This is a genomic window from Mycoplasmopsis cricetuli ATCC 35279 (genome assembly GCF_000526955.1).
Taxonomy (GTDB): domain Bacteria; phylum Bacillota_I; class Bacilli_A; order Mycoplasmatales; family Metamycoplasmataceae; genus Mycoplasmopsis; species Mycoplasmopsis cricetuli.
This window is the reverse complement of sequence record NZ_JAHB01000006.1, coordinates 1-50,546: the sequence shown is the minus strand read 5'-3', so window position 1 is coordinate 50,546 and position 50,546 is coordinate 1. Positions and strand designations below refer to the sequence as shown.

General features: G+C 23.4%; 41 protein-coding genes and 1 pseudogene. 19 read left to right on the top strand and 23 right to left on the bottom strand.

Annotated elements, in window-relative coordinates:
- Both U744_RS04225 and nusG read right to left on the bottom strand, forming a co-directional pair.
- Positions 1 to 315, bottom strand: a 315-nt coding sequence (locus U744_RS04225) for a hypothetical protein (RefSeq protein WP_036431829.1), incomplete at its 3' end; no start/stop codon positions are given.
- Between the two features lie 170 nt (positions 316 to 485).
- Positions 486 to 1,094, bottom strand: a complete 609-nt coding sequence (gene nusG / locus U744_RS0102295; RefSeq protein ID WP_025755480.1) for a transcription termination/antitermination protein NusG — start codon at positions 1,092 to 1,094, stop codon at positions 486 to 488.
- A gap of 189 nt (positions 1,095 to 1,283) precedes the next feature.
- On the opposite strand from nusG, the gene mnmG reads away from it, so the two are divergent.
- On the top strand, positions 1,284 to 3,119 hold the full coding sequence (gene mnmG / locus U744_RS0102290; protein ID WP_025755479.1) for a tRNA uridine-5-carboxymethylaminomethyl(34) synthesis enzyme MnmG: 1,836 nt from the start codon (positions 1,284 to 1,286) through the stop codon (positions 3,117 to 3,119).
- Positions 3,119 to 3,553 carry a 23S rRNA (pseudouridine(1915)-N(3))-methyltransferase RlmH gene (locus tag U744_RS0102285; protein ID WP_025755478.1) on the top strand — a complete coding sequence of 145 codons (435 nt, stop codon included), beginning with the start codon at positions 3,119 to 3,121 and terminating at the stop codon, positions 3,551 to 3,553. Before mnmG ends, U744_RS0102285 begins: the two co-directional genes overlap by 1 nt.
- A gap of 45 nt (positions 3,554 to 3,598) precedes the next feature.
- On the opposite strand, the gene U744_RS0102280 is transcribed toward U744_RS0102285, so the two are convergent.
- On the bottom strand, positions 3,599 to 5,473 hold the full coding sequence (locus U744_RS0102280; protein WP_025755477.1) for a ribonuclease J: 1,875 nt from the start codon (positions 5,471 to 5,473) through the stop codon (positions 3,599 to 3,601).
- A gap of 177 nt (positions 5,474 to 5,650) precedes the next feature.
- On the opposite strand from U744_RS0102280, the gene topA reads away from it, so the two are divergent.
- The 13 genes and pseudogenes from topA to gap all read left to right on the top strand — a co-directional run bounded on the left by topA (position 5,651) and on the right by gap (position 21,653).
- A complete protein-coding gene (gene topA / locus U744_RS0102275; RefSeq protein WP_025755476.1) occupies positions 5,651 to 7,522 on the top strand; it encodes a type I DNA topoisomerase in 1,872 nt (623 codons plus the stop codon).
- A gap of 81 nt (positions 7,523 to 7,603) precedes the next feature.
- Positions 7,604 to 8,626, top strand: coding sequence for a glycosyltransferase family 2 protein (locus U744_RS0102270; RefSeq protein ID WP_025755475.1), 1,023 nt, complete (start codon positions 7,604 to 7,606; stop codon positions 8,624 to 8,626).
- A pseudogene (locus tag U744_RS04900) lies at positions 8,626 to 8,961 on the top strand (RDD family protein); the annotation flags it as partial. The gene U744_RS0102270 and the pseudogene U744_RS04900, both read left to right, overlap by 1 nt.
- 3 nt (positions 8,962 to 8,964) lie before the next feature.
- Positions 8,965 to 9,264, top strand: a complete 300-nt coding sequence (locus tag U744_RS04825) for a hypothetical protein (RefSeq protein ID WP_156921621.1) — start codon at positions 8,965 to 8,967, stop codon at positions 9,262 to 9,264.
- A 10-nt stretch (positions 9,265 to 9,274) separates the two neighbouring features.
- Positions 9,275 to 11,446, top strand: coding sequence for an ATP-dependent helicase (locus tag U744_RS0102260; protein WP_084644110.1), 2,172 nt, complete (start codon positions 9,275 to 9,277; stop codon positions 11,444 to 11,446).
- Positions 11,446 to 13,089 carry an MHO_4530 family protein gene (locus tag U744_RS0102255; RefSeq protein WP_025755472.1) on the top strand — a complete coding sequence of 548 codons (1,644 nt, stop codon included), beginning with the start codon at positions 11,446 to 11,448 and terminating at the stop codon, positions 13,087 to 13,089. Before U744_RS0102260 ends, U744_RS0102255 begins: the two co-directional genes overlap by 1 nt.
- A gap of 95 nt (positions 13,090 to 13,184) precedes the next feature.
- Positions 13,185 to 16,115, top strand: coding sequence for a DNA polymerase III subunit alpha (gene dnaE, locus U744_RS0102250; RefSeq protein WP_025755471.1), 2,931 nt, complete (start codon positions 13,185 to 13,187; stop codon positions 16,113 to 16,115).
- Positions 16,108 to 16,998 (top strand): 5'-3' exonuclease, encoded by an 891-nt coding sequence (locus tag U744_RS0102245; protein WP_025755470.1) that lies wholly within the window; start codon positions 16,108 to 16,110, stop codon positions 16,996 to 16,998. Before dnaE ends, U744_RS0102245 begins: the two co-directional genes overlap by 8 nt.
- Positions 16,999 to 17,574 (top strand): nucleoside/nucleotide kinase family protein, encoded by a 576-nt coding sequence (locus tag U744_RS0102240; protein WP_025755469.1) that lies wholly within the window; start codon positions 16,999 to 17,001, stop codon positions 17,572 to 17,574.
- Between the two features lie 258 nt (positions 17,575 to 17,832).
- Positions 17,833 to 18,801, top strand: a complete 969-nt coding sequence (locus U744_RS0102235) for a DnaD domain protein (protein ID WP_025755468.1) — start codon at positions 17,833 to 17,835, stop codon at positions 18,799 to 18,801.
- Between the two features lie 14 nt (positions 18,802 to 18,815).
- Positions 18,816 to 19,673, top strand: coding sequence for a hypothetical protein (locus U744_RS0102230; RefSeq protein ID WP_025755467.1), 858 nt, complete (start codon positions 18,816 to 18,818; stop codon positions 19,671 to 19,673).
- The gene (gene fmt, locus U744_RS0102225) at positions 19,666 to 20,520 is read left to right on the top strand and encodes a methionyl-tRNA formyltransferase (protein ID WP_036431824.1); all 855 of its coding nucleotides are present in this window, start codon (positions 19,666 to 19,668) and stop codon (positions 20,518 to 20,520) included. The genes U744_RS0102230 and fmt overlap by 8 nt, the downstream gene beginning before the upstream one ends.
- A gap of 128 nt (positions 20,521 to 20,648) precedes the next feature.
- Positions 20,649 to 21,653 carry a type I glyceraldehyde-3-phosphate dehydrogenase gene (gene gap / locus U744_RS0102220; RefSeq protein WP_025755465.1) on the top strand — a complete coding sequence of 335 codons (1,005 nt, stop codon included), beginning with the start codon at positions 20,649 to 20,651 and terminating at the stop codon, positions 21,651 to 21,653.
- A gap of 52 nt (positions 21,654 to 21,705) precedes the next feature.
- Here the strand turns inward: gap and U744_RS0102215 are convergent, their stop codons facing one another.
- The 20 genes from U744_RS0102215 to mutM all read right to left on the bottom strand — a co-directional run bounded on the left by U744_RS0102215 (position 21,706) and on the right by mutM (position 46,969).
- Positions 21,706 to 22,401 (bottom strand): hypothetical protein, encoded by a 696-nt coding sequence (locus U744_RS0102215; RefSeq protein WP_025755464.1) that lies wholly within the window; start codon positions 22,399 to 22,401, stop codon positions 21,706 to 21,708.
- 30 nt (positions 22,402 to 22,431) lie between these two features.
- Entirely contained in the window at positions 22,432 to 23,256 is an 825-nt protein-coding gene (locus U744_RS0102210; protein WP_025755463.1) for an ABC transporter permease family protein, read from the bottom strand.
- A complete protein-coding gene (locus tag U744_RS0102205) occupies positions 23,222 to 24,187 on the bottom strand; it encodes a sugar ABC transporter permease (protein WP_025755462.1) in 966 nt (321 codons plus the stop codon). The genes U744_RS0102210 and U744_RS0102205 overlap by 35 nt, the downstream gene beginning before the upstream one ends.
- Positions 24,180 to 25,391: an ATP-binding cassette domain-containing protein gene (locus U744_RS0102200; protein ID WP_025755461.1), complete on the bottom strand. Its 1,212-nt coding sequence runs from the start codon at positions 25,389 to 25,391 to the stop codon at positions 24,180 to 24,182. Before U744_RS0102200 ends, U744_RS0102205 begins: the two co-directional genes overlap by 8 nt.
- Positions 25,392 to 25,473: 82 nt before the next feature.
- Positions 25,474 to 27,369, bottom strand: coding sequence for a P68 family surface lipoprotein (locus U744_RS0102195; protein ID WP_025755460.1), 1,896 nt, complete (start codon positions 27,367 to 27,369; stop codon positions 25,474 to 25,476).
- A gap of 251 nt (positions 27,370 to 27,620) precedes the next feature.
- Entirely contained in the window at positions 27,621 to 28,451 is an 831-nt protein-coding gene (locus U744_RS0102190; protein ID WP_025755459.1) for an MAGa7180 family putative nuclease, read from the bottom strand.
- 3 nt (positions 28,452 to 28,454) lie between these two features.
- Positions 28,455 to 29,111: a hypothetical protein gene (locus U744_RS0102185; protein WP_025755458.1), complete on the bottom strand. Its 657-nt coding sequence runs from the start codon at positions 29,109 to 29,111 to the stop codon at positions 28,455 to 28,457.
- A gap of 241 nt (positions 29,112 to 29,352) precedes the next feature.
- Entirely contained in the window at positions 29,353 to 32,973 is a 3,621-nt protein-coding gene (locus U744_RS0102180; RefSeq protein WP_025755457.1) for a hypothetical protein, read from the bottom strand.
- A gap of 71 nt (positions 32,974 to 33,044) precedes the next feature.
- Positions 33,045 to 35,450 carry a hypothetical protein gene (locus tag U744_RS0102175; RefSeq protein ID WP_025755456.1) on the bottom strand — a complete coding sequence of 802 codons (2,406 nt, stop codon included), beginning with the start codon at positions 35,448 to 35,450 and terminating at the stop codon, positions 33,045 to 33,047.
- Between the two features lie 150 nt (positions 35,451 to 35,600).
- Positions 35,601 to 36,635 (bottom strand): ZIP family metal transporter, encoded by a 1,035-nt coding sequence (locus U744_RS0102170; protein WP_245578672.1) that lies wholly within the window; start codon positions 36,633 to 36,635, stop codon positions 35,601 to 35,603.
- Positions 36,635 to 37,372, bottom strand: a complete 738-nt coding sequence (locus U744_RS0102165; protein ID WP_025755454.1) for a YebC/PmpR family DNA-binding transcriptional regulator — start codon at positions 37,370 to 37,372, stop codon at positions 36,635 to 36,637. Before U744_RS0102165 ends, U744_RS0102170 begins: the two co-directional genes overlap by 1 nt.
- Positions 37,373 to 37,385: 13 nt before the next feature.
- Positions 37,386 to 38,177, bottom strand: coding sequence for an NAD(+) synthase (gene nadE / locus U744_RS0102160; RefSeq protein WP_025755453.1), 792 nt, complete (start codon positions 38,175 to 38,177; stop codon positions 37,386 to 37,388).
- 87 nt (positions 38,178 to 38,264) lie between these two features.
- Complete coding sequence (lon, locus tag U744_RS04220; RefSeq protein ID WP_245578671.1) at positions 38,265 to 40,985, bottom strand: endopeptidase La; 2,721 nt, start codon at positions 40,983 to 40,985, stop codon at positions 38,265 to 38,267.
- Between the two features lie 10 nt (positions 40,986 to 40,995).
- Positions 40,996 to 43,326: a class I tRNA ligase family protein gene (locus tag U744_RS0102150; protein WP_025755452.1), complete on the bottom strand. Its 2,331-nt coding sequence runs from the start codon at positions 43,324 to 43,326 to the stop codon at positions 40,996 to 40,998.
- Positions 43,327 to 43,339: 13 nt separating this feature from the next.
- Positions 43,340 to 44,071, bottom strand: coding sequence for an MPN527 family putative ECF transporter permease subunit (locus U744_RS0102145; RefSeq protein WP_025755451.1), 732 nt, complete (start codon positions 44,069 to 44,071; stop codon positions 43,340 to 43,342).
- Positions 44,071 to 44,697 (bottom strand): uracil phosphoribosyltransferase, encoded by a 627-nt coding sequence (gene upp / locus U744_RS0102140; RefSeq protein ID WP_025755450.1) that lies wholly within the window; start codon positions 44,695 to 44,697, stop codon positions 44,071 to 44,073. The genes U744_RS0102145 and upp overlap by 1 nt, the downstream gene beginning before the upstream one ends.
- A 128-nt stretch (positions 44,698 to 44,825) precedes the next feature.
- Positions 44,826 to 45,242 carry a large conductance mechanosensitive channel protein MscL gene (locus U744_RS0102135; RefSeq protein ID WP_245578670.1) on the bottom strand — a complete coding sequence of 139 codons (417 nt, stop codon included), beginning with the start codon at positions 45,240 to 45,242 and terminating at the stop codon, positions 44,826 to 44,828.
- Between the two features lie 9 nt (positions 45,243 to 45,251).
- Positions 45,252 to 45,584, bottom strand: a complete 333-nt coding sequence (locus U744_RS0102130; protein WP_025755448.1) for a Smr/MutS family protein — start codon at positions 45,582 to 45,584, stop codon at positions 45,252 to 45,254.
- A 1-nt stretch (position 45,585) separates the two neighbouring features.
- A complete protein-coding gene (locus tag U744_RS0102125) occupies positions 45,586 to 46,119 on the bottom strand; it encodes a cysteine hydrolase family protein (RefSeq protein WP_025755447.1) in 534 nt (177 codons plus the stop codon).
- Positions 46,109 to 46,969, bottom strand: coding sequence for a DNA-formamidopyrimidine glycosylase (mutM, locus tag U744_RS0102120; protein WP_025755446.1), 861 nt, complete (start codon positions 46,967 to 46,969; stop codon positions 46,109 to 46,111). Before mutM ends, U744_RS0102125 begins: the two co-directional genes overlap by 11 nt.
- A gap of 67 nt (positions 46,970 to 47,036) precedes the next feature.
- On the opposite strand from mutM, the gene U744_RS0102115 reads away from it, so the two are divergent.
- The 4 genes from U744_RS0102115 to U744_RS04215 all read left to right on the top strand — a co-directional run.
- A complete protein-coding gene (locus U744_RS0102115; protein ID WP_025755445.1) occupies positions 47,037 to 48,395 on the top strand; it encodes an ABC transporter ATP-binding protein in 1,359 nt (452 codons plus the stop codon).
- 8 nt (positions 48,396 to 48,403) lie between these two features.
- Entirely contained in the window at positions 48,404 to 48,790 is a 387-nt protein-coding gene (locus U744_RS0102110) for a hypothetical protein (protein ID WP_025755444.1), read from the top strand.
- A gap of 649 nt (positions 48,791 to 49,439) precedes the next feature.
- Positions 49,440 to 50,177, top strand: a complete 738-nt coding sequence (locus U744_RS0102105; RefSeq protein WP_025755443.1) for an ABC transporter ATP-binding protein — start codon at positions 49,440 to 49,442, stop codon at positions 50,175 to 50,177.
- Positions 50,178 to 50,310: 133 nt separating this feature from the next.
- On the top strand, positions 50,311 to 50,546 hold a 236-nt coding region (locus U744_RS04215), incomplete at its 3' end, for a hypothetical protein (protein WP_036431806.1).

Sequence of the window (50,546 nt, the reverse complement as noted above, 5' to 3'; positions counted from 1 at the left end):
TGAACCATTTCTTTTGATTTGAATTGGACTTGTTAGACTAGTTGAAAAAAATCTAGTTTTAAGAGTTGTATTTGATTGATTGTTTGGAGAATTGTCAATTCATATTTTTTTGCCAGTATCATCACTATTTTTAATTCTAAGTTCTTTGAATGTATATTTTCTTCCACCTTTAAGTGTATTTTTGTCTATATCAAAAATAACTTTGGTTTTGTTGTTAGATTGTGAAATTTTTGAATTAGTATTTAGTGAAACAAAAGAAGTAGTAATTTCGGATTTACCAGTTGCAGAAGCTAAATCAATGTATTCAAATACCATTTGAACTTTTTTATCTTTTAGTGCATTTGGAATTTCTGGAGTAAACTCTCATTCAATTAAAATTGGTTCATTAATAGTACTTTATGAACAATAATTTAATTATTTTTAATAAAAAATATCCAAAAAAAATAAAAAAAGCCTAATTGGCCTTATTTTTATTATTTGAAGTATTAATTTTTAACTAAATTGTAAGGTCTTACATTTTCTAATTTTGTTTCAACTGTAACATTTTTTCCAAAATTTTCAACTAAAACTTCAACTATATTTGATTTATTATCAATGCTTTTAATAGTTCCTTCAGTTCCTTTGTATGAAGAATCCACAAATACAATAATATCCCCAACTTTAATTCCATAATAATTTTTATCAGTTTCAAAATTAGTAAATGCTTCCTGTTCTTTTTTTAATGATTTATTAATTTCTTTTTGTGTAACTGGTGTTGGCTTTGCTCCTTTTCCAGATGAACCCACCAATCCAGTAACATATTGAGTGTTACGCACAACAAATCATGCTTTATCAGTTATATCCATTTTAATAAAAATATATCCTGGATACATATTTACAAATTTTATTTTATAAGCTTCACCTGCATTTTTCTTTTCAAGTTCTTTTGCAGTTAAAGTTGGTTTTTTAAAAACTTTAAAAGGTCCATTTTCAGTTGCATTGTAGTCAAAATGTTCAGAGACTTCTTCAGCAATGATTCTATTTGTTAATGATTCAACAACTAGATCTTCTTTTCCTGAAATAGTTGAAATCATATATCAATTGAATTTTTCCATAACACTCCTAAATAAGTTATTAGTTGATAAATTTTAAAATTATTTAGCATATTAAATAAAATTTTTCATTGTTTTTTATTATACATCAAAAGTACAAAAAAGTTAAATACTCTATTTAATTAGAGTGTATAAAAAAATAACAATAAAAACATTATAACTTTCTTGGCTTTTTTGTAAAATATTCATACTATGAATAAAGAGCATAAAAAATATGAAATTATTGTTGTTGGTGGAGGACATGCTGGAGTTGAGGCGGCCTTTGCTAGCGCAAATAAAGGACATAAAACAGCATTAATTATTTTTGATAAAACAAAGGTGGCTATGATGCCATGCAATCCATCAATTGGAGGCCCAGCAAAAGGTATTATTACTCGTGAAATTGATGCTTTAGGTGGAGTTCAAGGATATTTTTCTGATCTTGCAATGATTCAAATTAAAATGCTAAATGAATCAAAAGGGCCAGCTGTACGAGCTATTCGAGCTCAAATTGATAAAGAAAAATATTCAAAAATTATTTTAGAGGCTCTTGAAAATCATAAAAATATTGACATTATTGAGCATACTGCAATTGAACTTTTAATTGATGAAAATAAAAATTTTGTAGGAATTTTACTTGAAGATAATGCTAAAATTTTAGCTAAAAAAGGCATTATTACAACTGGAACTTATATGAATTCACGTATTTTGCGTGGAGATGAAGTTACTGTTTCAGGGCCTGATAATCTAAAAACTACTCCTAAATTAAGTCAATCATTGCTTAATATTGGTTTTGAACTACAAAGACTTAAAACAGGAACACCATGTCGAATTTATGCTAATTCAATAGATTTTTCACAAGTTGAAAAGGAGCAGTTGGATGATAGCGAACTTTGTTTTTCTAATCGTTCAAATATTAAAATTGATTCACAAGTATCATGTTATTTAACTTATACCAATGAACAAACTCATCAAGTAATTAAAGAAAATTTAGATAAATCATCAATGTATTCAGGTCTAATTAAAGGAATAGGACCACGTTACTGTCCAAGTATTGAAGATAAAATTATGCGTTTCCCTGATAAAGAACGTCATCAAATTTTTTTCGAACCTGAAACAGCTGATGGGGAGATTATTTATGTTAATGGTCTTAGTACATCAATGCCAATTGATGTACAAGACAAAATGATTCGCACCATTTCAGGATTAAAAAATGCAAAAATTCAAAAGTGAGGTTATGCAATTGAATATGATGCCATTAACCCAATGCAATTAAAACCTTCACTTGAAACTAAAATTGTATCAGGACTATACACTGCAGGACAAATTAATGGAACTAGCGGTTATGAAGAAGCGGCTTGTCAAGGATTGATTGCTGGAATTAATGCTGCTTTAAGTTTAGAAAATAAAGAACCATTAATATTATCGCGTTCTGATGCTTATATTGGTGTTTTAATTGATGATTTAGTAACTAAAGGTACAAAAGAACCATATCGAATGTTAACTTCAAGAGCTGAATATCGATTGCTATTAAGAAATGACAATCCAGATTTAAGACTTACTAAATATGGAAATTTAGTTGGTTTAATCACTGATGAACAATATCAAAATGTCATTGACAAATATGCTTTAATTGATAAGAAAATCAATGAACTTAATGAAACATATATTTCATCAAAAGATCCAATTGCACTTAAATACAATATTTTAAATGGGGTAAAATTAACAAAAGTTATAGCGCGTCCAGATGTTGATGCAAAATTAATTTTAGGTGATTTTCCTTACATTAGTGAACTAACAACTAAAATACGTTTAGATGGATATATTAAAAAACAACAACAACAAGCAAAAAAAATAACTAAACTTGATAATTTTTCAATTCCTATTAATTTAGATTATAGTGCCGTGCAAAATTTAGCAATTGAAGCAAAACAAAAATTAGAACAGATTCGCCCTTTAACTGTTGGACAAGCATCACGAATTAGTGGAATTAATCCAGCAGATATTCAGATGTTAATTTTTCACATTCAAACTAAGCATCAAAAATAATGAAGCTAAATATTATAGCAGTTGGTAGTTTAAATAAGCATTTTCAGTTTTTGTATGATGATTATTTAAAAAAAATTTCTTCTTTTGTTAAGATTAATTTGATCGAAATTAAAGAATACAAAAGTGAAAATATTACATTAAAAATTAAAAAAGAAACTCAAGCTATTTTGGACAAAATTCCAAAAAATTCTGAGTACATTTATTTGTCATTGCAAGGAAAACAAGTTTCTTCTGAACAATTTGGTGATTATTTTATAAATAAAGATAATTTTACTTTTATTATTGGTGGTTCAAATGGTGTTGATGAAAGTATGTTTGCAAATAAAATTGCTTTTTCAAAATTAACTTTTCCACATCAATTGTTTCGTGTAATGTTAATTGAACAAATATATAGGGCATTTACCATTAAAAGTAATCATAAATATCATAAGTAAAAAAATACTCTAAAGTTTATTTAGAGTATTTTTGTTTAATATTTACTATTTTTCATCTTCTTCATCAATATCAAGTGATTCTTCAAATGAATCTAAAATTGCTTTTTCTACAGCTTTAAGCTGTTTTTTGATTGATTTGCTAATTTTTTGATCTAGATTATCTAAATTTATAACTGATTCATTAGTTGATAATTTATCTTTAATTGAAACAAATTGTAATTTTATATCTTTAAGTTTTTCTTGTGGTTGTTCATCAGTGAAGATAATTGTTGGTATAATAATTGGACGACGACGCTTTTTCTTGTAAAAAAGACCTTCTAAACGATTTTCAATTATTTGTTTTAGTTCATCAATAGTTCAATTTGTTTTATTTTTAATAATATATAAAACTGCTCCATGAGCTACTCTTTTTGATTCTTCAACTAGTTCTTTTGAATTTTTTACAAAAAAACTTCCTCGAGTTATAACTTGTGGACGAGAAACAATTTGATTTCGTTTGCGATCAATTACAAATGAAATATTAACAAAACCACTATCTTTTAATTGTTCACGTTGTTGTAAAATTTTTCCAACAATATTAAGTACTGAATTCCCGTGAATATACACTGGTCCAAAATTTATTTTTTCCTTAGTTGGAATAATTTTTTTATTTTCAAGATTGTAAACAATTCCTTTTTCAATTATAATTACGTTTTCAGGTTTTACTCCATTTTCAATAGCAGTTTGTCCATGAGCAACACTCATGCGATATTCACCATGATAAGGAAGAAAATATTTAGGTTTAGTTAATTGAAAAATTTTATCATGTTCTCAACGATAAGCATGTCCTGAAGTGTGTAAATATCCATCTGGACCATTTTCTTTGATAATGGCTCCTAATTTATACAAACGATTAACTAAAAGTTCAATTACCATTCTATTACCTGGAATTGGTGATGAAGAAAATAAAATTAAATCACCTTTTGTAACTTTAATGGTGGCATGCTTGCCATAACTCATTCTTGAAAGAGCAGCAAGTTGTTCTCCTTGTGAACCAGTGGTTAAAATTAATAAATCAGAATCTTTATAATTTGAGAGTTTCTTTTTATCAATAAAAACATCATTTGGTACATTAATGTAACCTAATTTTCTTCCAATTTTTACTCCTTGAATCATTGAACGACCAAAAGTAATTACTTTTTTGTTTAATTTTGCTGCAAGTTCAATAATAACTTTAACTCTTGTTAAATTTGAAGCAAAGGTAGTTACAATAATTTTTTTCTTTGCATTTTTTAAATGTTTTTCAATATCAATTAAAATGTCACTTTCACTTGGAGAATGATTTGGTCTCATAGCATTAGTTGAATCAGATAAAAGTACAGTTAAGTTTTCATCACCAATTTCTTTCAAACGAGCAAAATCAGTTAAATTACCAATTGGAGTATAATCAAAACGAAAATCACCAGTACACATTAGTGAACCATTTGGAGTGCTAATGCGAACTCCAAAAGCATCAGGAATTGAATGTTGAGCTGTTCAGAAATCAACTTTAACTTTACAATCATATTCATGCACTGCAGCCTTTTCAATTTCAATAAAATCAATTTTTTTCTGAATTTTATGTTCTTCAAATTTTAATTTTAAATATTGAATTGCAATTCTTGGAGCATAAATTTTATTTAATTTAGTTTGTTTAACTAAGTAAACAACTCCACCTATGTGATCTTCATGACCATGAGTGATAAATAATCCTTCAATAATTTTTTCAGGTAGATTTAAGTAAGAATAATCTGGAATTACTCCTTTAATTCCAGTGTTATAAGTATCAGCAAATTTAATTCCAGCATCAATTATAAAAATGTGGTTATTATGTTCAACTAATAAAGTAGATTTACCAATTTCTTCAACACCACCTAATGCAATTATTCTTGTTGGTTGCATAAAATCTCCTATGTATTTTTTATGATTTAATTTAAAGTAATAATGATTAAAAAAATAAACTAGTTATTTTAATTTGTATTATTATAACAACAAAGTTTTAAAATAATAAAAACTAAATTAATTAATTAATTATTTATATAAAGTATTTTTAAAAAATGATGTAATATTATTGTTATTATGAACAAATTAAACTTAGTCATAGTTGAGTCTCCAAATAAAGTTAAAACAATTAAAAAATACTTAGGAGATGAATATGAAGTTATTGCAAGTGTTGGTCATATTATGAAACTTAAAAAAGAAGGACTATTTTCACTTGGAATTGATCTTGAAAAATGGGAACCCAAATATGTTTTAGATACAACTAAAAAAGAAATTGCCAAAACACTTAAAAATGCAGTTAAAAATTCAAATACAGTTTACATTGCAACTGACCCAGATCGTGAAGGAGAAGCAATTGGTGATCATTTGGTTAATTATTTAAAAGTAAAAGATAATTATTTTAGAATTAAATATAATGAAATAACTAAACCAGCAATTTTGCATGCCATTGATAATCCAACCAAATTAGATCAATCACTAATTGAAGCACAAAAAGCGCGTCGAATGCTTGATAGAATCATCGGTTTTCGTTTAAGTGGGCTGCTTAAAAACAAAATTTATAATTCCCCTACAACTCCAAGCGCAGGAAGAGTGCAATCAATTGCATTAAAGTTAATTATTGATCGTGAGCAGGAAATTGAAAAATTTGTTCCAGAAAAATACTCAAAATTAACTGCTATTTTTCAAAATCAAAGTTATCAGGCAAATTATATTAATTTAAACAATTCAAGTGATAAAAGAGAATGAATTTTTGAACATGAATTAAAAACAATGCAAAACTATTTTAATAGTGCTAAAAAAGAACTTATTGTTAGTGAAATCACTAAAACTGAAAGAAAAGCACCACAAGTGCAACCATTTAAGCAAGCTGCATTGTATAAGAGAAGTCCATATAATTCACAAATTACTCAAATAATTGCTCAAAAATTATATGAAGGTTATGGTGAAGGCGGACTTATTACATACCCAAGAACTGATTCAACTAGATTGAGTGAAACATTTGTAAAAACAGGACAAAATTACATTTCTGAGAAATATGGTCAAGAGTATATTTTAGACACAATTAAAGGTTTTAAAGGTGATCAAGATGCTCATGAAGCAATTCGACCAACTGATGTGTATTTGACTCCACAAAGAGTAAGAGATGTTTATCCACAAATGAGTGATCAAGAATTTAATTTATACAAATTAATTTATCAAATAACTCTTCAAAGTTTAATAAAGCAACCAATAAGAATTAACACTTCATATCTTTACCAAAATGGAAAATATTTATTTAAAAATAGTTTTTTCAAAACTAAATTTAAGGGATATTATGTAGTTATTGGAGAACCTGAAGAAATTAAAGATCCTGAATATAAACAAGGACAAATTATAGAAGTTGAAAAATTTAATTTTCAAAATCATCAAACTAAACCAGCTCCAAGATATAATGATGGAAGTTTAATTGAAGCACTTGATAATATTAAGGTTGGTCGCCCTTCAACTTTTGCTACCACTGTCAAAATAATTAAAGATCGCGAGTATGTTGAATCATTTGAAAATACACTAAAACCAACTGAGTTTGGTAAATTAACTTTAGATAAATTAATTAAATCATTTCCAAAAATTATTAATGAATCATATACAGCTGAAGTTGAAGAACAACTTGATAAAATTGCTGAAAATTTAATTGACAAAAATTTTGTGATGCAAAATTTTTGAGATAAATTTACTAAAGAGTTTGAACAAGCAAGAAATAGTATGGAAGTATCAAAAATTCAAGTTGTTGAGTTAGATGAAAATTGTCCAGATGATGAAGGGGTTTTAGTTGAACGTCGCAATAAAAAAGGGCAAAAATTTATAGGATGCAAAAATTTTCCAAATTGCACTTATACTCGAAGTATTCCTGGTCAAAATAATTTTAAATTTAAAAAGAAAAAAACCCAACAAAATAAAAAAGCAGCCTAATTAGTTGCTTTTTTAATTGATCTTTAAAATAAATTGTTGTAATATGGTAAAATTTATATAGACTTGCTTTTAAGGAGTTATATGAGAATTTCACTTATTTCTTTAGTTGGAAACTCTGATCACAATATTGAATGATATCTTCAAGATCTAGTTGAACAAGATACTCAGGATTTTGAAATTATTTTATGCATCAATAAAAATAGCCAACAAAAGAAAATTTTTGAAATTATCTCAAAATATAAAAAATTTTTTGGAAGTCGATTAATTGTTATTTTTAACACAAAAAATCATTCATATGAGCATAATTTAATCAGTTCATTTCGACTTGCAACTGGAAATTATATAACTATTTTAAATTCTGATACTACAGTCAAAAGATATTATGTTAAAGAATTAATTGCAGTAGCAGTTCAAAACAATGTTGAATTACTTGAGTACAAACCTAGATTAATTGGATCAATTCACTGAAAACCTAAAGCTCGTATGAAAGATTTTTCAGACACAGAAATTGCAAAAAATCCAAAAATTTATGCTTATGCATTTCCATTTATTTTTAATAAAGTATTTAAAAATAACTTAATTAAAAAATTTGTTAATTATGTTCCTAAAACTAAAAATGGGTCAAAAATTTGTCTTGAATTAACTTATATGTTGCTTTTGAATGCAAAAACATACAAATATATAGATAAAAGAATAGTGCGTGAATTTTATGGACCATATATTTGATTGAATACAACTAATGGAATACAAACATTTGATGAAATTGAAAAATACATTAAAATTCATAGTTTGGATATTAGTCAGGAAATTCAATATGCTAAGTATTATTACTTAAAAATAGTAATGTTAGGATTATTAACTGATACAACTTTTGTATATAGAAATTTTAAATACAAAAGAGAAATCGAACAAAAAAGAAGCGATTTATTAATTGATAAACACATTAATTATCTTAAAAAAATACAAGATAGTTCTGAATATGAAATTTTTAAAAAAGCCAATATCTACATGCTTGGTCATTCAGTGGAAACAAATTTATTAGTTCAAATGTTAAAAACAGGCAAAAAATATAAAAAAGATAAAATACTAAGTGAACTTGAATAATGTATGAAAATGTAAAATTTTGAAGGCGTATACTTATAAACTTATTGGATTTTTTAGTAGTTAGTTTGACATGTTTTTTAATTAATTTTTTATTTTTAAATACCAAAAAAGAATATAACAAAAATGGATATATTTTTTACCTAACAATAACGTTTACAATATTATTTATTCTTTGTTATTATTTTTTTATTCCCTTTTTTTGACAAAAAAGAACCTTATTTCAAGTAATTTTTAACACTAGAATTTTAAAGCAAAACAATCAAGAAATAACTATTAAAGATTTTTTTCTACGTAATTTACTCAATTGTTTTTATTGAATTTTTATTTTTATTGTTTTTTTGATTTTTTTTCATTATGATGATTTTAATAATAATTTAGAAATTGAAACTACTGTTATTAATTCATTAAGAATAAAAATTGGAATTAATTTAGAAAAAATTCTTTTTGGAATTTGACCTGCAATACAATTGCTGAATAATTTTTTGTTAATTGTAACTAAAAAAAAATTAAATTTGACTGATTACATTTCAGCTACAAAATTAGTTCTAGCAAATAAAAAGGAATTTTTAAAAAATAAAGAACAGAAATTAAAACCTTATTTTAAAGAATTACCTAAATTTGAATATATAGATAATTAAAAGGAAGGCTATGTTATTAAAAAAAATTGATGTTTTAAATGATTTAAACAAAGCACAAAAAGAAGCTGTTGAGTATTTTGATACTCCATTAAGAATTATTGCTGGAGCTGGAAGTGGAAAAACTAAAGTTTTAACTCGTAAAGTAGCTTATTTAATTAATGATTTAAAGATTTCTCCTTCAAAAATTTTAGCAGTGACTTTTACCAATAAAGCATCAGAAGAAATGAAAACAAGAATTAGTAAATATATTGAAAACAAGGAACATTTAAAAATTTACACTTTTCATTCACTATGTGCTAACATTTTAAGAAAATTTATTCATTTACTTGGTTATCCAAATAATTTTTTAATTCTTGATGAAGTTGACAAAAATCAAGTTATTTCAAAAATATACAAAAAAATTGGTCTTTCACAACAGGAAATTAGTTATAAAAATATGATTCAGTATATTTCATGAGCTAAAAATAATTACTATGATATTTATGAATTAGCTGAAAAATTAAATTTAACAATTGAAGATCCAATTATAAAAGTTTATACTGAATATTTAAACGAATTAGCAACTACTGGTTCACTTGATTTTGATGATTTAATTTGCTTAACTAATAATTTACTTGAAAACAATGATAAAGTTTCCACTTATTATAAAAAGCATTTTTCTTATATTTTAATAGATGAATTTCAAGATACATCAAAAATGCAATATAATATAATCAAAAAAATTTCAAATGAAAAAACACATCTTACAATTGTGGGAGATCCTGATCAGACTATTTATAATTGAAGAGGTGCAGATGTTAATTTGATTTTAGATTTTGATCAAGAATATCCAAACAGTAAAACAGTGGTTCTTGACTTAAATTATCGTTCAACTAAAAAAATTTTAGATGCAGCCAATAAGTTGATTCAACACAATAAAATTCGTTTTAGTAAAAATTTAATCACTCCAAATGAAGAAGGAACTGATATTGAATTTTATCATGGATTTAGTGTTGAAGCTGAGGCCCGTTGGGTTGTACAAAAAATTAATGAACTAAAAAAGCAAAAAAATCAACTTAAGAATATTGCTATTTTATACAGATCTAATTTTTATTCTCGCCCATTTGAAGAGGCACTAATTCAAGAAAATATTAATCATAAAATATTTAATGGAATTAAATTTTTTCATCGCTCAGAAATTAAGGATACTATAGCTTTTTTAAGGGTTTTTTATGATGGTTCAGATATTGCTTTGCAAAGGATTATTAATGTTCCTTCAAGAGGAATTGGAGAAATTACTTTAAATAAATTACTTGAATATTCTAAAAAAATTGGAAAAACCTTATTTAATACTTTAATTGAAAATTGAAAAGAACTTCCTTTTAAAAAAGCTTTTATAAGTGAACGAATTTTTCCTTTTTTAAAATTAATTACCAGAGCTAAAAAAGCTTTAGAAAAGAATGAAATTCATAAAGTTATTGATTGATTTTTAAAGCAAATTCATTATTATGAGCATATTGAGAATAATAAAAATATTCGAGGTTCAGCAGTTGAAAATGTTAAAGAATTAATTCAATCTATTCAAACATGAGAAAAGAAAAATCCTAATTTAACATTGGGTGATTATCTAAATATGGTTTCACTTCTTTCTTCAACTGATGACTTTGACAGCTCAAATAATTTTGTTTCACTGATGACCATTCATTCAGCTAAAGGACTTGAATTTGACAATGTTTTTATTGTAGGATTAAGTGAAAGAATTTTTCCAAATATAAGACATAAAACCATTGATGCTAAAAAATATAAAAATTTAACCCAGATTGAATCAACCATTGAAGATGAAAGACGACTTGCTTATGTAGCAGTTACTAGAGCAAAAAAAAATATTTTTATTAGTGACTCTAGAGGATATTTGCTTGGAAGTCAAGAACCTAAACAACCTTCACGTTTTATTAAAGAAATGGGAATTGACATTAATGAAATTATTATTTCAAAAAGTTTTGATAATTTAGATGAACAACTTGAAAATAAACCTAAAAAACAAAATAAATTTATTGTTGGAGATATTATTTCACATGTTACTTTTGGTGAAGGAACGGTTACAAATGTCATAGGTAGTGAAATAGTTGTTAAATTTATTAAAGATAAAAAGGAGAAAACCTTAAATAAAGATCATCCTTCAATTAAGGTTATTTCAAGATAATGATTTACATACTAATTATCATCACTGGAATTATTCTTTTTATTTTGATTGCATTTGTAGTTTTATTTTTAATTGTCTTATTTTATTTTAGAAGTTTTTCTGGAGTAATTTTTTTTAAAATTGATAATATTAATAAACGTGTAATTAGAATTTCAGATAAATATTATTTATTATCAACTATTTTTGATGCAAAAAAAACAAAATTTCAAACTTTTAATTATATTCCAATGGGAAATTTTTGAACTTTTTTTGATGCAAATACAATTATTAAGATTAAAAAATTTATTGAACTTTCTAATGAACATGAAGATGCATTAGAAATTAAAATAACGCAAGATAATTTGAAAAAAAATAAAATTAATTTAACTTTTTTAGAAAAAATTATTCTTTTTTTAGATCATAAATTTCAATATGAAACTAATTATGTATTAAAAATTTTCACTAAAAAAAATGGAATATTTTATTGTTCAATAAATTGGCAAAAAAATAAACTTTTTAACAATGATAGTTCAAAAAATGTTATACAAAATAAAAAGCATTTTAAAAATATTTTCTTAAATAATATTGTTGTTGCATTTGCACTAAAACCATATTATTATATTAATAAAATTCAAGGTGATGAAATCATTGACATTTATGATCATTTTTTAATTCCTTATAAAAAAACAATTGTTGATATTCGAGATGGTTTTATTTATTTTGTTTTCAAGAAAGGAAATAAATATAAATATCGTTTTTTACTCGAAAATATAAATAAAATTAATCGCAATTCACAAGCATCAAAATATTTTTTAGCAGCAACTATTTTTACTGAAGGTAAAATTAAAACTCTCGAGGAAGAAAATATTTTAATCAATAAAATTAAGTATTCATTGTATCACATTTTAAACAATCGAAATGAGTTTAAAAAATATATTAATTTACCCAAAAATATAGTACAAAATTCTGAATTTAAAACATTTGTGAACAATTATAATGAATATGTTAAAAAAAATAATGATGAAGAATTTCAATTAATATTAAAAAAAATTAAAACATATCAAAAACACAATGATTCAATTATTTCACTTTTAAGTGTTTTTCCTATTGGAATGGATATCCAAGAAGTTGATTTCTTTTTAAATATTCCTTATTTGAACTATTTATATGAAAGCAAATGATATGAATATATTAAAAATAGCAATTACATTTTAATACAAAAAAATAAAAATAATATCACTTCAAATATGGTTAAAGTTTCTCAAGAAGTATTCTTAAAATCAGAAATTCAAATTGCTAATATTTCACCAACTTATTTAGTTTATGCATATTCAAATTTATTTAATTACGAAAAACTTCAAGAAAAAATCAATTTTAACCACAATTTTAATGTTTATACTGCACTTTATGTTGATACTATTAACAAACCATTAATTAATATTATTAGTTACACTAAATTAAAACTAATTGTTATTGGAAAAAAAATTACTAGTAATTTAAATCGTGTTGAAGTGTTTTATGATTGTATTAATATTGTTGAACTTGCTAAAAAAAACAACATTAAAATTGTTTATGAGGATCCAAACTTGAATTTAGATCCTTTAATTGTTGAAAAAGCTAATATCAAAGCCTATTATCTTAATTCAAATTATAAAAAAATTTAAAAAAAGTTTATTTTAACATCTAGTTTACTAGATGTTATTTTTTAAAAAAATTATCATTAATATTTTAATTTATACAAAAAAGGTAAAATATGATTATGAATAACCATTTAATTTTGCACACTAACACTGAATATTCATTTTTAAGTTCAACTATTCGCATAGAAAGTTTATTTAAACTAGTTAAGGAAAAAAAACTTTCAGTAATTGCACTAACTGATAAAGAAAACCTTTTTGCTCTACCAATGTTTTTAAAATTCTCACAAGATAATAATTTAAAATTATTAATTGGAATTGAACTTAATTTAAGTGAAGGTTTTACAGTGATGGTTTATGCAAAAAATTATTTAGGATATACTAAATTAAATGAATTTATTTTAGTTCGCTCAGAAAAAAAAGAGATTTCTTTTTATGAACTTGAAAATGAAAATTTACTTGTTGTTAATCATTTTGAAAATGGATTAAAAAACAATTTTCAGGGGAAAATAATTAAGAATTTTTATTTTAATGATTTAAATACAGTTCAAAATTGACCTACAGTTTATGCTCCCACTAAAAAAATTTTAAATAAAAATGATAATGAAATTTTGTCTGTTTTAAACAATATAGCTCAAAATCCAAATGATAACAATTATTACAATGATTATTATGATCCTGATGAATTTAATTATGTTTCACAAGATGTTTTAAAACAAATGAATGATTTTGTTGAATTAATTGAACCAATTGAAATTTCATCTGAGATTAAAATTATGTCTTTTAAAAACAAAGAAGAGCAATTAAAAAAATCAATTAATAAAATTAAATATCAAAAATTAATTAAAAAATATGGCAAAAATATTATTGATACGCGAATTAAATATGAATTTGATACCATTAAAAAACTTGGTTTTATAGATTATTTTTTAATTATTAAAGATATTTTAGATTATGGACGTACTCAAAAAATTGAAATAGGACCAGGAAGAGGAAGTTCTTCAGGATCAATTATTGCTTTTTTGTTAGATATTACTAATGTTAATCCAATTGAGTATGGACTTTTATTTGAGCGATTTTTAAATGTTGCCCGTGTATCATTACCTGATATTGATATTGACATTCAAGATGATCGGCGTAATGAAATTATTGATTATATAGGAAAACGTTTTGGCAAGGAAAATTGTGCTTTAATTTCAACATTTCAAACTTTAGCATCAAAGTCATCGCTTCGAGATGTTGGAAGAGTGTTAAAAATCCCTCTTAGTTATATTGATAAAGTTACCACTTCATTAAATGCAGTTGATAGTTCTCTTGAAATAGCTTATGCTAAAAATACAAAATACAAATTATTGGTTAATAAATATCCTAAATTACATGAATATGCTTCTAAAATTGAAGGATTACCAAGACAAAGTGGAATTCATGCTGCTGGAGTAATTATTTGCAATCAAAGACTAACAAATATAATTCCAGTTCGAGCAAATTCATATTCATTAAATCAAGTTGAATTTGAAATGACTAATTTAGAACAATTTGGATTGATTAAAATTGATTTTTTAGGTTTAAAAAATTTAACTATTATTCAGCAAATTGAGTCTCAACTTCAAGAGCAATTTCAATTTGATCAAGTAATTGATTTAAATTTTAATCCATTTAATGATAAAATTACTTTTGATTTAATTAACACATTAAACACTGATGGAATTTTTCAGTTAGAATCTCCTGGAATGCGTAATGTCATTCAAACAGTTCATGTGGATACTTTTGAAGATATTTATGCTATTATTTCACTTTTTCGTCCTGGACCAAAAGAATTTATTCCAGATTATGCAAATGTTAAATTTGCAAAACAAATAATTCACAAAATTCATCCAATTTATGACAAAATTGTAGCTTCAACCTTTGGAATCATTGTTTATCAAGAACAAATTATGGAAATAGCTCAACAAGTTGCCAAAATGTCTTTTGTTGAAGCTGATTTACTCCGAAGAGCTATTTCAAAAAAAAATGTTGCTGATATGAATCGTTATCGAGAGTTATTTTATCAAAATGGTTTACGTAACAATATCAATTTACAAACACTTGAACTAATTTACAATCAAATTGAAAAATTTGCTCTATATGGGTTTAATAAAGCTCACGCAGTAGCTTATTCATTCATTGCATACAAATTAGCTTTTTATAAAGCTCGTTATCCTGAAATTTTTTATAAAGTTATTATTGATAATAGTATTTCTGATTTATCAGCTATTAAAAAAATTTCATTGGTTGCTAAAAAACATAACATAGAGGTTTATTCTCCTAAAATTAATAATTCATATTTTAAAAGTGAAATTTTATGAAAAACAAACCAAGAGAATTCTAAAATTCAATTACCTTTAATTGTAATTAAAGGAATTGGGGCAGTAGCAGTTGAAAAAATTTACAATGAAATTAAAACACATGGAAAAATTGATAATTTTTTTACAGGAGTTCTACGTTTAAGAATTGCATCAATTGGATATTCAGTTATTGAAACATTAATTAAGGCTAATGTTTTTAGAGAATTTGGAAATATTACTGAATTACTTGATGCTCTTTTGACAATTGAAAATGGTTATAAAGTATATAAAAAAATTCATGACAAATCAAATAAATCAATTCAAGAAAAACTTGAAAAGTTTTATTCAGATACTGACTTTCCTAACAAAAAAATTAATGCTAAAAATTTAGATCTTGATTTAGAAATTAAATGTGAAAAAGAATTTTTAGGAGCAATTTATAATGCTTTTCCAACAAAAAAATATGAGAAGAAAATCACTTTGGGAACATTAAAACCAAGTCAAAATGAATTTTTATATGTTTTTTTAGAATCTGTGAAAAAAAACATTAAGGGTAAAATAATTGCTAGAGTATCAGATTCAACAAATTCTGTTGATGCATTTATTTTTAATACATACGCACAAGATTTAATTGATTACAAAAACCCAAGAATTATTTTAATTAACATTAGTTTTTCAGAAAAAGGTTATTACATAATAAATAGTTGACAAGAGGTAATAAATGAATAAAAAGATTCTTTTAATTGATGGAAATTTTTTAATGTTTCAGTCTTTTTATGCTTCATATAGTGGCGACTTAACTAAAATAATGCGCACAAAAAATGGAACTCCAACTAATGCAATTAATTTATTTTTGCTTCAACTATGTCGTTTGCTTAAAAGTTTAAAACCTGATTATTTATTTATTGCTTTTGATGCTAATTCAAAAACAAAACGTCATGATATTTTTCCTGAATATAAAGCTAATCGAATTAAAGCCCCAGAAGATATTTTTTTGCAATTTAAATTAATTAAATTAATTTTAAATAAACTAAATATAGCTCATTGAGAAATACCAGGAGCTGAAGCTGATGATTTAATTGCTACAGCAACAAAAAAATTTTTTCACCAAAAATTTATTTTTTCACGTGATAAAGACTTATTGCAATTAGTTGATCAAAATACATCGATTATTTTTCGTGGAAAACATGATTATGAATTTATTAATTATAAAAATTTTGAAACTATTTATAGCATCAAACCTAGTCAAATCCCTGATTTTAAAGGTCTTAAAGGCGATCCAAGTGATAACTTACCAGGAATTAAGGGAATTGGTGATAAAACAGCCATTAATTTACTTAAAAATTTTCAATCATATGAAAACATATTTAATAACATTAATTCAGATTTAATTTCTAAATCAGTTAGAGAAAAACTTTTAACTGGTAAAAAACAAGGAAATATGTCTTTAGAATTAGCTAAATTAAATTATGATGTTAAAGAATTTGAGTATGAAATTGAGGATTTAATAATTAATTTAGATCTTCAGAAAGCAAAAGATATTTTAAAAGAACTTGAATTAAATGTTGTATTTAAATTTTTAAATGAGTATCTTCAAAATCAAGAGGAATAAATGATTGCCATCACAGGAAAACCATGTACTGGAAAAACTTATTTTTTAAATCTTGTTCAAAAATTAGGATACACCATTTTTAATGGTGATGACTTTGTACTTAATTTATATAAAGATATATCATTTGTACATTTTTTGAAAGAAACTAAATTTAATTTTTTAATTGAACATGAAAAAGTTTCTAAAGAAAAAATTAGACAAATAGTAATTAATGATTACAAATTATTTGATGAATTTCAAGCTATTGTACATAAAAGAGTGTATCAGCATTTAAATAAAAACAAATATGATTTTATTGAAATTGCAGCATTACATAGTTTGCATAGTAATTTTATTAAGTTTGTTACTAAAATTATTTTTTTACACACTGATGAAAAAACTCGACTTGAGAATTGCCGCAAACGAAATGTTTCTGATAAGCAAATGAAAATTTTAGATACTTTATTTAATGATCATTATACTAATAAAAATAATTATCAAAATATTCAAATAATTCAATTAAATTTAAAAGATATTAATACTTTAAAAGATATTAAAAAAATACTAAAATACAATGTTTTTAATAGTAAGAAATAGAAATTATTTTTTATCAAATAAGCAAGTTTGAAAAAATTTTGAAATTGTGAATAACTAACTATTTTTTTTAAAAGTTAGTTTTTTTATTCTTTTTTGACTTAAAAAAAAGCTTTTCAACAAAATTATTAATGTGTATATCTTATTAATAAAATGCTAGTATCTAAAAAAAGATAGTTTCTTTTAAAAAAATATTTTTTAGTAATTTAAAATTTCTATGCAATCATAAAAAAATGGACAAAAAATTAGTAAGGAAGTAAAATGAAAAATATTATTTATAATTATTTAACAGTTGAAAGAGGAGAAGAATTAACCTCATCAGATAATGATAGTATTATTAAATTTTATCTTCCGCTTTTAGGATCAGAATCAGTTACTTTATATAATTTTCTGTCATCAAAAGTTAAAGAAAATCCTCTTTTTTATTTTGAATATAATCTTGAAACTCTTTATTTACTTTTAAATACAACCAAAGAAAAATTTGAAAATTCTCGTAAAAAATTAGAAGCAATAGGCTTGTTTAAGACTTTTAACAATCATAAAGATTCACGTGTTGTTATTTCAATTAAACGCCCATTAAATCGTGAAGAAATTAATAAAAATACTATTTTAAAAAATGCATTATATAATAATTTGGGAAAAGAAATTGTAGATAATTTGCTTGAAAATAAAGCTAAAAAAACTAGTTTACATAAAGAAAATTTTGAAGACATTAGTGCGCATTTTTTAGATGTTTTTGCAGATATTGAAATTGCAAATAAACCTAAAAGTGTTGATTTTATAATTGGTTATGGTAAAACAATTAAAAATGAATTACCTTTTTTAAAATCACAAAATAACATTGAGTTAAAAACTCAACTAAATTTAATCAATAGTTCAATTGAAAATGAATACGAAGCATTACTTAAATATAACAATGCAGATTTTTTTAAATATTTAACAAAAACACCTTCAAGTGAGTTAGAACAAAATATTATTTCTCAATTAAATAAGTTAACAGATGATTTTAAAATTATTAATTTAGTAATGCTTATTTCATTTTTACATAACAATGGTTCAATTAATTGAAAACAAATTAATAGTATTTTAAATGAGTTAAACAAGCGCAATATCTCTAATTTTGAGGCTTCTGAAAATTATTTAGATGGTAAATTCACTAATTCAAGTAATTATAAATTAACTATTGCAAAGAAAAATTTCATTAAAACAAATTATTTAAGGTCATTGTAATAAATTGAGGTTTTATGGAAAAAGAACAAATTGAACAAGAGAAAAAAAAGATTGTTAATCAAGCTAAAAATGATCCATTTTTAGCAAAAATAATTTTGCAAAACAACATGAATGATGGTGAAATTTTTTTGAAATATATTGATTTAATTGATATAAAAATGCGCTCACTTGAACCGGAAAAATATATCACTGAAATTGAAATTAAACGCAATGAAAAAGGAGAATTAGTCACTGAATATTTTTACGCTAACAATAATAAAGCACGTGATTATCTAATTAAAAATAATATTTTTTTTAGTAATTTAGGTGGAGTTAAATATAAAAAATTTTTTACAGAAATTAATGTTGATGAAAATAATTTTTTTGATTTATATAAATATCAAGAAAAATTTAAAAGTAAAATTTTTGATCAAAAATTTTTAGATACTCTTAAAGGAATTTTTTTACACTCAAACAATGAAGCTAATAAAGAAAGACTACTTTCAAGTATTGCAAATAATTTAGCTTATGCTAATAAAAAAGTTGCTTATGTAAATATTTTTTATTTAATTTTTGAAGTTAAAAAAACTTTTGGTTCAGCTAAATTAACTGAAGAATTTTTTTACATTGAAGAATTAATTGACATTGATGTTTTAATTTTAGATGGAATTGGATCAGATTGATTGCCAATGTGATTTTTACCATCATTGATAAAAATTTTAGATTTTAGAGAACGTAAAAATAAATTGACTTATTTTGGATCAGAGATTCCTTTAAATGATATTGAAAAAAATATTGATAATCCTAAAAAAGATTTATATGCTTTAAAAAGAATTAATCGCTTAAAAAAAATAATTAATTCATTGATAGAATGTGAGGTTTGAATTGAATAAAAAATTAAAAATAATTCTTGCAGGGACTCCTGAATTTGCAGTTCCTGCTTTTGAAGCTATTATTAAAAATTTTGATGTGCAAGCCATTATTTCACAACCAGATAAACAAGCAAATCGTGGATATAAACTAATTGAAACTCCAGTTAAAAAATTAGCACAAAAACACAACATTTTACTTTTTCAGCCTGAAAAAATTTCTCAAATATATGATCAATTGACTATGATTGATTTTGATATTTTACTCACTTGTGCTTTTGGTCAATATATTCCTAGCAATATTTTAAAATTACCTAAAAAAGCAGCGCTAAATATTCATGGTTCTCTATTGCCTAAATATCGAGGAGCAGCTCCAATTCAACATAGTTTATGAAATGGAGATGATAAGACAGGATTAAATTTAATCTACATGACTAGTAAAATGGATGCGGGAAATATTATTAAAGAAATACAATTACAAATTAATGAAATTGATACTAGCAAAAGCATTTTTGACAAACTTTCACTTTTAGCAGGTCAAGTAATTGTTCAATGATTAAATGATTTTAATTCAGGAAATTTCAATGAAATAATTCAGGATGAAAATTTAGTTACTTTGGCACCTAAACTTTTAAAAGAAGACGCTTTTTTAGAATCAACTTTAACAGTTGAACAAGCATTTAATAAAATTAGGGCCTTTAGCACCAATCCTGGAGCATATTTATATGTAAACAACAAGCGTGTGAAAATTTTTTATGCTTTTAAAAACCCAATTAAAAATGCTTTAAAACTTTCTTTTTCAAATGGAAATTTATATGCTAGTGATTATCAATTTGAATCTAAAAAAAGAATCACTTTATCTATTAAATAATTAAAATTACTTGATTAACTTTGCTAATTTAATTTTTTGTTTTTTGCAATAATTTTATATACTTTAACTAAATTAAGATTAAATTATGATTTTAATTGGTAAAGTCAAATTAAAAGAGAGGAAACAAAATGAAAAAAGTTGCAATTAATGGTTTTGGAAGAATTGGTAGATTGTTTTTAAGATCTTTAATTCAAACCAAAAACAAAGATATTAAGGTTGTAGCAGTAAATGATTTAACAGATGCAAAAACACTTGCTCATTTAATTAAATATGATACAGCATTTGGAAAATTACCAGTTGATGTAGTAGCTGAAGAATCAGCTATTATTGTTGATGGAAACAGAATTGAAGTGTATGCTGAAAGAGATCCAAAAATGCTTCCTTGAGGAAAACTTGGAATTGATTTAGTTATTGAATCAACAGGAAGATTTACCAAAAAAGATCTAGCTGCTCAACATATTGAAGCCGGAGCAAAAGCTGTAGTTATTTCAGCACCTGCTGGATCTGATTTAAAAACTGTTGTTTACAATGTAAATCATAACATTATCACTAAAGAAGATACAGTTATTTCAGCTGCTTCATGTACAACCAATTGTCTTGCACCTATTGTTAATGTACTTGTTAAAAATTTTGGTGTTAAAAAAGGATGAATGACTACAGTGCATTCATATACAGGAGATCAAAGACTTCAAGATGCTCCTCATAGTGATTTACGTCGTGCAAGAGCCGCTGCATTAAATATGATTCCAACTTCAACAGGAGCTGCAAAAGCACTTGGTCTTGTAATCCCTGAAGCAGCAGGAATTTTAGATGGATCAGCTATTAGAGTTCCAACCATTACAGGTTCATTGGTTGAACTTGTGGTTGAACTTGATAAACAACCTTCTGTAGAAGAATTGAATGCAACATTTGAAAAAGCCGCAAATGAAAGTTTAAAATATGAAACTGTACCAGTTGTATCATCAGATATTATTGGTTCAAAATACGGTTCAATTTACGATTCAGAATTAACTAAAATTGTAAAATCAAAAGATGGAAAAAATCTATATCATATCTCAGCATGATATGATAATGAAATGTCCTATGTTTCACAACTTGTAAGAACTGTTTCATATTTTGCTAAATTAAAATAATTTAAATATAAAACAACCTTTACCAGGTTGTTTTTATTTATTTTATTTTTTATTATGACATAGTTGAAAGTATTCATAATGAATTTAAAAAAATAATTCAATTTTCACTGTTTTTTAACTTATTTAATCTATCATTAAAAGCTAGAATATTATTTTCTAGAAAAATTTCTTTATTAGAAAAAGAAATTGAATTGTTTTTAATTAAATTTAAAATTTGTTCATTTAAAATATTTTTCTGTTCTTCATTTGATAGTTCAATTCAATTATTTTTTAAATTTTCTTTACAAGCTATCAAAAGAAGATTATCTAATTCATTTGATTTAATCATAAATTGGCTTGAATTAGCAAAAAAGGTTAAATTTTTATCTGATAATTTTGCTTCATGGCAAAAAATATTGTTTTCAATTTTTAATGAATGATCAAGGGTTCAATTAAAATCAAACTCAAATAAAAATAAAATTAATTTTAAATAAGTGATAGCAAATTTGCTTGTTCCAAACTTAAAAAGTTGTGCTTTTAAAATCATTTTAAAAATTAATGCACAGAATTCAAAAATTTTATCTTTTTCAAAATAATTATTTTTTCTAAAAAAATTAGTTAAAAATATTTCATAATTTTGATTATTATTTTTATATTTTAAATTTATAGAATTATTAATTTTGGTTTTTGATAGTTTTGCGATTTTAATTGATTCATCAACTAAAGTTTTAGATAAAAATTTAATTTCTGATTCAGTTAAATTAATCATTTTTCTCCTGTTTAATTATTTTTAAATATTTTATTTACTTATTTGTTTGTTGATAAATTTAGAAAAAATTAAATAAATTGATAAAGGTATCATCAAAGAAAACACAGCACCAGCTGCTTGCACATTTAAAAATGTATTCCCCAAAGGAGTTTGACCTAAATTTTTAAATCATAAAGTAATATTTTGGTCTTTTGTTCCATACATTAAAAAACTAGGTCATAAATAATCATTTCAGACATTAATAACACTAAAAACAACAATTAAAAAATATGACATTTTTAATCTTGGAAAATAAACTAATCTAAACTTGTCATATGAACTTAAATTATCATTTAAAATAACTTGATTTTTTTCTTTTTTTACTTTTTCAATATTTTTAAATAAATAAACAAGTAAAAAGTATGAAAAAATAGTATTAGTAGTTAATGTTAAAGGAAAATAGTTGGCATTTTTTATATCCAATAAATCAATTACTGTTTTAAGTCCTATATATAAACTAAATTCAGGTACAACAGTTGTTAATAAAATTAATGCTAAAATTATTTTTTTTAGTTTTTCAGAAATATTAATTAATACAATTGATATAAATGAATATATTATTATTCGTAAAAAAATCATAGTTAAAATAGCAAAAAAAGTTAGTAAAAGTGATTTTAAAAGATTTGAATTAAAGATTTCTTGATAATTTGTGGGATTAAAAACTCAATATAAAACAGGAAATTTTTTATCGATAAATTCTTGTTTAGATAAAAAAGAAAACAGCAATAAATAGTAAATTGGAAACAATAAAATTAACACTATAATTATGATAATCAAATATTTAGCTAATTCTTTTATTATTTTTGTAAAAAACATTAATTCTCCTTACTCAATAAAAAAATTTTTTAATATTTTTAGGTTTTAACATAAAGAAAATTAAAAGTAAAAATAAAATATAAATAATTGAAATAACACTTGCTGCAGATGCTTTAGCAAAATCTAAATTTATTGATCCATCAAGAGGGATTATTTTACCATATATATAACTTGATAAAGTATGTCCACTAATTCTTTCTAAATTGGCATCAATAATTGCAGGCGGAAATAAAAAAAATGAAAAAATTAAATTAGTTATAAATATTGTTGCTAATGTATGATTTATTTCTTTAAAATAAACAATTTTGATTTTGTCATACAAACTTAAATTATCAATTTTAATATTTTTTTCATAAGTATTGTGTGATCTTTGAATTGAAAAAACAAATAACACAGTATTAAAAGGGATTGATCTTCAAAGTTGAAATATTAAATACAATCAAATAATGTCAATTCTAGGTTCACCAACAAAACTTTTATCACTATTGAAAAAATATTTAAATGCTATATTTTTTTCACCAAATAAATAACTAAATGTAATTCCAATAGCAAAAGAAGACACAAAAAATTGAGAATAAATTGTTGTTATTCAAATATTTTTACTTAATTTTGAACTTAAGGAAAAAATCACTAATGCTAAAAATAAAGATATAACTAATGAGAGTGGAGTTGCAATAAAAAATAATAATGTTGAATTTCGAGTTGCTATTTTAAATTGATTATCATTAAATATGCTTAAAAAGTTTTCAATTCCATGAGTATAGTTAATTTTATCTATAGGAGAGTAAACACGAAAAGATTTATCAATTGTATATAAAAAGGGTAAAAAATTAAATACAATAAAAAACAAAATAAAAATTATTAAAGAAAATCAAAATAATGTTTTTTTATTTTTATTATAAAAAATGTTAAATAGTTTTATTTTATTCATTGTTTAAATAATATCTTTCTTCATTTTTTTTATTAAAAATTAATAATTTTTTTGAATCATAAATTAATTCTACAAAATCACCAATATTTAAATAATCTTCTTTTGAAGTAATTTTTATTATATTATCTTCATTTTTTATTTTTAAATCATACAGTCATAAATCACCTAGTGATTTTTTATCAATAATTTGCCATTTTTTATTATTAGTAGTTTTTACTACATTAAAATCGCTACTTCTTAAGTAGTATCAAAATTTTTCATCTTCTTTCATTAAGTTAATTTCAGGAAATCCAATAAATTTAGCAACAAATAAATTTTTTGGATTTTTATATAAATTTTCACTTTTATCAAATTGTTGTAACTCTCCATTTTTTAAAATTAAAATATAATCACTTATTTTCATAGCATCTAGTTGATCATGAGTGACAATAACAATTGATAAATTGTATAAATTTTTAATTTTTTTTAATCAATTAATTGTTTGTTCTTTAATTTTTGCATCTAATGCTGAAAATGGTTCGTCCATAATAATAATTTTATTTTTTTTAATAATTGATTTAGCAAATGCTACTCTTTGTTTTTCTCCCCCTGACAATTCATGAGGTTTTTTATTAATAATTTTTTCAATTTCTAATTGTTTTGCAATACTTATTAGTTCATTGTTGAACATTTTTTTTAATTTATAATTATGAACAAATCATAAAAGTGTTTTTAAATCATTTATTAAATAAAAAAATAATTTAAACACTAACAATTTTTCATATCAATAAGTTTTCTTATATTTTTTTTCAGATGTATAAGAGGTTAACTTAACAAGCATTTTTGTGATTGTTTTTTGAAAATAAAAATTTTTTTCCAGAAATGTTTTTAAAAATTTAATTTTTTTATTGTATTTTCAACTAAAAGAATTTTTGGCACTTACATAAATATTTTCTTTTGCACTAACACCTTCATATAAACTATGTTGTTGCATAATATAACCAATTTCACTTGGAATAGAACTAACCTCAATTTCACCTTTTTTAGCTTTTAAAAAACCAACTATTAAATTTAATAAAGTTGTTTTCCCACTTCCTGATGGTCCCAGTAAAGTTATGATTTTATTTTTAGGCAAAACTAAATTATCAATTTTCAAATTAATTGAATTTTTGCTATATTTAAAATTTAGTTTTTCTATTTTTACTAAAAAATCATTTTTATTCATATTTTTATAAAGTACTAATAAAAAAATAAAACATTAAAAATCTTTGAAAATGAATTCAAAAATTTTTAATGTCTTGTAAATATTATTTTTTTATTGTATCTAAAATTGTTTTTAATACTTCTTCACCAGTTTTAAATTCTTTAGACTCATTAGTTTTCTTTGTGGCATTAAGTAATGATGCACTTATTGTGCTAACAACTGAAGATGATTTTGTGTCAATTGAATATGTGTTTAGTAATTGATAATTATCACCCATACCTTCTTGATATACAAGAGCTGATTTTAAAGTTATTAGTGCAGCAGTTAAATTGTTAATTCTTTTTTCATATTGAGCTTGTAAGGATAAATCTTTAGTTTCTTTTTTTGCAGCTTCCATTTCTTTAATTCTTGATTGAAATCTAGTTTCAGTGTCAGAACTTAAAAATGCTTTAGTAGGCAAAATATATGAGCTTGTTTCCGCTATATAATCAGCTACTGATCTGCTTTTACCATCAAAATCTTTGTATTTACCTTCAAATAAATAATTTAAAAATCTAATTGTTGAATCATCAGTTTGTTTGTCATTAGTTGTAAGAGCAATTAAATTTGATCCACCTTTTAAATAAGTTTGTCTTGATTCATCTACATTATTTTTTTGAACTTGTGGTATATATAAAATATCATCAATGGTTGCAAATTTTGAGAAAATTGCTTGATCTTTTTTAGCCTCTTCTGTTGGTTGCTTTGTTGTTTCAACTATTTCATTGAATTTTGGAGTGAAAAATGCTTTTGAAACAGGTGATTGAACTGTTTGGTTAATTCCAACTAATGGCGCATAGGCAAAAGCGGTTTTAAATGTTCTAATGTCTCATGATGCTCAATCAGTTGCACCATTTGCTGCATAACGAATATTAAAAAATGCTTGAGTGTTATTATTTTTTTGTTTTAATTCTCCTTCTTCTCCAAATAATTTATATAGTTCTTTAAATTTATCTTGCAATTCTTTATCATCTTTGATGTTATATTTCACAGGAGTATTTTTTGAATTTTCTTCAGTTATTTTATCAACTTCTAATAAATCTTTTCCTGTTTCATTTTTTAAAGCTTTAAAAAATGTATCTTGTTGATAATCAATAGTAAAAATAGCAGCATCACCTTCAGTGTTTTCAAAATCAATGTCTAAGCCATCATAAAAATCTTTAGCAAATTTTAATGTTGTCATGATACCTTTAAAAGTATCATCATTAACTATTAATGATTTATATGATTCTTTTGATTTTGCCTTAATTTTATTTCAAATGCTATTTTCAGGAATTGAAGCTCCTATTGTTGATGCTTCTTTGGCTTTTTTGTAAATTTCTGATTCTTCTGAAACAGTTCCACCACCTGATTTAATTACTTCAAAAATTTTGTACATTAAGTCAAGATTGAATACAAGACCATCAACATCAGTTACATCAAAAGGAATGCTATAAATTTTATTTTCATCTACTCCCAAACCAGCTAATTCATTGTGAGATTTAAGAATTTTTTCATTAAAAATATTTTTATTAATATTAGTTTTTGAAAGATCTAATAAAACATTATAACTATTTGCAATAAAGGCTGCTCCTTGATTAGCTAAAATAAGACTTGGAGCATCTTTTTTATTAGTTTCTAATTGAGCTGCAACTGCTGCTGTTAATTTTGATTCAGAATTATCAACTTTTAATTCTGTACTAAATTGAAGTTGAACTGGCAAAAATTCAACAAAATCACTGTTTTTTTCTTTTTCTTGTTTATTAAACTCTTCCAAATCTTTGTTATATTGTTCAATAATTGGTTGTAAAGATTGCATTAAAGGTCAAATTGTATCTTGTGCTGTAGCAAATTTAACTGTTTTTTTGCTATTTGCACTCTCTGAATTATTACATGCCGAAGCAATACTTGCTGTTGCTAATACAGTTGGCATTGCAAATTTTAATGCTAACTTAAAAAAATTTTTTTTATTAAATTTCATATTTAAATATTAAAATGTAATATTTTTCTCCTCTTTTTTTTTTTTTTTTTAAATAAATTAATAAAACTTTATTTTTACTTTATTTTATTATCTTAAATTTTATTAACTTCATAATTTTAAACTATAAATCATTTTTAATAAAAAAATGGTTGGTATTTTTCCATATATTTTAAACACACTTAAATACTTTTTTATTTTTAAAAAAATGAAAAATAAAAAACATAAGTTTCTAAACTTATGTTTAATATATTTTATGGTGTAGTATCAGGATCTGCTTTTCCAGATTTAATTCAAGTGTTTAAAAGTTCAATTCATTCTTGTTCATTTGAGCACTTTAAATATTGAATTTGATCTCCATCAATTGATAAATTATATTTAGGTGAAATTCCACTTTTAGTGTACTTATAATATCAGTTTTTTACTTTTTGAATATCATCTTTTGCTTCCTGATAATTAACTGGAAAATCAAAAGCTCGAATAATACGTTTGTTAATATTTAAATGTTCAGGATCTAAATAATCACCTTCTTCATCTTTTAAAAATAATGCAACTATTTTATATGATTTGGCATTCATTAAATATGAATAAAGTTGTGCTTGTTTACGATATGAAGGATCAACCTCCTTAAGCCATTTTGGTAGCTTTGTTTCTCCTGCAGTTTTAACTTCAATAACACAATTTAATTTGGGGATAAAACCATCAGGAACACCAGTTAAAACATCATCTTTACCTTCAAAAAAATTATAATTATAATCTTTAGCAATATAATTTTGAATTTCCAAATTAGGAAAAGCTTTTCTAAAAGCATCAAATACTTTTGGTTCAAGAACTTCTCCTGCATGAACATATTTTTTTGAAAGAACTGGCAACTTAATTCTCGCAATATGACAAAAAGCAGCAAATTGAGATTTAAATGGACCTGCTAATAAAACATCACCAACAGTACTTCCTCCGATTTTTTTAAATCCATGAAATTTATTAAATGTTAAAAGTTTTTTATGAAATTCAGGAGCTAGTTTGATAGTTTTATTTGTTTCATCAATAAAATAATCAACATTGTTGTAAAATTTACGAGTTGCCATAAATTAATTTTTTCCTAAAAAATTATCATAAATAATTTTTGCATACATATTAACTTTTTCAAAATTTGCCACTCAATTTTGATCAATTAAAATATTTTCAGGAACAATATGATCAAAGCAAATATTAACTAATTTATCAAAACTAGTTTCAGTTGAATTATCATCAACTCCAACAACAAATTTTTCTGCATCAAAAAACTTTTGAATTCGAATGGCATTAATTTGAACATCATTATTTTCTCCAACAATTTCTTTTAAAGATTTAAGAGAACCCTTAAAATAATCAAGTTCATTTGGAAAACGTAGATCATCAATTAAAAAAAGTGAATTTTTTCCTTCATCTTTAGCTTTTTTAATTAAAAATTTAATACGATCAAGAACTCTTGAACATCAAATATTATGATCAATATTTCTCCCAACTTCTCCCATAGCAATTCAAAGTGGACGTACAATTTCTTTATCATTACCATCTCACTTTAATTCATTTAAAATAGGCTCAGTAATTTGTTTAATTGGTTCAGCAAATGATAAAACATAAATGTTATCCTTGTAGTCTTTTTGTTGAGCTAGTTCATAAATAGCTTTTGAAAGCAATCCTTTTCCACTTCTTCGTTTTCCATTGATTAACATAATTGAGTGTTTAGTTTTTATTTGTTTCATTATTATCCCCTTTATAAATTTAATTTTTTTAATTTTATATCTTTATAAATAAAAGAAACTATTTTTTAATAAAAATTATTATTATTATTATTATTATATTCTGTAAAATAGGTTGATTATTCATTTATTCATTTGTTTTATAAATTTTTTAAACAAATACATTCTTTATTAAAAAAAAATTTTATATTAAGTTAATAAAAAATCAAGTAAATTCATAATAAAAATTACTTGATTTTTAAATTTAATTATTAATTAAAATTCTAAATTCTAGTAAGCCATCTCCAATATTGGTTTGATAAATTTCACTACTTTGAGTAAGTGCAAATTTAGTTTTCATAGCTAACTTAACAATTAAAAAGTTATTTTCTCCAAGAATTTGTTTTTGAATATCAATAACCTCAAATTCAAAGGGATCAAAACTATTTGCGCTAATTGGTGGATTAAATTTTTCTTGTTTTTGATTTTCTATAATTCTTTTTAAAAAACTATTTAAATAAATATACTTACCAAGTTCATTATATTTATTTTCTTGATTTAAATTAACTTGTTCAATAATTTCATCTACATTTCTGTTTAAGTTTTCTTTTAATCCAATAAATTTATTAATATTTTGTCAATTAGAATTATTTGGATGAGTTTTCTTAGCAATAAATTCATTTAATGTGTAATAAATATTTTTGTTTAAAGATAAATTTTTGTTGTAATTAAATCCTAATACAAAAAGATTATTAATTTCAAAACTATTATTGGAATCTTTAAAGTTAATAACTAGTTTATAGCGAGCAGCTCCTAAAAGTGGGAAATACAAAGTACTTTGTTGACCAAAAAAGTTAGAAACATCTAGATATTTTGCAAAGTATATGCTTATTTTTGAACTGTCAAAACTTGTTAGGCTTTCATCAATATCAAGAAAATTATTTAAAGTCTGATTTTGTATATCAATATATTTATTAGCAGATCCAAAAGCAGTATCTAAGTTATTTTCAACTAAAATTGTTTCAAAAGCTTGGTCAAACTCATCAGTTTGATAACTTTTTTCTGGATTTGAACTTTGTTTTAATTTAATTAAATTAGCAAATTCTTCAATACGTTGTAAATTAGTTTTATTGTTAAATCAATTTTTTGAGAATAAATTTTCAACTGAAACAGTTTTAATAGAACTAAAATTATTACCACTTTTTAATTTAAAACTAATATTTAAACTTCCATTTAAATCATTTATATCAGAATATTTTATATCTTCAATTGAAATATTTTTATTTCAAATTTCTTTTGAAAGAGTTTCTCCTAGATTACTATTGTAAAATAGCTCTAAACCATTTTTTATTTTTTTAACAACTCCTGAAGCAAATCATTTTTTATTTAACTTAATTTTTTCAATTGATTTTAATAAATTTTCTAATTCATCGGTTGTATAATTTGTTTTATTATCGGAAGGAGTAGAAACTACAATTGCTGATGTAAATTTATAATTTTTTGAAAAAATTAAACTATCAATTAAATAATTTGTATTTTCTTGAAGATTTGCTTTAAACACTAATGTGTTGTCATTTTCTTTTTCAAATAATTGAGTATTAATAATTTTATTTTCATTTAATTGTTTTAGAAAAAGACTTGGTTTTAAGTAATTAAAATAATCTAATTTATCTATGTTTGATAATTTTATTTTTATTAAATATTCAGGATAATTTCCCTGTTCAATTGTAAATGATTGAATTTCTGATTTAATGTTTTCTTTTGCTGGAGTTTCAATTGAAATATTTCCTGTATTATTTTTATCAATAAAAATTTGTTCATTTTTTTCATTACTCTTAATAAAAACCTTACTTAAACTAATGGTATCATTTGAAGGAATATTTTCAATTGTTGTGCTTCATATATTATTAATTTTAGTTTTTATTTCTTTTGTTCATTTTCCACCATTTGAAGATAAAAAAATTGCTTTAATATAATTTATTTGACTATTAGGTACTAATGAATTATCAATTGTTATTTGTGCTTTTATTGAATTATTTTGTAGTGTTAAATTAACATTTTTATATTTAACTGATGGTATTGTTGTATCAATAAAATTTTCTTTGTTTTTTGAAGAAGGTAATATTTCAATGGCATATTTATCAATTAATTCTTCATCTTCATAAAGATCTGATGGAATGTATTCTTCATCAGGAATTATAAATAATTTTTCTATTTTATATTTCTTACCTTCGCTTAGAAAGAATTTTTGTATTTCTTCTTCTTCTTCAATTGTATTGTCTGATTGGATAATTGGAGGTGTTTTTAAATTATTGGTAAAATTTTCTTTTTTATCTGAATCAAATTCTATATAAAAAAACTTGTTATTTTCACTAAGCATAGCTGCTATTCTATAGTCACCAGGGTTTGTAAAATAATTAAAAAGACCTTTTAAATTATTTAATTTCATTTTAAAACTTTTGTTAATAGATTTATCTTCACTATTTTCTTCAACAATTAAATCTTCCTGATCTAGTGAAGAATATGAAATTTTTCCCGCATATTTTTTAGTTTCAAAAGAAACTTTTGATTTTTTATTTGAATTATTTTGACCACTATAAGTATCATCAAAATTAGATAAGTTGTCATTTTTAGGCAATAAAAACTTATCAGGAGAAATTGCAACACCATTTAAATTAAGTTCTTTTAATGTATATTTTTTTAAAAATTTTAAATTAGAAAGATTAAATTCAACAAATTTTTGACCTTCTTGATAATTTAATTCTTCAACTGATAAAATTTTTTCATTTTCATTATTACTATTAATATCTTGTGAATATTTTAAAATAAATTTTTTATAGTTACTATTACCTAAATTATATTTATTAAAAATAAATTTTACTTTTGCAGTACTATCAGTTATACTATCAAATTGAATGTCTGAAATTTCAAAATCATCAGGCTTTTTAGTTTCAGGTTCTAAGGTTTTAAATTGTTTTTGTTCATTAGATAAATTTAAAATCTGATTTCCTATTTTTAAATACTCAATTAAATATTGAGTATTTAAATTTAAATTTTCTATAACAATATTAATTTCATTTAAATTATTCATGGAAATTTCATAAGTTATAACAGTATCTTTAGTGTCATTATTTGAATGGTATTTTAGTTCAAGGATTTGCTTTTCTATTTTTTTTAAATCTATATTTTTTAAAGATTCTAATTTTAAAATAAAGGTTACAATATTTTTATTTTTTTGATTGTTAAATTCTATTTTTGATAAATTAAAAGATTTTAATTTAAAATTAGGTGTTTTATTTTTAAATATATCTAATGTAGATTCATTAGTGTTAGGCTTTGTTTCCTCAATATTTTTTTCTGAACTTGATGTTTTAGTTGTATTTGTTGAATCATTTGATTCATTTTTATTAGGTATTTCTATATTATTATTAGGGTGCTTTGGTTGACTATTTGGTTTTTTTGAGATAGAAAAACTTTCATTTTTTAAATTTAAAATAATTTTATTTTGTGTGTCTTTAATTTCAATTAGTTGATAGTTTCCATTTTCAAAATTAGTTAATGGGATTTTAAAAATCAAAAAATTATTTTTAATAGTTAAGTTAATTTTTTTATTTTGATTTTGATTTTGTGTTTTTAAATTTTTATAAATCAATTGATATGAATTATCTATGTTATAGTAAGTCAAATCCTCAACATGAACCGAAATTTCTAATTGTTCATTTAACTGTGAAATATTTATTTTTTTTGCTGTGTCTTTTATAGGATTATTATTATTATTATTATTATTATTAGATTTTATTCCTAATACAGTTCCAGTTACAATTCCTGTTAAAGTTAAAATTAACCCACTTGTTCCAATAATTAATATTTTTTTATTAAATTTCATATTTTTTAACCTATATATTTAAATAAATTTATTAAAAATAGCTTCAACTTTTTAAGTGAAGCTATTTTTAATTATTTTTGAGAATCAGTTTCTGAAAGAATTAATTCTTTAAATTCTTTAAATAAAGTATCTCAATATTCTTTAATTGAAACAGAATAGAATCAAATTCTATCAATAGGAGTTTTTAAAGTAATAATTAAATCATGTCCTAAAGGTTGAAGTGGAGTTAATACTTGTGGATCAACAATATTAATTCATGCACTAGCAAGAACGTCTTGTTCTTTTCTATCTTTGTCTTCATTATTCACATCAAGTTTATTTAATGCAAGCATATGATATTGTTGTTCTCTTATTTGTTTGAGAAATTCAGGCTTTATTTTATCATTTATGATATTTTCCTCAACTAAATTAATAAATTCTTCACTTTCTTTTTTGAATTGTTGAGCATTATTGATGATAATTTGTTTTCTCATATTTTGCTCAGCATTTTGAAGTAATAAAAGAGCTTCATCATATTTTTTCTTAGAAACTTTGTAACCAGTGTCCATATTTTCAAAATTTTCTAAGAACTCTTTTGCTGTATTATTATCTTTTACTTTTTGTAATTGATTAAATAATTTTTGTGAGTTTGAATAAAGATCTCTGATATCTTTTAGTGAATTTTCTAATTTTTCATTATCAAAATTATCAACAACAAAATATTTACCGTATTCTTGTTTTAACTTTTGACTTGTTTTTTCTCCATCTTTATCACCAAGTCATGTTGTTAAACTACGAGCAGCCTCTTCCATTTTATCAAAATATTTTTTAAAAATATCTTCATACTTATTAAAAATCTCATCAAATCTTATTAAGTTGGTAATAATGAAATATTTTCTCAATTTATCTTTATTTGAAGTTTTAGTTCCATTTTCCTTATTGCTATAGTATGCATATTCAGAAACAGTTTTAAATAATTGAAACTCTTCATCTAAACTTTCTTCATAGGCAACTGTGTTTAATTGATCAAAATAAACATCTAATTTTTCTTTTTGTTCAATAAGAGCTGGAATATTTACATTTGAAAATAAATTATTAAATCTATACATTTTGTATTTTTCAACTTTTTCTTTTGCAAATTTAACTAATTTTTCAAGTAGAGTTTCAGAACCATTTGTTGATGTTGTGGCTGAGACTAAATTATTTTCCTTAATTTGATTTTTTAATCTATTAATATTATATTCAATATTTAAATTATAAATATTTTCAATAGCTTTAACATATTCATCTAATTTTGTTTTTTCTTCTTGTAATTTTGTTCCAAATTTTTCACTTTCAAGGTTAACAAAATTACCATTTTCATCTTTTTTAAGAGCAAAAATTTCTTTCTTTTCTCCTAAATATTTATAAAATTCTTTAACTTTTTCAAAATCTTTTTGTTGTTGATCTTTAGAATATGTATTTATTTTGAAATTTTTATCATTTTGAACATTATCAATTAAATTTTGGAAAATTTTTATTTTTTCTTCAGCATTTGGATCTTTTTGAACTGAATCAATATAATCTTTGTTATTTGCCAATCACTCTTTTTGATCATTATTTAAGTTACTTAAAGCATTTTGTTTTTTAAATTCATTATAAACAACATATAAAATAATATCTAACAATGATTTAAGTTCTTCATTTTTATTTAACTGATATTGTGTTTCTACAAATAGATAATATACAATTTCATAAATGCTAACATGATTTGAATTATTTCCAATTGATTTTTTAATTTCATTTCAATAATTATTAGTATTTTGGTTTTTACTAATAGTTACAAATTCTTCAATTGAATTTAATTTATTAGTTAAAAATGGTGAAGTATTAGGATTATCAAATTCATTTAAATTGGTTAATTTTTTTAATGCATTATTAAATTCTTTTTCATATTCTAAAAAAGTAATAATTTCACTATGTTTATATTCTTCTAATTGCTGAATTTCCAATTTTTTTTGAAGGTTTAAATAACGAAGAAACTTAACAATAGTTGCAATATTTTTTGAAAATTCTTCTTCAGGGGTTATATTTGAAAGAAAATTTCTTAATGGTTCTAGCACTTTTAAAACAATAGGATAGATAGGTCCCTTTTGTTCAACTAAGGTATTAAATCTTTTAACATTATTTTTTTGTTCATCATTTAAAACTTCAAAAGAAGCAACGCTATCGTCTAAAAGTTTTTTAGGTTGTTCACTTTCTAAAATATTTTTATCTAAATTTTGATCATTATTAATTAAATTTTCTTGATTTTGGGTGTTTTCTTTTGTTGCTTGAACCACTGTCTTAGAAGTATCTGTTAATTTTTCTTCATTATAATTTGTTGTAGCCTGAACATTTGTTGATCTTTGAGAATCATTTTTTTGAGTTTCATCATGTTTAGTACCACAACTTGCAGCAATAAAAGATACTGAACTCAAAATAAGTGGAGCTAAAAAGAATTTTTTATTAAATTTCATTATGGAAAATCTCCTTTATATTTGATATTTTTTGTGTAATAATATTTTTTTACATATTATGCTTAAAATTATAAACTATTTTACTTATTATTTGAAGAATAAATTTACAATTTAATTAAGTTTTTTTAAGCTATTTTTATGAGTTTAAAACTATTTTTTATGAGTATGAATTGATAAAATTATAACTGCAAAAATGACTCCAATAAATAAAAATAAAAGAACATAAAATCACTGATTTTTATTCATATGATAATGATAAAATTCAGGAAAAAATTCAACTAATGATGTAAATAAAAAAATTCCTCCAATAAAAGCAAAAATAAATGCTCTTAATTCTCATATATCAGCAACAACTTTACCTGCATAATTTCCAATTAACATAAATGGTAAAAAGAAAAAAAGCCCTAAAAGAGAAATAAAAAATGAATTTTGTTTTGAAAAACCGCTTTCACGTAAACGAAAATAAAAGATTATCTCTTCAGGAATTAAATGTAGTACCAAACTAACAATAAATGCATATGATAGTGATGTTGGTTGTCCATTAATAAGCAAATTAATGTTGTATCCAAGTAAAAGACCTTCTGGAACTCGATGAGTTAAAAGTAAAATTAAAGCAATTATCTTTAATTTAGATTCAACTTTAGTTGTTAAAGTTTCTTTTATTATATTTGAACTATCTTCAGAATTAAAAATATAATCTGGATGTTTATGCACATGAAAATCACCATTTTCATCATTGTGTTCATGTACAAAAACTTGTGTGTGTTTATTGCTGCGAAGTTTTTTATTAATTCGATATGAAATAATATATTTAATTAAAAATGCTGATAAAAGACCAAAAAAGACTCCACCTCCAACAAGTAAAATATTGTAAGCATAAATATAATTTTTAAAATTTTCACTATCAATTGGTACATAAGCAGCAGCATAAACTGAAGATGTTTCAAGAGCTTCTCTCATAAATCCAAAAGTAGACATTATTAAGAAAAAACCTGTAGTAAAAGCATATAAATAAACTTTTGAATGTTTTTCAATTTTCTTTTTAATCAAAGGAAAAATAATTGAAATAACAACTGGAACAAAAAGCAAGAAAGCAAGAAAAATAAAAACTATCAAAAACTGAGCAAAATATGGATTAATCCATAAAAGCATATCTTGATAAATATTTTTGACAAAATTAATCATTATTTTAAAGTAACATTAATGTTGTGATATACATCTTGAACATCATCATCTTCTTTAATTTTTTCAATAAAATCAAGCATTTTTTGTTCTTTTTCTTTTTCATAATCCACATACATATTTGGTAAGTAGGTTACTTCGCATTGAATAAAGTTTTCAATTTGAAAATGTTTTTCAAGAGAAATTTTTAAAGTGCTAAAATGCTCAGGATCAACAGTAATTACAAAAGTTTCTTGAGTATTTTCTATGTTGTCTGCTCCATTTTCAAGTGCAACAAGCATTAATTCTTCTTCATTTATATTATCTTTAACAATTTCAATGATTCCTTTATGATCAAAAGCAAATGGAATTTGTCCTGTTTTTCCTAAAGTCGCATTTTGTTTATTAAAATAGGATTGAATGTTAGATTTAACACGATTGATGTTATCAGATAAAGTAACTACAATAAAAGTTGCTCCCCCTGAAACTGTAGCATTAAAAATAGTTTCAACAAAAGTATTTGTATTTTTTTCACCTTTTGCTTTGGAAATGGCTCTTTCTATGTTGTCTTTTGGCATATTTTTACTTCGAGCTTTAGTAATTGCTAGCTTTAAAGCTGGATTTTTTTCAGGATCAGGTCCTCCAGCACTTGAAGCAGCAACAAATATTTCTTTTGAAAGTTTTTGAAAAATCTTTCCTCTTGCTGCATCTTGAGCTCCTTTACGATGAGCAATGTTTGCTGAATGTGAATGTCCGGCCATTTTTTATCTCCTTTTATTTGATATTTTTAGGTGTGTAAATTTTATCTCGTTTATGTTGAGTTTTCAAATGTAAATTATTAATTTTTTCAATCACTGATGAATCTAAATTTTGTTTGATTACATCAGGACTTTTTAAATGATTTAAATAAAAATCCAAATCTTGATATGAAAATCCCATTTCAAGTTCATCAGTTTGTCCTTCTCAAAGTCCAGCCGAAGGATTCTTATGAATTATTTCAGGAGGAACATTTAACAATGAAGCAATAAATTTAACCTCGCCTTTGGTAAATTGACTAATTGGTAACAAATCAGCTCCCCCATCTCCAAATTTAGTAAAATATCCAACAAAAATTTCATCAGCATTATCAGTTCCAAGCACTAAATAGTTTAATTGTTGCGCTAAAGCATACAATGTAGTCATTCTTAAACGGGGTTTAATATTTGCAAGAGCAAGTGAATTATCAATATCAAGTTCACAACTAATTGCATTAAATGTTTGAGTTAAATCTTTAACTAAAAATTTTGAGTTGCTTGCTTGTTCAAGTTTTGTAATATCATTTAAATCACTTTGAGTCATTTTTATAATTGGCATTACAACTCCTTGAGCGTTTTGAGGAAACACTCGTTTTGCAAGCATATAAACTACTGAAGAATCAATACCTCCACTTATTCCAACAATAAAACCTTTAGCTTTTGCTGCTTTTGCTTTGTTTTTTAAAAATCTTTCAACTATTTTTATATATTTTCAGGCAATTTGTTCATCATAAAAAATTTTACCATTTTGATATGAAGTTATTTTACTCATTTTATTCCTTTTATTTAAATGATTTTATTTTATCATATTTTACTTTTACTTAAAAATTGGTTTAAAAAAAGTGTTTTTACAACACTTTTAGTCAACTTTAGTGATAATAGTTCTTTTAGGTTTTTTATTTAAAAATAGCACATCATAAATATCATCATAATTTTCAACTGGAATATAAATAATTTTTTCTTTAATTTCGGCTGGAATTTTTTGTAAATTACGTTCATTATTTTCAGGAATAAATACATATTTAATTTTTTGTTGATATGCTGCAAATGATTTTTCTCTTAAACCACCAATTTCAAGAACCCTTCCTCGTAATGTTACTTCTCCTGTCATGGCATATTCTGATGAAATAGGCTGATTTTTAATTGCTGATAGAATTGCTGTTGTAAAAGTTACTCCAGCACTTGGACCATCTTTTGGTGTTGCTCCCTCAGGTACATGAATATGCAAAGTATTTTCATCAAAATTAAAATCTTCAATTCCAAATTTTTTAGCATTTGAACGTACATATGAAAGTGAGATCATAGCTGATTCTTGCATTACTTCTTTTAATAAACCAGTTAATTTTAATTTTCCTTTTCCAGGAATAATATTAACTTCAATTTGTAATGTACTTCCACCATATGAAGTATAAGCTAATCCATTAACAACTCCAGCGGTATAAGTTTGAACATGTTTTTTAGTATTAAAAATAATTGGACCTAAAAAGTCAGTTAAAATTTCTTTGGTAATTTCAAATTCTTTAATTGATTGATCAAATTCAGTTTTCATACTAATTTTACGAGCAATTTTATCTAAAACCTTTTTGAGATTTCTCACCCCACTTTCACGTGTATAGTGTGTAATTAAATATTCTAAATTTTCCTCTGAAAGTTTAAATAAATTTTCATTAATATATGATTGTTCAATTACCTTAGGAATTAAATGTTTACGAGCAATTTTAAGTTTTTCAGTTAAAGTATATGCATGAACTTCAATTAATTCAACCCGATCCAGAAGAGCTTCAGGAATTCCTTCATAATAGTTAGCAGTAGCAATAAAAATTACTTTTGATAGATCATATTCATGTTCAAGATAGTGATCTTGAAATTTAGTATTTTGTTCAGGATCAAGCACTTCAAGCATTGCGCTAGCTGGATCACCTTTAATTGAATCAGAAGACATTTTATCAATTTCATCAAGTAAAATAACAGGATTTGAAACTTTAGCTTTTAAAATTGCCTTAATAATTTTTCCAGGCATTGCCCCTACATAGGTTTTACGATGTCCACGAATCTCCGCTTCATCTCTAACACCTCCAAGAGAAACTTTAATAATTTTTCTTCCAAGCGCTTCAGCAATTGCTTTAGTAAGTGAAGTTTTTCCTGTACCAGGAGGACCAATTAAAGTTAAAATTGGAACATTGTTAAATGATTTGAGCTCATTTTCACTATCTTTAAATAAATTCATATCAATTTCAGTTTTTTTATCAACTGAAATACGTTTAGATTCACTTTTGGAAAGAACTCTCTTACCTTTAATTAACACAGCAATATGTTCAATAATTCTTTCTTTAACTTCCTCAAGACCATAATGGTATTTCTCAAGAGTTTCTTGAACAGTTTTAATATCTAATTTTTCTTTTTGAGTTAATCTTCATGGCAATTTTTTCATTAAATCAATATATGTTTTTACAATATTAACTTCAGGAGATGAACTCATCATTTCAGCAATTCGATCACCTTCTTTCTGAATTGAATTTTGAATTCAAATTGGATAACGGTTACTTAATTTATTGTTTTTAATAGTTTTTTGATACTCATCTAAACTTTGTTCTTTATCGACTAATTCTTTTAAAGTTTTGTATCTTTCACGTAACATAAAATCATCTTGTTGTTCATTTAATTTTAATGAAATTTTTCGATTAATTTTACTTTCACTTTCAAATAAAGTTGCCAAGTAATAATGAATTTGTTCCATTAATTCATCATATGATTCTGATGAGAATTCAAATAAAAATTTGTATTTTAAAATATCTTGTAAAATAATTTTATTTGCAAAGTTTAAAAAAGTAAGTTCACGAGCTAGTTGATGTTTTTTTGGATCTGCAAAATAATAATCATTATATTTTTTAATAAATTCTTCAATATCATTTCATGTGGTAATTTTTTTATTTTTACTTGGAATTGATTGCAATAAAAATGAAGTAATTTCACCTTTATTAGTTGAATTTTTTTCAAAAACTGTTTTAAGCAAATCACTAAATGTTTTTTTGTCTTTGTTATCTTTTTTATCTAAAAAATCATATTCATTTTCATCAAAAAATTCAATTTCTCCATAAACTTGCTGAGTTGAAATAATTTTGTTATCATCAGCATCAATTTTTTTGTTTTGAACAATTTTTGCAATTAATTCATTTGTTAGCTCTTTTGGATCATTATTAAATTTGGAAACTTCAAAAGGAGCAATTACTTTATAAATTAAAAGATAATCACTATCTTGTTCAACCACCTGAATAATCTTTACATAAATTCCATTTTTATAAATATCTAAATCTTGATTATCTTTTCCAATTTGGTATTCAGATAAATTATTTTTAGCTTCAGGAAAATTTTCAAAATCCCCAGCTCGATATAAAATAACTAAATTTTCTAATTTATCTTCAAGATTTAATCCTTGTAAATTTTTAATTAAGTTTAATCTATTTGCATTTTCATGATCATGCTCTTTATTTATCAAGAATTCATGTACTGTTCCTGGAAAGGCGACATTTTGCATATCAGTTGTAATGTAATAAAAAGGTGTTATTTTGGTTTTTTTCATATTTCTCCCTTTATTTAATAACAAAATTAATTAATTTATTTGCAATAAAAATTTCTTTAACAATTTTTTTATCTTTAATTCATTTTGCAGCAATTTCTCTTGCTTGATTTATAATTGTATCTTTTTTTAGATCTTTCTCAACAGAAAGTTCAGCTCTAAATTTTCCATTAATGGTAATTGCGTAAGTTATAGTTGATAAAATAAGAGCTTTTTCATCAATTGAAAAATCAGTTAAATTTTTTAGACTAAAAAATTTTTCTGAAAGTTCTCAACAAAAATGTGGAATAAATGGTTCAAGCAAATGTAACAATACATAATACATTTCAGTAATTAATGCACTATCATTGATTGAATCATAAGCATTTAAAGTTTCCATTGTTCATGAAATCAATGTATTGAATGCATATTCATTATCACGATTTTGAAACACTTCATGTTCTTTTTTTAATCCAGTGTAAAGCTTAAATCTTGCTAGTTGTTGCTCTTTGGTTAATTGTTCATGGTTAATTTGTTTTCAATTGCTATTAATATTTATTTCAAAAGAACGTTCTCATAAACGCTTAATAAATTTAAATGATCCATTAATTCCAGCATCACTTCATTCAAGTTCTTTAGTTGGAGGTGCAGCAAATAAAATAAATAACCTTGTTGTATCAGCGCCAAATCTTGCAATCATTTCAGATGGTTCTACTGTATTACCCTTGGATTTAGACATTTTAGTTCCATCTTTTAATACCATTCCTTGAGTTAGTAAATTTTTAAATGGTTCTCTAAATGAAACTAAATTTAAATCAGCTAAAGCCTTGGTAAAGAAACGCGCATAAAGTAAATGTAAAATAGCATGTTCAATTCCACCAATGTATTCATCAACTTGATTTCAATAATTTAAATGAGTGTTATCAAATAGTTTATTTTCACGCATTTGAATTGGAACAGTATAACGCAAAAAGTATCAACTAGATTGAAAGAATGTATCTAAAGTGTCAGTTTCTCGTTTTGCTAAAGAATTACATTTTCAACAAGTGGTGTTAATTCAATTAAGATTTTCATTTAATGGATTTCCTTGACCTGTAAACTTAACATTTTCAGGCAAAAGCACTGGAAGATTTTCTTTTTTTTCAGGGATGGTTCCACATTTTAAACAGTGAATTAAAGGAATTGGAGCACCTCAATATCTTTGACGGGAGATTCCTCAATCACGCAAATTGTACTTAACTTCAATTGGAAAATTTATTTTATTAATTATTAGTTTTTCTTTAGCAATTTTTATGTTGTTTATTTTAACAAAATCTTCAAGATTTCTTTGTTTAACATCAACAAACTGAGCATTTTTATTTGTATTATAGCTAGCAAAATCAGTTACATAAAGATCAAGCTTTGCTTCTGTAGTTGGATTAATTGCATAAAAAGGTAATTTAATAGCAATTTTATTTTCGAAAATTTTATTGGCAATATTGTTATGTATACGATTAATTAGTGAAAGTTCAGCATGAGAAAAATAGTTTTCTTTTTTTAATTTATCAATTAATTCATGTTGATAACTAAAAGCAATAAAATCAGCTTGTTCAATTGTTTTTAAGTTGCTTTCGTATATTATTAGGTTACTTTTTTTATTATTGGTTTGATTAGTTATGGTTAAATTTACTTTAAATTCTTCACTGCGACCAATTCAATTTTTCTGCATAGTTAAAACTTGATTTGGTCAATGTGATTCAAGAGTTTTTAAGTCTTTAACTAATTCATCTGCATATTGAGTGATTTTTAAGTAATAAGTATCCATTTCTTTTTGAACAATTAAGTTATCACAACGTCAACATTTTCCATTTTCAACTTGCTCATTAGCTAAAACAGTATTGTCAAATTCACAAAAATTTAAAACACTTTTTTTCTTATAAATTAAATCTTTTTCTCAAAGTAGAGAAAAAATATATTGTTCTCATTTGGTATATGTTGGATTGGAAGTTATTAATTCATAATCTCAAGCAAATGAAATACCTAGTTTCTGAATTTCTTTATCCATACTTTTAATATTTTCATAAGTTCATGTTCGTGGATGCACTTGATGTTTTATGGCTGCATTTTCAGCAGGTAATCCAAATGCATCTCAACCAAAAGGATGTAAAACATTAAATCCTTTTCTACGATAAAAACGAGCAATAGCATCGCCTATTGAATAATTACGAACATGACCCATATGAATTTTTCCACTTGGATATGGGAACATACTTAAAATATATTTTTTTGGTAAAGAAAAGTTTTTTTGAGGTTCAAATAATTTATTTTCAAATCAGTATTTTTGTCATTTTTTGTCAATGCTCACAAAATCAAAATCTCTGTTCATTTATACCTTTCTTTTAATATGAAATATGATTATATTTTCTACGAAAATTACTAATAAATTTGGTTTTTCAATCAATAATTCAAATTAATGTAATTATAAAAGTATTTACAATTAAATTAATTAAATTAAAAACAATATAAATTGTATATGATCCTAAAAAATAATTGTCAATTCCAAAAAATAAATTTTTAAATGTTTCTGAATATTTTTCAAGCATAACAGTTAATGAAAATGACTCTTTAAAAAAAAGTTTTAAATAAATTAAATTAATTAAAAATGTATTTATAGTTGAAATAATTAAAATTGTAATAGAAATTGCTACAATTATTGAAATTGAGTAAACAATGTAATATTTTAAAAATTTATTTTTACGAGAAATTAGTTCAAGTCAATTTTTACTAATTTTTAAAATCAATGAAAAAACTCCAATTTGAGTTAATATAAAAACACTATGAACAATTAAAATAGCAAATGATCCTAAGTATCTAATATCAATTGAATTTGCATCAGGAAAAACAGGGCCAATTAAAAAATTTAAAAATAAAATAACGAGTCCATATTTTTTTCCAACTAAATAAGTTCCAAATAAAATTGGAATTAAAGAAAAATTAAGTTTTAAAAAACCAAAAATATTAGGAAATGCTTTACCGATTAAATCAAAAAGTAAAGCAAGTGCTAAAATAACCCCCGATAAAGCAATTTTAAAAATTTCATGTTTAGTAGAATTGTTTTTTGCAATTTTCATTATTTAGTTCCAAAAATACGATCACCTGCATCACCTAATCCAGGTTCAATATATCCTTTACTATTTAGTTTTTTATCAAGTGCTGCTAAATAAATTTTAAAATCACTTCCAAAGTTTTTTTCTACGTTAGCAATTCCTTCTTTTACTCCAACTAAGCAAACAAGTTCAATATTAATAAAGTTATCTTTTTGAAGTGCTCTGATAGCATCTACTGCAGAATTACCAGTTGCAAGCATTGGATCAACTACAATAATTTTTGAATCTTTTGGAACTTCAGGAATTTTATAAAAATATTCAACAGGTTCTAAAGTTTCTTCATTGCGATAAATTCCAATATGCCCAATTCTAGCTTGAGGAAGAAGTTGTAAAAGTCCATCAACCATTCCAAGTCCAGCACGTAATATTGGAACAATAACTATTTCTTTATCAAACTTACTTCCAAGGTATTTTTGTCCAAGTGCAGTAGTAATTTGATATTTTTTGGTTTGATAATCACGCATGATTTCATACATCATTAAAGAAGCTATTTCACTTAAATTATTTTTGAATGTTAAATGATCTGTATCTTTTTGACGCATTTTAGTTAATTTAATATCAATAAGGGGATGAGAAATCACTTTTAACATAAACCCTCCATTTTTAATTACATTTATGTAATTATAAACATTTATAAATTAAAAATAAATTGAAAATTAAAATCATTAAAAAAATTTTTTTAACTGAAAAATGCAAAATAAAAGCCCTATTTTAGGACTTATTTTTTATTGGTTAAATTAACATTCAATTGCTTTAACTCAGTTAAAATTTGTTCTTCAATTGTTGGTTTTGGTTCAGGTTTAATTTCTTCAACTACTGGTTTGCGTGATTCAATTAATCTTTTAATTAAATAATAAATAAGTAAGAAAACAAATACAAATAGTGTAACAATAATAAAATACATTAAACTTCCTACAAATTTGCTAATGTTCATTCCATACTTAATAATTTCATCACCTTTTTTATCAAATCCAGAAAGATAGTTAATTAAACCCATTAAAATGTCATTTGCAAATGATGACACTAATGCACTAAATACGCTACCTAAAATAAAGGCAACAGCTAACATAAAAATGTTACCTTTTTTTAGATGCCCTTTAGCATCATAAAAAGCTTTTCTAAAAATTTTTTTCATAGAAACACATTATAACTTATTTTTATACTCTTCAAAGAGAAAATTTATTTCTTTTTGTGTTGGGACTTCTTGAGATGATCTTTTAAACATTTTTTGAAAAAATGTTTGCCTATTTTCTTTAATGTAAGCAATTAGTGATCCTCCATCATTTTTTAAAACATAAGAAATTGAATTTTTATCTAAGATATCAATTGTTATATTTTTAATAGTTCCAGTTCCTTTTCCTGTAATAATTTCAATTTCTGCAATTTTACCATTTTTTAAATCATTAATGATGTGTTCAAGTTTAGGAATTGCTTCTTCAGTAGTTCAACCATGAAAATCAATAACTTTTTTTGACATTTTAAATTATCTCAATTCCAGCTTGTTTCATTAATTGTAATGCAAAATTATGAAATTGTTCACTGTTGTGTTTTTTATTGTTAAAAGTTGCAGTTAATTTTGAATGAACTATAATTGGTTTATCTAGTTGAATTTTATTAAAATATGATTTTAATGTTAGAGCAAATTCTAAAATACAAATATCAGTGCAACAACCAAGAAGTTCAAATGAATCATATTTTAATCAAATGTCACTTTGAAAAAGTTCTCAAAAAGCATTAGTTGTGTTTTTATAAAAAACGTTTGTTTTGGTTACAAATTCATTTAATTCATCAACAATTTTTGCTTCAAAACTACCACTTTGACAATGTAGTGGATATTGTTTCATTTCTAAATCATTACTACTATGTGCATCACAAATAAAAATGATATTTTTCTGATTTTTTAAATATTTTTGCATTGGTGCAATAATTTTTTGAATTGTCTTGCTAGCTAATGGTCCTTCTTTGGTAAAACCATTAATCATATCAATAACAAATGTTAATTTATTTTTCATGTTTCTCTCTTTGACAATTTGGGCAAAAACTAGTTCCTCTTCCATTTGGTTTAAAATCTAATTTAACTTTTTCAATTGCAGCTCTCTTACATTGTAAACAAACTTTTTTTGCTCTTCCATAAACTTTTAGTTTATTTTGAAATGTACCAATCACACCATTAACAGCTCGATAAGTGTGAACTGAACTTCCTCCAAGCATAATGCTTTCATCCATAATTTTTTGAGCATTTTGTAAAATTTCTTTTAATTTTTCAAGCGAAATTAGTTTTGCTTTTGTCATTGGATAAACTTTAGACAAATGCAAACTTTCATCAGCATAAATATTACCAATCCCTAAAATTAATGATTGATCTAACAAAACAGTTTTAATTGATTTGTTTGATTTTGAAAGTTTTTGGTATAACTTTTCAACATCAACAAACCCAGGAAGTTCTGCAAGATTTTTAATTTCACTAATACTTTTGTGTTCATCTTCTTGCTTAACTATTTCAAAACTTCCAAATTTACGTGTATCATTGTAAGCTAAAACTTTTCCATTATTTAAATAAAAATATAAATAATCATGATTGTAATGGTAGTTTTCAAGAATTTTTGGATCTCTTAAATAATATTTGCCTTCCATTCTTAAATGAGAAATAACTCTTTTGTTATTTGATAAATGATAAACTAAAAATTTTCCAGTATTGGAAATATCTTCAATTGTTTCTCCTTTAATAAATTCTTCAAAATTTTTAGCATTAGTATTTTTAATAAATTTTGGATCTCATATTTTTACATTTATAATTTGGGATCCTTTCACTTCAGTTTGAAGTGTTTTTCTAACAATAGTAACTTCTGGATATTCTGGCATAACTATTTAATTATAATTAACTTTTTTAATATTAATTAAAAGTTATAATTTTTAATAAGGAAAATTTGTGATACTAAAAGTAAAAAATATTTCAAAAAAATATATCAGTAACAAACATGCATTTGAACTATCAAATGTTAGTTTTTCATTGCAAAATGGAAAAATTCTTGGTTTAATTGGCAAATCAGGATCAGGGAAAACAACAATTGGAAAAATTATAACTAGATTAATTGATGATTATGAAGGTGAAATAATTATTGATGGAATTACTTATTCAAAGTTAAAACCAACAAAACAAAACTTAAAAAGGTTGCGTCAAAATACACAAATTATTTTTCAAAATCCTATTGATTCATTAAATAATTTTGAGTTAATTTACCAAACACTAAAATTGCCAATTTTAACTTTTAAAACTTATAAATCAAAACTAAACCAAATAAACAATTTTTTGCAAAAAGATACATATCAAGATTTTATTTTTAAAAAAAATGGTTTTTGTTATTTTCTTTTAAATGAATTAGATTTTAATCAATTGAATTTATCATGCAAAATTGATGTTTTAATAAAAAATTTAAATATTTTTAATAAACAAATACAAAATAATCTAAACAATTACTTTAAAATTAATTTTTTAGAAAATTCAAATGAATATCAAACTGAAAAAAAAATAAAAAAATTATTTAAATTAAAAAATAAATTAAAAAAAACTATAATCAAAAAAAAATTTTTAGCAATAACTAAAATTCAAAAAGAAAATTTAAATTTATTAATTAAAGAATACAAAAAATTAAAAACATATATCAAATTAATGAAAACAGAAATGCATTTAAAAGGTATATCAAATTGAGATTTTTGAAAATTTAAATTTCAAAAATATTTATTGTTTCAAAAAATTATTTTAAAAATCAAAAGATATTTTTTGAAACAAATTATTATAGATCAATTAATATCATCTGCGCTTAAAGAAGTTGGATTAAATGAAAATTGAGTAAATCGCTATCCCTTTCAATTTAGCGGAGGACAACAACAACGAATTTCTATAGCCAGAGCACTTCTTGCTAATCCAAAATTGATTATAGCTGATGAACCAATTTCATCGCTTGATATTTCAATTCAAGCACAAATTGTTAATTTGTTAAAAGATTTATGCAATCAAAAAAATATAGCTATTTTATTTATAGCTCATGATTTAAATATGGTTAGATTTATTAGTGATGATGTTATTGTTTTGTATCAAGGACAAATTGTTGAGCAAGGAACTGTGTTTGAAATTTTTGAAAATCCAATCCATCCATATACAAAATCATTGTTGCTTTCTTCATTAACACACACTAATGATTTGAAAAATTTTAATTTTGAAAAAACTCAAAATTCTAAATATATAAAAATTTCTAAAACTCATTTTGTTTTAGATAATTTCAAATAAGGAGATAAATGAAAGAACTAATTGTTTATTTATGATATTTGTTAAAACAAGAAATTAAAACAATGCGATTTTACGTTATTTTTGTTTTTTTTATTTTAGTGTTTTTAATTATGTTTGGTATTTCAAGTTTAAAATATGATTTTAATTCTCACATTCAGTTAATTAATGCTCTTGCAACTTCATTTGCTATTACTTGCTTTTTAGTGCTTTTAATTTGATTTGGAAAACATAGTTTTTTAAAAAGAATTATTAAAACTAAAAATATCAAAAACAATGAAAAAATTAATTTAAATAAAATACAAAAAAATTCAGAAAAAATAAAAAGTGATTGAACTTTTTTCTTTTCTTTTCTTTGAAACGCTATTGCTACAATTATTTGTTTTTTTCTATATTAAATTTAATTTAGCACAATAAAAAAACTTCCTTTAAGCTTTTATATAGCTTTAAAGATAGGGATAAAATATGTAAGATTTTATACTATCAATTTATTTTTTGTAGTTTAAATTTTTTTTAAAATTACAATTCAAGAGAATATGTATATGGAATATCTGTAACATATATAAATTCTGTTAGGTTATAAAGTATAATTAGCTTAACTTTGTATTCACTAGATTCTAAAACATTAAATTTGATATATTCTACATTTCTATTTATATTTTTTTTATTTCATAGATAATATTATTTTTAGAATCTAAAATTTGAATATCAAAATCAATCATTAGTCTTTTAGAATAATTAAAAATCCTTGTTTTATCACAATTAAAATTTATTAAAATCTTGAAATCTTTTTTATTTTATTTTTATTCACTTGTGAATTTTTATCAAAATTACTTAATTAAAAAATGTTAATTATTTTAAAAAAATACCTGCATATATTAAATATCAAGTTAATAAAAATATTTAATTTACTCAAATTTAACTAAAAACAAGAAAATATTTTAACTGAAAAAGTATCCATAGCTAAATTTTTTGTATTCAAAACAAATATTTAAAAAAATATTAGTTATAATATTTAACATACATAAAGAAGGATCATTTTTAATTATGAATAACAATGCTATTGAAATTATCAACTTAACAAAAATTTTTAAAAAAACTAATGCTGGAATTAAAAATTTAAATTTCACTGTGAAAAAGGGAGATTTTCATGCTCTGATTGGAGAAAATGGAGCAGGTAAAACAACAACAATTAAATCCATAATTAATGCCATTATATCTTATAAAGGAGAGATTTTTATTAATGGCCACAATGCAAGAGAAAAATCTATTGCTTCAAAAGTTACATATATTCCTGAAAAAACTAATTTTGAAAAAGATATTAAACTTTGAGATTATTTATACTTTTTTGCTCTTTTAGATGGATTAAAAAGAAAAGAAGCTAAAGAAAAAATCACTCATTACTTAAAATTGTTTGGTTTGTATGATCGAAGAAAAAAAAGACCTTATACTTTTTCATCAGGAGAAAAAAAGAAGGTATTAATTATTGAAGCAATTATTTCAAATTCAGATATTTGAATTTTAGATGAACCTGCAGCTAATTTAGATCCTAAAGCAAGAATTGAACTTTATAAAGTATTAAAAGCAATGAATGAAAATGGTAAAACAATTATTTTAAGTTCGCATATTTTATCTGAACTTGAACGTTATTGCAACTCTCTTACTATTATCAATAAAGGTGTAATAGTTTATACTGGTCCAAAAACCGAATCAATTGAAGAAACTTATAATAAGTACATTGAAAATGATTTAAAAAAATTTGAAGATTTAATTAATATTAAATAAATTTTTTGTCTTAAAATTAAAATACATCATTAAATATAAAAAATGCTGTATTTTTTTTTTTTTTTTTTTAATAAAAAATAAAAAAATATTTTTTCTAATCTAAACAAATTAAAATTTACTATAATTTTTTTTAATGGAAAAAGAAATTAAATGAAATTTATTTAAAAGAGTTTTTTGAAATAATCCAGCATTATTTTGAGTAGGAGAAGATATTATAAAAAATATTCATGAAAAAGAATATTTTAAAAAATGAAATTTAGATTCCAATATTCAAAATATTTTAAATAATTTACATGATGAAGATGAAGATAATTTAAATGAAATTCCTGATTTTGATTTTGGAATCAATACAAATGATTTAAATAATTT